Source organism: Pseudomonas sp. SMN11, assembly GCF_052041945.1.
GTDB lineage: Bacteria > Pseudomonadota > Gammaproteobacteria > Pseudomonadales > Pseudomonadaceae > Aquipseudomonas.
The window spans coordinates 165957-221130 of the sequence record NZ_JBKGGW010000006.1 but is presented as its reverse complement, the minus strand read 5'-3'; the positions used below and the strand labels follow the sequence as shown (position 1 = coordinate 221130).

General features: G+C 58.1%; 44 protein-coding genes and 3 pseudogenes (1 of these 47 running past the window's edge). 20 read left to right on the top strand and 27 right to left on the bottom strand.

The window, feature by feature from the left end:
* Positions 1-93 precede the first annotated feature (93 nt).
* Positions 94-993 carry a choline sulfate utilization transcriptional regulator gene (locus ACLEJU_RS09045; protein ID WP_110638932.1) on the bottom strand — a complete coding sequence of 300 codons (900 nt, stop codon included), beginning with the start codon at positions 991-993 and terminating at the stop codon, positions 94-96.
* A 108-nt stretch (positions 994-1101) separates the two neighbouring features.
* Between ACLEJU_RS09045 and betC the strand changes: the two genes are divergently transcribed.
* A complete protein-coding gene (gene betC, locus ACLEJU_RS09040; protein WP_435421884.1) occupies positions 1102-2619 on the top strand; it encodes a choline-sulfatase in 1518 nt (505 codons plus the stop codon).
* Positions 2620-2633: 14 nt separating this feature from the next.
* Positions 2634-3557 carry a choline ABC transporter substrate-binding protein gene (gene choX / locus ACLEJU_RS09035; RefSeq protein WP_435421883.1) on the top strand — a complete coding sequence of 308 codons (924 nt, stop codon included), beginning with the start codon at positions 2634-2636 and terminating at the stop codon, positions 3555-3557.
* Between the two features lie 121 nt (positions 3558-3678).
* Here the strand turns inward: choX and aroE are convergent, their stop codons facing one another.
* Positions 3679-4503: a shikimate dehydrogenase gene (gene aroE, locus ACLEJU_RS09030; protein WP_435421882.1), complete on the bottom strand. Its 825-nt coding sequence runs from the start codon at positions 4501-4503 to the stop codon at positions 3679-3681.
* A gap of 25 nt (positions 4504-4528) precedes the next feature.
* Positions 4529-5440: an oxygen-dependent coproporphyrinogen oxidase gene (hemF, locus tag ACLEJU_RS09025; RefSeq protein WP_110638928.1), complete on the bottom strand. Its 912-nt coding sequence runs from the start codon at positions 5438-5440 to the stop codon at positions 4529-4531.
* Between the two features lie 135 nt (positions 5441-5575).
* Here hemF and ACLEJU_RS09020 point away from each other — a divergent pair, with 135 nt between their 5' ends.
* Positions 5576-6553 carry an NADPH:quinone reductase gene (locus ACLEJU_RS09020; protein WP_435421881.1) on the top strand — a complete coding sequence of 326 codons (978 nt, stop codon included), beginning with the start codon at positions 5576-5578 and terminating at the stop codon, positions 6551-6553.
* 127 nt (positions 6554-6680) lie between these two features.
* Here ACLEJU_RS09020 and ACLEJU_RS09015 read toward each other — a convergent pair whose 3' ends face one another.
* From ACLEJU_RS09015 to dprA, 4 genes are all read right to left on the bottom strand, one after another.
* Positions 6681-6998, bottom strand: coding sequence for a hypothetical protein (locus tag ACLEJU_RS09015; RefSeq protein WP_435421880.1), 318 nt, complete (start codon positions 6996-6998; stop codon positions 6681-6683).
* Positions 6999-7463: 465 nt separating this feature from the next.
* Complete coding sequence (locus ACLEJU_RS09010) at positions 7464-7907, bottom strand: hypothetical protein (RefSeq protein ID WP_435421879.1); 444 nt, start codon at positions 7905-7907, stop codon at positions 7464-7466.
* A gap of 275 nt (positions 7908-8182) precedes the next feature.
* On the bottom strand, positions 8183-8740 hold the full coding sequence (locus ACLEJU_RS09005; RefSeq protein WP_011953122.1) for an L-threonylcarbamoyladenylate synthase: 558 nt from the start codon (positions 8738-8740) through the stop codon (positions 8183-8185).
* Positions 8741-8782: 42 nt separating this feature from the next.
* Positions 8783-9880 carry a DNA-processing protein DprA gene (gene dprA / locus ACLEJU_RS09000; protein ID WP_435421878.1) on the bottom strand — a complete coding sequence of 366 codons (1098 nt, stop codon included), beginning with the start codon at positions 9878-9880 and terminating at the stop codon, positions 8783-8785.
* 207 nt (positions 9881-10087) lie between these two features.
* On the opposite strand from dprA, the gene def reads away from it, so the two are divergent.
* From def to ACLEJU_RS08975, 5 genes are read left to right on the top strand one after another with little or no spacing between them, the layout of a single operon-like run.
* On the top strand, positions 10088-10594 hold the full coding sequence (def, locus tag ACLEJU_RS08995) for a peptide deformylase (RefSeq protein WP_003260000.1): 507 nt from the start codon (positions 10088-10090) through the stop codon (positions 10592-10594).
* A gap of 59 nt (positions 10595-10653) precedes the next feature.
* Positions 10654-11586 (top strand): methionyl-tRNA formyltransferase, encoded by a 933-nt coding sequence (fmt, locus tag ACLEJU_RS08990; protein ID WP_435421877.1) that lies wholly within the window; start codon positions 10654-10656, stop codon positions 11584-11586.
* Positions 11583-12893 carry a 16S rRNA (cytosine(967)-C(5))-methyltransferase RsmB gene (gene rsmB, locus ACLEJU_RS08985; protein WP_435421876.1) on the top strand — a complete coding sequence of 437 codons (1311 nt, stop codon included), beginning with the start codon at positions 11583-11585 and terminating at the stop codon, positions 12891-12893. Before fmt ends, rsmB begins: the two co-directional genes overlap by 4 nt.
* A gap of 23 nt (positions 12894-12916) precedes the next feature.
* Positions 12917-14290 (top strand): Trk system potassium transporter TrkA, encoded by a 1374-nt coding sequence (trkA, locus tag ACLEJU_RS08980; RefSeq protein WP_435421875.1) that lies wholly within the window; start codon positions 12917-12919, stop codon positions 14288-14290.
* Positions 14291-14301: 11 nt separating this feature from the next.
* Positions 14302-14610, top strand: coding sequence for a tetratricopeptide repeat protein (locus tag ACLEJU_RS08975; RefSeq protein WP_435421874.1), 309 nt, complete (start codon positions 14302-14304; stop codon positions 14608-14610).
* Between the two features lie 117 nt (positions 14611-14727).
* On the opposite strand, the gene ACLEJU_RS08970 is transcribed toward ACLEJU_RS08975, so the two are convergent.
* Positions 14728-15615, bottom strand: a complete 888-nt coding sequence (locus ACLEJU_RS08970; RefSeq protein WP_079230248.1) for a lysophospholipid acyltransferase — start codon at positions 15613-15615, stop codon at positions 14728-14730.
* 40 nt (positions 15616-15655) lie between these two features.
* A complete protein-coding gene (locus ACLEJU_RS08965) occupies positions 15656-16207 on the bottom strand; it encodes a DNA-3-methyladenine glycosylase I (protein ID WP_435421873.1) in 552 nt (183 codons plus the stop codon).
* Positions 16208-16290: 83 nt separating this feature from the next.
* Between ACLEJU_RS08965 and glyQ the strand changes: the two genes are divergently transcribed.
* From glyQ to ACLEJU_RS08945, 4 genes are all read left to right on the top strand, one after another.
* Entirely contained in the window at positions 16291-17238 is a 948-nt protein-coding gene (glyQ, locus tag ACLEJU_RS08960) for a glycine--tRNA ligase subunit alpha (protein WP_027592054.1), read from the top strand.
* Positions 17235-19286: a glycine--tRNA ligase subunit beta gene (gene glyS, locus ACLEJU_RS08955; protein WP_435421872.1), complete on the top strand. Its 2052-nt coding sequence runs from the start codon at positions 17235-17237 to the stop codon at positions 19284-19286. The genes glyQ and glyS overlap by 4 nt, the downstream gene beginning before the upstream one ends.
* Positions 19287-19289: 3 nt before the next feature.
* Entirely contained in the window at positions 19290-19817 is a 528-nt protein-coding gene (gene gmhB / locus ACLEJU_RS08950) for a D-glycero-beta-D-manno-heptose 1,7-bisphosphate 7-phosphatase (protein WP_435421871.1), read from the top strand.
* A 64-nt stretch (positions 19818-19881) separates the two neighbouring features.
* On the top strand, positions 19882-20652 hold the full coding sequence (locus ACLEJU_RS08945; RefSeq protein WP_159412680.1) for a lysophospholipid acyltransferase family protein: 771 nt from the start codon (positions 19882-19884) through the stop codon (positions 20650-20652).
* 177 nt (positions 20653-20829) lie between these two features.
* On the opposite strand, the gene ACLEJU_RS08940 is transcribed toward ACLEJU_RS08945, so the two are convergent.
* Positions 20830-22449, bottom strand: a complete 1620-nt coding sequence (locus ACLEJU_RS08940) for an MFS transporter (RefSeq protein ID WP_435421870.1) — start codon at positions 22447-22449, stop codon at positions 20830-20832.
* Positions 22450-22546: 97 nt separating this feature from the next.
* Positions 22547-24193, bottom strand: a complete 1647-nt coding sequence (locus tag ACLEJU_RS08935) for a GMC family oxidoreductase (protein ID WP_435421869.1) — start codon at positions 24191-24193, stop codon at positions 22547-22549.
* A 119-nt stretch (positions 24194-24312) separates the two neighbouring features.
* Here ACLEJU_RS08935 and ACLEJU_RS08930 point away from each other — a divergent pair, with 119 nt between their 5' ends.
* Positions 24313-25200, top strand: coding sequence for a LysR family transcriptional regulator (locus ACLEJU_RS08930; protein WP_435421868.1), 888 nt, complete (start codon positions 24313-24315; stop codon positions 25198-25200).
* On the opposite strand, the gene ACLEJU_RS08925 is transcribed toward ACLEJU_RS08930, so the two are convergent.
* Genes ACLEJU_RS08925 through ACLEJU_RS08915 form a run of 3 tightly spaced genes read right to left on the bottom strand, consistent with a single transcriptional unit; the run spans position 25189 to position 28185 of the window.
* Complete coding sequence (locus tag ACLEJU_RS08925; protein ID WP_435421867.1) at positions 25189-26007, bottom strand: sulfite exporter TauE/SafE family protein; 819 nt, start codon at positions 26005-26007, stop codon at positions 25189-25191. The genes ACLEJU_RS08930 and ACLEJU_RS08925 overlap by 12 nt on opposite strands.
* Positions 26004-27260, bottom strand: a complete 1257-nt coding sequence (locus ACLEJU_RS08920) for an NAD(P)/FAD-dependent oxidoreductase (RefSeq protein ID WP_435421866.1) — start codon at positions 27258-27260, stop codon at positions 26004-26006. The genes ACLEJU_RS08925 and ACLEJU_RS08920 overlap by 4 nt, the downstream gene beginning before the upstream one ends.
* A 40-nt stretch (positions 27261-27300) precedes the next feature.
* Entirely contained in the window at positions 27301-28185 is an 885-nt protein-coding gene (locus ACLEJU_RS08915; protein ID WP_435421865.1) for an MBL fold metallo-hydrolase, read from the bottom strand.
* Between the two features lie 222 nt (positions 28186-28407).
* Between ACLEJU_RS08915 and ACLEJU_RS08910 the strand changes: the two genes are divergently transcribed.
* The gene (locus ACLEJU_RS08910; RefSeq protein ID WP_435421864.1) at positions 28408-29697 is read left to right on the top strand and encodes a sigma-54 interaction domain-containing protein; all 1290 of its coding nucleotides are present in this window, start codon (positions 28408-28410) and stop codon (positions 29695-29697) included.
* Positions 29698-29827: 130 nt separating this feature from the next.
* Positions 29828-30232 (top strand): RcnB family protein, encoded by a 405-nt coding sequence (locus ACLEJU_RS08905; RefSeq protein WP_435421863.1) that lies wholly within the window; start codon positions 29828-29830, stop codon positions 30230-30232.
* Between the two features lie 296 nt (positions 30233-30528).
* Here ACLEJU_RS08905 and ACLEJU_RS08900 read toward each other — a convergent pair whose 3' ends face one another.
* Positions 30529-33003 carry a S8 family peptidase gene (locus ACLEJU_RS08900; protein WP_435421862.1) on the bottom strand — a complete coding sequence of 825 codons (2475 nt, stop codon included), beginning with the start codon at positions 33001-33003 and terminating at the stop codon, positions 30529-30531.
* On the bottom strand, positions 32967-34010 hold the full coding sequence (locus ACLEJU_RS08895; RefSeq protein WP_169912189.1) for an AAA family ATPase: 1044 nt from the start codon (positions 34008-34010) through the stop codon (positions 32967-32969). The genes ACLEJU_RS08900 and ACLEJU_RS08895 overlap by 37 nt, the downstream gene beginning before the upstream one ends.
* 2325 nt (positions 34011-36335) lie before the next feature.
* On the opposite strand from ACLEJU_RS08895, the pseudogene ACLEJU_RS08890 reads away from it, so the two are divergent.
* Positions 36336-36734 (top strand): annotated as a pseudogene (locus ACLEJU_RS08890) (HAD-IC family P-type ATPase); the annotation flags it as partial.
* A gap of 91 nt (positions 36735-36825) precedes the next feature.
* Here ACLEJU_RS08890 and ACLEJU_RS08885 read toward each other — a convergent pair.
* From ACLEJU_RS08885 to ACLEJU_RS08875, 3 genes and pseudogenes are all read right to left on the bottom strand, one after another.
* Positions 36826-37050, bottom strand: coding sequence for a hypothetical protein (locus tag ACLEJU_RS08885; RefSeq protein ID WP_004576058.1), 225 nt, complete (start codon positions 37048-37050; stop codon positions 36826-36828).
* Between the two features lie 127 nt (positions 37051-37177).
* Positions 37178-38203 carry a hypothetical protein gene (locus ACLEJU_RS08880; RefSeq protein ID WP_435421861.1) on the bottom strand — a complete coding sequence of 342 codons (1026 nt, stop codon included), beginning with the start codon at positions 38201-38203 and terminating at the stop codon, positions 37178-37180.
* 350 nt (positions 38204-38553) lie between these two features.
* Positions 38554-38721, bottom strand: a pseudogene (locus ACLEJU_RS08875) (porin); the annotation flags it as partial.
* Between ACLEJU_RS08875 and ACLEJU_RS08870 the strand changes: the two are divergent.
* Together ACLEJU_RS08870 and ACLEJU_RS08865 are read left to right on the top strand one after the other, a co-directional pair.
* Positions 38717-38974 (top strand): annotated as a pseudogene (locus tag ACLEJU_RS08870) (sulfatase-like hydrolase/transferase); the annotation flags it as partial. The pseudogenes ACLEJU_RS08875 and ACLEJU_RS08870 overlap by 5 nt on opposite strands.
* Positions 38934-39092 carry a CocE/NonD family hydrolase C-terminal non-catalytic domain-containing protein gene (locus ACLEJU_RS08865; RefSeq protein WP_435421860.1) on the top strand — a complete coding sequence of 53 codons (159 nt, stop codon included), beginning with the start codon at positions 38934-38936 and terminating at the stop codon, positions 39090-39092. The pseudogene ACLEJU_RS08870 and the gene ACLEJU_RS08865, both read left to right, overlap by 41 nt.
* A gap of 256 nt (positions 39093-39348) precedes the next feature.
* On the opposite strand, the gene ACLEJU_RS08860 is transcribed toward ACLEJU_RS08865, so the two are convergent.
* The 3 genes from ACLEJU_RS08860 to ACLEJU_RS08850 all read right to left on the bottom strand — a co-directional run bounded on the left by ACLEJU_RS08860 (position 39349) and on the right by ACLEJU_RS08850 (position 43820).
* Complete coding sequence (locus ACLEJU_RS08860) at positions 39349-40269, bottom strand: hypothetical protein (RefSeq protein WP_435421859.1); 921 nt, start codon at positions 40267-40269, stop codon at positions 39349-39351.
* Between the two features lie 273 nt (positions 40270-40542).
* Positions 40543-40902, bottom strand: a complete 360-nt coding sequence (locus tag ACLEJU_RS08855) for a histone-like nucleoid-structuring protein, MvaT/MvaU family (protein ID WP_435421858.1) — start codon at positions 40900-40902, stop codon at positions 40543-40545.
* A gap of 1526 nt (positions 40903-42428) precedes the next feature.
* The gene (locus ACLEJU_RS08850) at positions 42429-43820 is read right to left on the bottom strand and encodes an RES domain-containing protein (RefSeq protein WP_435421887.1); all 1392 of its coding nucleotides are present in this window, start codon (positions 43818-43820) and stop codon (positions 42429-42431) included.
* 690 nt (positions 43821-44510) lie between these two features.
* Between ACLEJU_RS08850 and ACLEJU_RS08845 the strand changes: the two genes are divergently transcribed.
* Positions 44511-45656: a DUF262 domain-containing protein gene (locus ACLEJU_RS08845; RefSeq protein WP_435421857.1), complete on the top strand. Its 1146-nt coding sequence runs from the start codon at positions 44511-44513 to the stop codon at positions 45654-45656.
* Positions 45653-46993: an ATP-dependent nuclease gene (locus ACLEJU_RS08840; protein WP_435421856.1), complete on the top strand. Its 1341-nt coding sequence runs from the start codon at positions 45653-45655 to the stop codon at positions 46991-46993. Before ACLEJU_RS08845 ends, ACLEJU_RS08840 begins: the two co-directional genes overlap by 4 nt.
* 123 nt (positions 46994-47116) lie before the next feature.
* Here the strand turns inward: ACLEJU_RS08840 and ACLEJU_RS08835 are convergent, their stop codons facing one another.
* The 5 genes from ACLEJU_RS08835 to gyrB form a co-directional block, all read right to left on the bottom strand.
* Positions 47117-48943 (bottom strand): TniQ family protein, encoded by a 1827-nt coding sequence (locus tag ACLEJU_RS08835; protein WP_435421855.1) that lies wholly within the window; start codon positions 48941-48943, stop codon positions 47117-47119.
* Between the two features lie 76 nt (positions 48944-49019).
* Positions 49020-49955 carry a TniB family NTP-binding protein gene (locus tag ACLEJU_RS08830; protein ID WP_435421854.1) on the bottom strand — a complete coding sequence of 312 codons (936 nt, stop codon included), beginning with the start codon at positions 49953-49955 and terminating at the stop codon, positions 49020-49022.
* A complete protein-coding gene (locus ACLEJU_RS08825; protein ID WP_435421853.1) occupies positions 49952-51913 on the bottom strand; it encodes an integrase in 1962 nt (653 codons plus the stop codon). Before ACLEJU_RS08825 ends, ACLEJU_RS08830 begins: the two co-directional genes overlap by 4 nt.
* Complete coding sequence (locus ACLEJU_RS08820; protein ID WP_435421852.1) at positions 51894-52532, bottom strand: TnsA endonuclease N-terminal domain-containing protein; 639 nt, start codon at positions 52530-52532, stop codon at positions 51894-51896. The genes ACLEJU_RS08825 and ACLEJU_RS08820 overlap by 20 nt, the downstream gene beginning before the upstream one ends.
* An 822-nt stretch (positions 52533-53354) precedes the next feature.
* Positions 53355-55174 carry the 3' portion of a DNA topoisomerase (ATP-hydrolyzing) subunit B gene (gyrB, locus tag ACLEJU_RS08815; protein WP_435421851.1) on the bottom strand. Its footprint extends 601 nt past the window's final position, so only the last 1820 of its 2421 coding nucleotides appear in the window; the start codon falls outside the window, past its right edge — the gene reads right to left on this strand; its stop codon occupies positions 53355-53357.

The following is a 55174-nucleotide window of genomic DNA, read 5'->3' as shown; positions in this document are numbered from 1 at the left end:
CCTTTCCACGACGCAAGGCCGCTCCTACAGGAGATCGCGCTCTGCTGTAGGAGCGGCCTTGTGTCGCGAAAGGGCCGCAAAGCGGCCCCGGGGTCACAGGCTGCGCTCTTGCTCCAGCCAATCCACAAACCGCTCGATCAACGCCCCACGCCGCTTGCGCGGCGGCAGCACCACGTAATACCCCCGCGCCGAGCGCAAACTCCCTTCCAGCGGCCGGCACAGCAACCCTTGCTCCACCAGCCCATCCACCAGGTGCCCCCAGCCAATCGCCACCCCTTGCCCGGCAATCGCCGCCTGAATCAACAAGGTGTAGTTATCGAACCGCAGCTGCCCCGGCGGCGGCGGGCTGGCCACGCCAAACCCGCGAAACACCCCCGCCCAGTCAAACCAGCGGCTAGCCTGCTCACCGCGCAAATGCAGCAACGGCAATCGTTGCAAAGCCACGGCTGACAAGGGTTTGCCATGAATCAGCCGCGGGCTGCAAACCGGGAAAACCTCCTCGTCGAACAGCCAGCGGCTCTCGCCCTGATGGAAGCGTCCGTCGCCGAACAGCACCGCCACATCGATATCCGGGCGCAGCATCCCCTGGCTGCGCTCACCGGTCACCAAACTCACGTCCACCTGTGGATAAGCCTCGTGAAAGCGTTGCAGCCGTGGCATCAGCCAGAACGCCGCGAAGGCAAAGTCGGTGGCCACCTGCAGCACTTCACGCTGGCCGCGGCCACTGGCCTGGGCAATGCCGTCATCCATGGCCTGCAGACCTTGGTGCACCTGTTCGAACAGCAGCTGGCCCGCCTCGGTCAGCTCGATGCCACGGTAAATCCGGTCGAACAGGCGGGTGCCCAGCTGCGCCTCCAGGCGCTTCACCTGCTGGCTCACCGCAGGCTGAGTGGTACCCAGCTCCAATGCCGCTGCGGTAAAGCCACGCAAACGGGCCGCAGCCTCGAATACGCGCAAGGCATCCAGCGACAACTCGGCAAGGTGATCAAACATAAGTTCAGCTAATCCCAGACATTGCCCGCCATGGGCTTTACCCATGTTATCTGCAGTCGCATCTTGGTAGGCAAGCGGTTCGCATAACCCTCAACGATGGAAGCCACCATGACGCGCCCGAATATCCTGTTCATCATGGCCGACCAGATGGCCGCGCCCTTGCTGCCAATCTATGGCACTTCGCCGATCCAGATGCCCCACCTGAGCCGCCTAGCCGAGCAGGCGGTGGTGTTCGATTCGGCCTACTGCAACAGCCCACTGTGTGCACCGTCACGCTTCACCCTGGTCAGCGGCCAGCTGCCGAGCCGCATCGGCGCCTACGACAATGCGGCCGATTTCCCCGCCGACGTGCCGACATATGCACACTACTTGCGCCGCCTGGGCTACCGCACCGCACTGTCGGGCAAGATGCACTTCTGCGGCCCCGACCAGCTCCACGGCTACGAAGAGCGCCTGACCAGCGACATTTACCCCGCGGACTACGGTTGGGCAGTGAACTGGGATGAGCCGGACGTGCGCCCGAGCTGGTACCACAACATGTCCTCGGTGCTGCAGGCCGGGCCCTGCGTGCGCACCAACCAGCTGGATTTCGACGAGGAGGTCGTATTCAAGGCGTGCCAGTACCTCTACGACCACGTACGCGAGAACGATGGCCGGCCGTTCTGCCTGACCGTGTCCATGACGCACCCGCACGACCCGTACACCATCCCGAAACGCTACTGGGATCGCTACGAGGCTGTGGATATCCCCATGCCCCGGGCAGAATTCAGCCAGGCAGAACTCGACCCGCACTCGCAACGCCTGCTCAAGGTCTACGACCTGTGGAACAAGCCGCTGCCTGTGGACAAGATCCGCGACGCCCGCCGCGCCTACTTCGGCGCCTGCAGCTACATCGACGACAACATCGGCCAGCTGCTGCAGACCCTGGAGGAATGCAACCTGGCCGACGACACCCTGATCGTGTTCTCCGGCGACCACGGTGACATGCTGGGCGAGCGTGGCCTCTGGTACAAGATGCACTGGTTCGAGATGTCGGCACGCGTCCCGCTGCTGGTACACGCGCCCAAACGCTTCGCCGCAAACCGCATCAGCGCCTCAGTGTCGACCTGCGACCTGCTGCCGACCCTGGTCGAACTGGCCGGCGGCGCTGTGGATAAGCATCTGCACCTGGACGGCCGCTCACTGCTCGGCCACCTGCAAGGGCAGGGCGGCCACGACGAAGTGATCGGCGAATACATGGCCGAAGGTACCGTCGGCCCGCTGATGATGATTCGCCGTGGGCCGTACAAATTCGTGTACAGCGAAGACGACCCTTGCCTACTCTATGACCTGAGCCGCGACCCGCATGAGCGGGAGAACCTCACCGGCAGCCCGGACCACCAGGCGCTGCTGCAGGCATTTGTCGTGGAAGCACACCAGCGCTGGGATATCTCCAGCCTGCGCCAGCAAGTGCTGGCCAGCCAACGCCGGCGCCGCCTGGTGGCCGAGGCGCTGGCCATCGGCAAGCTGAAAAGCTGGGACCACCAACCGCTGGTGGACGCCAGCCAACAGTACATGCGCAACCATATCGATCTCGACGACCTCGAGCGCAAGGCACGTTATCCACAGCCCGCCCCCATGGATTGAGAAGAGAGGCCGCCATGCACAAGTTCTCCACCGTCGTATTCGCCCTGGCTCTTGCCACCACCACGGCCCACGCCGCCGACGGCGACGCACAATGCAGCACCGTGAAGATGGCCGACCCCGGCTGGAGCGACATCGCCTCGACCAACGCCGTCGCCCGGCTGCTGCTGGAAAGCCTGGGCTACCAGGTGAAGATCGACAGCCTGGCGGTACCGATCATCTACGGCGGCCTCAAGGACGGCCGGGTCGATGCCTTCCTCGGCAACTGGATGCCGGCGCAGCAGGGATTCCATGACAAGTTCATCGCCAATGGCGATGTGCAGCAGCTGTCACGCAACCTGGAAGGCACCGAGTTCACCCTGGCGGTGCCGGATTACGTATGGAATGCCGGGGTGAAGGACTTTGCCGACCTGCAGAAGCACGCTGACCAGTTCGACAAGAAGCTGTACGGCATCGGCTCTGGTGCGCCTGCGAACCTGTCACTGAAGGAAATCATCGACAAGAACGAATTCAACCTGGGCCAGTGGAAGCTGGTGGAGTCGAGCGAGCAGGCGATGCTGACGCAGGTGGATCGGGCGGTGAAGAAACAGCAGTTCATCACCTTCCTCGGTTGGACGCCGCACCCGATGAACGTCAAGCTGAAGATGCACTACCTGACGGGCGGGGAGAAGTGGTTTGGCAGCAAGGGCGAGGTGTACACGCTGACCCGGAAGGGTTATCCACAGGCCTGCCCGAATGCGGCGAAGCTGCTGGGCAACCTGAGTTTTACCTTGGACATGGAAAATACCATCATGGCCGAGGTTGTGGACAAGAAGATCAGCTTCGATGAGGCGGCCAAGGCTTGGGTGAAGGAGCACCCCGAGCGGCTGGAAGAGTGGCTGGCGGGAGTAACCACCAAGTCCGATGGCAATGCCCTGGAGGCCGTCAAAGCCAAGCTTTGACCTGCACCGGCCTCATCGCCGGCAAGCCGGCTCCCACAGGTACCGCACCAATCTCAGGTCTTGCGCAATTCCTGTGGGAGCTGGCTTGCCGGCGATGGGCTGCAAAGCAGCCGCAACGATATCAGCCCCGAGCCAGTTGTCGGCGGAGTTCTGCAAGAACCGGTGCGGTATCCGGCCGTACCCCACGCCAGATGAAGAAGGCCTCAGCTGCCTGTTCAGCCAGCATCCCCAAACCATCCAGCACCTTGGCCGCGCCCAGCTTCTCGGCCCACTGGCAGAACGGCGTCGGTTCCTTGCCATACATCATGTCGTAGCACACCGTGCGCCCCGCTTCGACCAGGCTGTCGGCAATCGGCGGCAACTCACCGGCCAGGCTCGCCGAGGTGGCATTGATGATCACGTCCACCGGCTCCTGCAACCAGGCAAACCCACTGGCCACCACCGGCCCCAGTTCATCGAACTCCCGCGCCAGCTGCTCGGCCTTCTCCACGGTACGGTTGGCGATCACCAGCGACTGCGGCTGGTGTGCGAGGATCGGCTCCAGCACGCCGCGCACGGCGCCACCGGCGCCGAGGATGAGGATGCGCTTGCCGGCCAGTTCAACCCCGGCATTCACCGTCAGGTCACGCACCAGGCCGGCGCCGTCGGTGTTGTCGCCCAGCAGCGTGCCGTCGGCCAGCTTGCTCAGCGTGTTCACCGCACCAGCCCGCTGGGCACGCGGGGTCAGGCTGTCGCACAGGCGGTAAGCTTCTTCCTTGAACGGCACGGTGACGTTGCCGCCGCTGCCCTGCTTGAAGAAGCCGCGCGCGCAATCGCTGAACTCGTCCAGCGGCGCCAGCAAGGTGGCATATTCCAGGTCCTGACCGGTCTGCTCGGCGAACAGGCGGTGAATCAGCGGCGACTTGCTGTGGCCGATGGGGTTACCGAAAACAACGTACTGGTCCATGGCGATTCCTTGTTTATCCACAGGCTTACTGGCCAAGCCAGTCGCGGTCCTGCAGGAAGTATTCGGTCAGGCGCGCTTCCTCGCTGCCGGGCGCGGCCTTCCAGTCGTAGCCCCAGCGCACTTGTGGCGGCAGCGACATGAGGATCGACTCGGTACGGCCACCAGACTGCAGGCCGAACAGGGTGCCACGGTCATAGACCAGGTTGAACTCCACGTAGCGGCCGCGGCGGTACTCCTGGAACTCGCGCTGCTGCGGGGTGAAGGGAGTGTTCTTGCGGCGCTGGACGATCGGCAGGTAGGCCTCGACGTAGGCATCACCGATGGCGCGGAGGAAGGCAAAGCAAGTGTCGAAGTCCCACTCGTTCAGGTCATCGAAGAACAGACCGCCGATGCCACGCGGCTCGCCGCGGTGCTTGAGGTGGAAGTAGCGGTCGCACCAGGCCTTGTAGCGCGGGTACACGTCAGCACCGAACGGCGCGCAGGCCTGCTCGGCCACGCGGTGCCAGTGAATGCAGTCTTCCTCGTTGCCGTAGTACGGGGTCAGGTCAAAGCCGCCACCGAACCACCAGACTGCCTCTTCACCTTCCTTTTCGGCAATGAAGAAACGCACGTTGGCGTGGGACGTCGGGACATGAGGGTTGTGCGGGTGGATCACCAGCGACACGCCCAGGGCTTCGAAGCCACGGCCTGCCAGCTCGGGGCGGTGGGCGCTGGCCGATGGCGGCAGGCCGGCGCCGAACACGTGGGAGAAGTTGACCCCGCCTTTCTCGATCAGCTTGCCATCCCCGATCACCCGCGTGCGGCCCCCGCCACCGGCTTCGCGCACCCAGGCGTCCTCGACGAAGCGGGCGCCGCCGTCTTCGGCTTCGAGGGCAGAGCAGATGCGGTCTTGCAGGTCGAGCAGGTAGGCTTTCACGGCCTCGGTGCGGCTAGTCATCGGGTCACCAGGAACGGGCAGGGAAGAATTCGCCGCGTAGCATACCACCGCCGGCGCGCGCGCCGCAGTTGACGGCGATCAAGCAAAGGCGTCCGATAGAAGGCCTTTTCCCGATCCCGACAACAGGAGTGCGAGATGGCCAAGCGTATCCAGTTCAGCCAGCACGGCGGCCCGGAAGTGCTGCAGCTTGTGGAATTCGACCCCGCCCCACCCGGGCCGCAGCAGGTGCGCGTGCGCAACCATGCGATCGGCCTGAACTTCATCGACACGTACTTCCGCAGCGGGCTGTACGCGCCGCCATCCTTGCCCTCTGGCCTGGGTACCGAGGCGGCGGGCGTGGTCGAGGCAGTGGGCGAGGGCGTGACCCGGCTGAGGGTCGGCGACCGCGTGGCCCATGCCGGCGGCCCCCTGGGCGCCTACAGCGAAGTGCATACGCTGCCGGAGGCCAACCTGGTCAAGCTGCCCGACAACATTAGCTTCGAGCAGGCGGCAGCGGTGATGCTCAAGGGGCTGACCGTGCAGTACCTGCTGAAGCAGACCTATGAGGTGAAAGCAGGCGACGTGATCCTGTTCCACGCCGCAGCGGGTGGCGTCGGTTCGCTGGCCTGCCAGTGGGCCAAGGCCCTGGGCGCCAAGCTGATCGGCACCGTCAGCTCCGCCGAGAAGGCCGAGCGGGCCAAGGCGCTGGGAGCGTGGGCGACCATCGACTACAGCCGCGAAGACGTGGCCAAGCGGGTGCTGGAGCTGACCGATGGCAAGAAGTGCCCGGTGGTGTACGACGGCGTCGGTGCCGACACCTGGCTGACCTCGCTGGACTGCCTGCAGCCGCGCGGGTTGATGGTGAGCTTCGGCAATGCCTCGGGGGCGGTGAGCGGGGTGAACCTGGGGATCCTGTCGCAGAAGGGCTCGCTGTATGTGACCCGGCCGACCCTGGCGACCTATGCCAACAATGCCGAGAACACCCAGGCCATGGCCGATGACCTGTTTGCAATGATTGGCAGTGGCAAGCTGGTTGTGGATATCCAGCAGCGGTATCCGTTGAGTGAGGCGGCGAAGGCGCAAGAAGAGTTGTCGGCGCGCAGAACTGTGGGATCGACTGTACTAATCCCCTGAGCCACACACGTTCCCTGTGGGAGCGGGCATGCCCGCGAAGCAGCCACCGCGGTGGATGGCACCGGCTTTGCCGGTGTTCGCGGGCGCGCCCGCTCCCACAGGTACTGCGTCGGCTCTGAAAGCTGCGCTATGCCTGTGAGGATCGGTTCGTCGGTGGCGGGGTCGACTCGATCCCATCGAGTATTGCCTCAACCACTCCCTCTGCCATTTCAATCGCATGCAGGTTCGACCAGAACATGCCGCGGCCTTCTTCGCGCATGTAGTCCAAGGCTTTGTAGCCGGTTTCATAGGCGCAGCGCAGGTACAGCGCTACGTGAACCAGGGCATCTTCAGCAGCAATGTTCGGGTTGACGGTAAATAATGCCTCGTGGCCGGCGTCGCAGCGGCCGAAGGAGCGAGTAGAGGTGCAGGGAAGGGGTGGATCGGGGACGATTTTCTTGATCATAGGAATTCGCCTGTTAAAGGCTGGCCCTCAATTCGTTACCACACGACTTGGGAGGCAGCTGTACGCAGGGTGGTAAACCGGACGAATCCCAAACCCGGCAGGCTCGAAAGCCTCCCGCGCACAGCCGCCATTGGCTGCCATTCAGAATTCGTACTCCGGGTTACCACACCCGATCGCCAAGTTATTCAGCGACGGATGAAGCCTAGAGGCAGAGATTCCCACTGAGAAGGTGATGGCAGGGGACGCGGGTCGTAGGATATTTCCCAAACCGCAAGCTGGACAGTCATTCCGACAAATTCAGAAAAACCTGGCTTCAGCGCAAGCGGAATGTGGCAGGGAAGCCACCAGCTTGACCGCGCAGGTTCGGAAGCGTAGCCTTTCTTCGTGAGTTTGTACTGGTGCGCCGGTTGAGTTTCAAGTTATCCGGGCGAGTGCATCCTTACCTTTTGGCCGCTTAAGCGGCCTTTATTTTTTGGGCTTGTTCCTGTCCCCTTTAGGGATGATGGAATAGAGCTCTGCTTTGGGTTTGCGTGCCGTCAGTTCAAAGATCGCTTCATCAAAGATCTCATTGCCATAGCCATCATCACGGCCAATTGTGCTGCGAAGAGCGGTCATGCGCGTTGCGCTTTTCCAGATTGATGTCGTCGCCAGTGCTGCCTTGATTTGCACAACCATGTCATCAATGGTGTATTCATCTCGAATCACCCGGCTTCTGTAGGCATGGCTGCCGATGAATACGATGCCCGGATCCTCAAGCAGCGGTAATGCCTGCGCTTCTTTCTGCCTGTTGATCGCTTCAAATTGATCTGCGGTAAACCTGCCTATCTCCACCGCTCTAACTCGGTTGTTGGACGCAAGCTGCTGCAGATTCGCCCTTATCAGATATTCGGCATTTTCGAATAGCGGCATTGTTTCGGATGCTCCCGCCGAGTTGCGACGGGAGCAAGCTAGAGGCAGGGGTTCCGGCAGGGAAGGTGATGACTTAGGACAGAGACAGTAGGAAGTTTCCCAATTGGCAAGACCGGGCAAATCAGAAATACGCCTGAAGATTGGTGGGGCCGCTTTGCGGCCCTTTCGCGACACAAGGCCGCTCCTACAGGCATAGCGCCAGGGCTGAGAGCTGCGCTGTTCTTGTAGGAGCGGCCTTGTGTCGCGAAACGAGGGCGAAGCCCTTGCCAGCGCTATCAGCCCGGACGCACGACCTCACCAGTAGCGAGGTTGCGAATCACACTCGGATTCTTCCGCCCGCCCAGCGCCCCACCGAGCACCAGGTCCAGCTGGCCATGGAAATACTGCTCCACCCGCAAGCGGGTCTTGGCCGCCGGGCGCCCGCCAGGGTTGCAGGAGGTGGAAATCAAGGGCCCGACCAAGGCACACAGCTCGCGCACCACCGGGTGATCGCTGACCCGCAGCGCCACGGTGTCATGCTGCCCGGTCACCCACTCGGGCAACAGGTCCTGGTGCGGTACCAGCCAGGTGTTCGGCCCGGGCCAGGTGCTGCCCATGCGGTCGATCCAGTCCTCGGGGAAGTCCTCGAACAGGAAGTCGAACTGACGGATGTTGTCAGCGATCAGGATCAGCCCTTTATCCACAGGCCGCGACTTCAGCGCCAGCAGGCGATACACCGCGTCCTCGTTCCAGGGGTCGCAGCCCAGGCCCCAGACCGCTTCCGTCGGGTAGGCGATCACTGCACCTGCCCGGATCTCACGTGCGGCTTGTTGCACACGAAAACTGCTCACCATTTGCGTCTCTCCGCCTTTTAACCTTGCTTGCGCGCAGTGTACTTAGCCGGCGCGGGCAAACCAACGCCCGGCGACATTGCTGACCCGCCCCTCAAGCTCCAGTTCCGTCAGCTGCGCCAGCACCTCGGCCAGCGGCCGGTCGCTAAAGTGGGCCAGGTTCTCGCTAGTCTGTGGCGCGGCATGCAGCAGGGCAAGCAGCGGATGCGCCGGTTTATCCACAACCGCTGGCGGCAGGTTCTGCCAGCCGCGCAGGCTTTCCAGAATCTGCTCCACACTCTCCACCAGCAGTGCGCCATCGCGGATCAGCTGGTGACAGCCCTTGGCTGCCGGGTGGTGGATCGACCCAGGAATCGCATATACCTCGCGGCCTTGCTCAGCCGCCAGGCGGGCGGTGATCAACGAGCCGCTGGCAAGGCTGGCCTCGACCACCAGCACGCCGAGCGACAGGCCGCTGATGATGCGATTGCGCCGCGGGAAGTTGCCCGGCAACGGCCCGGCATCGAGCGGATACTCCGACACCAGTGCACCGCCCATGTCGATCATCATCCGCGCAAGGTCGCGGTGGCGCTGTGGATAAAGTTTTTGCAAGCCTGTGCCGAGCACCCCAATCGTGCCCCCTCCCACCTCCAGCGCCGCCCGATGAGCGGCACCATCGATGCCCAGGGCCAGCCCACTGGTGATGGTGAAACCGGCCTGCGCCAGACAGCGGGAAAATGCCCTGGCCGTGTCGAGTGCCGGAGGTGTGGCACGCCTGCTGCCCACAATGGCCAACTGAGGTCGATCGAGCAGTGCCGGATTACCAGCAACGAAAAGCAGCGGTGGGGCATCGTCGATTTCCCCCAGCAACGCCGGGTAGCCGGGGCCGTCCCACATCAGTAAATGCTGGCCCGGACGCTCTAGCCAGGCCATTGCAGCCAGTGCGCCGTCACGTACTTCGGCACTGCGCCGCGCATCGACGGTGGCTTGGGGAATACCCAACGCGCGCCAGGCCGGGCCGGGTGCGCTGAGTGCTGAAGACGCACTACCAAAGGCCTCCAGCAAGGTGCGAAAACGTCGCAATCCGGTCTCGGGCAAGCGATGCAGGCGTAATCGGGCCTCCAGTTCGGCAGGTGGACAAGGCGACGAGTGGTAAGTCGGCATGGGGATCATCCTTGATCGAAACAGGGCCATCTACGTGGCACAAGCTGTGGATAAGTTTGTGGGTAACACTTTGAAAAGCTGTCCATGATTTGGCAGCTATCAAGGCTATAGAGACCCTAGCCGAGCTTTCACAGGTGCTGAAATCGCCGTTTCCCTTTATTATGTGTGCTCAGTTTTCAACCGACCGCACAGTGACTGCCTGACCTTATGGCCATCTTGAACATTCTCGAATTCCCGGACCCGCGCCTGCGCACCATTGCCAAACCGGTAACGGTGTTCGACGACGCCCTGCGTCAGCTGATCGACGACATGTTTGAAACCATGTACGAAGCCCCCGGCATCGGCCTGGCCGCCACCCAGGTCAACGTGCACCAGCAGGTCGTGGTCATGGACCTCAGCGAAGACCGCAGCGAACCGCGGGTATTCATCAACCCGACTGTCGAAGAGCTGACCCACGACATGGGACAGTACCAGGAAGGCTGCCTGTCGGTCCCGGGCTTTTACGAGAACGTCGACCGCCCGCTGCGTGTGCGGGTCAAGGCTCAGGACCGTGACGGAAAGCCGTACGAGCTGGAATGCGAAGGCCTGCTGGCGGTGTGCGTGCAGCACGAATTCGACCACCTTAACGGCAAGCTGTTCGTCGACTACCTGTCGCAGCTCAAGCGCGACCGGATCAAGAAGAAGCTGGAAAAGCAGCACCGCCAGCAAGCCTGATCCCACCTCCCAGAAGGCTTGCTCCGGCAAGCCTTTTTCTTTTTGGAAGCGAGAACTCCATGCGCATCGTCTTTGCAGGCACTCCAGAGTTTGCCGCCGAACACCTCAAGGCCCTGCTCGACAGCCCGTACGAGATCGTGGCCGTCTACACCCAGCCCGACCGCCCTGCCGGCCGTGGCCAGAAGCTCATGCCGAGCCCGGTCAAGCAGTTGGCCGTGGCCCATGACATCCCCGTGTTCCAACCGCCGACCCTGCGCAATGCCGAAGCACAGGCAGAACTGGCCGCCCTTAAGCCGGACCTGATGGTGGTGGTCGCCTACGGCCTGATCCTGCCGCAAGTGGTCCTCGACATCCCGCGCCTGGGTTGCATCAACAGCCACGCCTCCTTGTTGCCCCGCTGGCGCGGTGCGGCGCCGATCCAGCGCGCCGTGGAAGCCGGCGATGCCGAGAGCGGCGTGACGGTGATGCGCATGGAAGCTGGCCTGGATACCGGGCCGATGCTGCTCAAGGTGGTCACCCCGATCATCGCCGACGATACCGGCGGCAGCCTGCATGACCGCCTCGCCGAAATGGGCCCGCCGGCGGTCGTCCAGGCCATCGCCGGCCTGGCGGACGGTTCGCTGCAGGGTGAGGTCCAGGATGATGCCCTGGCCACCTATGCTCACAAGCTGAACAAGGACGAAGCCCGCATCGACTGGAGCCGCCCGGCCGTCGAACTGGAACGCCTGATCCGCGCCTTCAACCCTTGGCCGGTGTGCCATAGCACGCTCGATAGCGAGAGCGTGAAGGTGCTGGCTGCCAACGTGTCCACAGGTAAAGGCGCCCCGGGCGAGATCCTCTCCGCCAGCAGGGACGGCCTCGTCGTCGCCTGCGGTGACCAGGCGCTGAGCCTGACCCGCCTGCAGCTGCCTGGCGGCAAGGCACTGAACTTCAGCGACCTGTTCAACAGCCGCCGTGAGAAATTCGCCGCCGGCAAGGTACTGGGCCAATGAACCCACGCCTCGCCGCCGCCCGTGCCCTTGCCGCTGTGCTCAGCGGCAAGGCCTCGCTGAACAGCTCGCTGCCCGCACAGCTGGACAAGGTCGAAGAACGCGACCGGGGCCTGACCCAGGACCTGGCGTTCGGAACTGCCCGCTGGCAGCCACGCCTGGATCTGCTGGCCGCGCAGCTGCTGCAGAAGCCGTTCAAGGCTGCCGATGCCGATGTGCAGGCACTGCTGCTGGTCGGCCTGTACCAGCTGTTCTACACCCGTATTCCGGCCCACGCCGCCATCGGCGAGACCGTCGGCTGCGCAGACAAGCTGAAAAAGCCCTGGGCCAAAGGTCTGCTCAACGCCGTGCTGCGCCGCGCCCAGCGCGAGGGTGAGGAACTGCTCGCCGGCATGGAGCGCGACCCGGTGGTGCGCACCGCCCACCCGCGCTGGTTGCAGAAGTCGCTAAAAGCCTTCTGGCCCGAGCAGTGGGAAGCCATCTGCGCCGCCAACAATGCCCACCCGCCGATGATCCTGCGGGTCAACCGCCGCCACCACAGCCGCGACGCCTACCTGGCACTGCTGGCAGAGGCCGGCGTCGGCGCCAGCGCCTGCCAATACAGCCGTGACGGCATCGTCCTCGCCGAGGCTTGCGACGTTCGCGGCCTGCCAGGCTTCGCTGAAGGCTGGGTCAGCGTGCAGGACGAAGCCGCGCAGCTGTCCGCCGACCTGCTCGAACTGGCCCCGGGCCAACGCGTGCTCGACGCCTGCTGCGCCCCCGGCGGCAAGACCTGCCACCTGCTCGAAGCCGAACCCGGCCTGGCCCAAATGACAGCCATCGACCTCGAAGCCAAGCGCCTGACCCGGGTGCGCGAAAACCTCGACCGCCTGCAACTGAATGCCGAGCTGATCGCCTGCGATGCCCGTGACACCGCCAGCTGGTGGGACGGCAAGCCGTTCCAGCGCATCCTGCTCGATGCGCCGTGCTCCGCCACTGGCGTGATCCGCCGCCACCCGGACATCAAGCTGACCCGCCAGGCCGAGGACATTCCGGCCCTGGCCACGTTGCAAGGCGAACTGCTCGATGCCCTTTGGCCGACCCTGGAAGTGGGCGGCATGCTGCTATACGCCACCTGCTCCAGCCTGCCGACCGAGAACACCGAAGTGATCGATGCCTTCCTCGCTCGCACCCCGGGCGCCCGCGAGCTGGACCTGGCCACCGAAGCCGGCCTGCGCCAGCCCCACGGCCGCCAGCTGCTGGCCCAGGAGGGCGGCCACGACGGGTTCTACTATGCCAAGCTGATCAAGATCGCCGCCTCGCGCGGGTAAGCACAAAGGTTAGGGAGTAGCGGATGAAGATCATCATCCTCGGCGCAGGGCAGGTAGGCGGTACGCTGGCGGAACACTTGGCCAGCGAAGCCAACGACATCACCGTGGTCGATACCGATGGCGACCGCCTGCGCGACCTCGGCGACCGTCTGGACATCCGTACCGTGCAGGGTCGCGGCTCGCTGCCGACGGTGCTGCGCCAGGCCGGAGCCGACGACGCCGACATGCTGGTAGCGGTAACCAACAGCGACGAGACCAACATGGTCGCCTGCCAGGTGGCCTATTCGCTGTTCCACACTCCGACCAAGATCGCCCGGGTACGCGAGTCTTCGTACCTGACCCGTGAAGAGCTGTTCGACAACGACCATATCCCGGTCGATGTGCTGATCAGCCCGGAGCAGGTGGTGACCAACTACATCAAGCGCCTGATCGAACACCCAGGCTCGCTGCAGGTGATCGACTTTGCCGAGGGCAAGGCCCAACTGGTGGCGGTGAAGGCCTATTACGGTGGCCCGCTGGTGGGCCAGCAGCTGCGCCAGATCCGCGCGCACATGCCCAACGTCGATACCCGCGTGGCGGCGATCTTCCGCCGCGACCGGCCAATCACCCCGCGGGGCGACACGGTGATCGAAGCCGATGATGAAGTGTTCTTCATCGCCGCGAAGAAGGACATCCGCGCCGTGATGGGCGAGCTGCGCCGCATCGACGAGACCAACAAGCGCATTGTCATCGCCGGCGGCGGGCAGATCGGCGAGCGCTTGGCCGAAGCCATCGAGAGCCGCTACCAGGTGAAGATCATCGAGATGAGCGCGGCCCGCTGCCGGCACCTCTCCGATACCCTGGAAAGCACCGTGGTGCTGCAGGGCAGCGCCTCGGACAAGGACCTGATGCTCGAAGAGAACATTGCCGACGCCGACATCTTCCTGGCCCTGACCAACGACGACGAAGCCAACATCATGTCGTCGCTGCTGGCCAAGCGCCTTGGCGCGGGCAAGGTCATGACCATCATCAACAACCCGGCCTATGTCGACCTGGTGCAGGGCGGCGACATCGACATCGCCATCAGCCCGCAGCTGGCCACCATCGGAACCTTGCTGGCGCATGTGCGCCGTGGCGATATCGTCAGCGTGCACTCGTTGCGCCGCGGCGCGGCCGAGGCCATCGAGGCGGTGGCGCATGGTGATTCGAAGTCGAGCAAGGTGGTCGGCAAGGCAGTGGAAAACATTGCCTTGCCACCGGGCACCACCATCGGCGCGATCATCCGCGACGAGGAGGTGTTGATCGCCCACGACGACACGGTGATCGAGTCGGGCGACCACGTGATCCTGTTCGTTGTGGATAAAAAGCACATTCGCGATGTGGAGAAGCTGTTCCACGTCGGCTTGAGTTTCTTCTAGGAGAAGACGGCATGCGTGAATCGCTGGAGAAAATGCTGGCCAAGGGTGTGGATAACCCACTGCTGAGGTTCGGGCTGGGCAAGGCCTGGCTGGATGAGGGCAATGGTGCCGAGGCGGCGGTGCACCTAGCGCGGTGTGTGGAGCAGGATCCGAAGTACTCGGCGGCCTGGAAGCTGTTGGGGAAGGCGTATCAGCTGGTCGGTGACCTGCCGGCGGCGCGCAAGGCCTGGGAGGACGGGATCGTTGCGGCCCAGGACCATGGGGATAAGCAGGCCGAGAAAGAGATGACTGTGTTCCTGAAGAAGCTCAATAAAATTTGATATCGCTGGGGCTGCTTTGCAGCCCTTTCGCGACGCAAGGCCGCTCCTACAGTTGACCGCGATGCCCTGTAGGAGCGGCCTTGTGTCGCGAAAGGGGCACAAAGTGCCCCCAGGGTCTCAATACCAGCGCGGCTCGCCAGCCGGGCGCTTCTTGAAGCGCTTCATGCTCCACATGTACTGGCTCGGGTACTCGCGCACATAACGCTCGACCACCTTGCTCATGGCCGCCGCCGACACGTTCACGTCGGTGCTGTACATCTCTTCCGGCGCAGCTTCCAGGAACACCTTGAAGCCCGAACCGTCCGGCAGCCGCAGCGCGTGCAGGAACACCCCCACCGCCTTGCCTCCCGCCAGCATGTTCGGCACGAACTTGCTGGTCAGCGCCTGCGTGCCCAGGAACGGCACGAAAACCCCCGCCGATTCCGCCGGCTCCGGGTCGGCTGGAATACCCACCTGCCCACCGCGACGCACTTCCTTGATCACGCTGAGGATGCCTTCCTTGGTCGAAGGCGCCACGCGGTTGCCCATCTGCACCCGCTGCTCGCGCAGCAGGTCGTCCACTGCCTTGAGCTTAGGCGGGCGGTAGAAGATGATCGGTTTGCACTGGTTGCAGTAAAAGTGGTTGAGCACTTCCCAGTTGCCCAGGTGGCTGGTGATGCCAACCACACCCTTGCCCGAGGCCAGGGCCTGCTCCAGCACTTCCAGGCCGTGCACTTCCTTGACCAGATCCAGCGAACGCTGCGGCGGCCAGATCCAGGCACAGGCGCTTTCGACGAAGGATTTACCGATATCCTTCAGTGCTCGGCCAACCAGTTGCTCGCGTTCGACCGGATCCATCTCCGGGAAGCACTTGGCCAGGTTGATGCGCACGACATTGCGCGAGCCGTTGGGGACTTTCCACATCAGCCAGCCGATACCGGCGCCGACGCGCTGCACAGCGCCCCAGGGCAGCTTGGCAAACAGACGCAGCACCCCGACCATCAGGGCGCCCTTGAACTTTTCCACAGGCAATTCCTTATTTCAGCAAGGCGCGCATTGTAACCCCTCAGCGCAACAAGGCGGCGTAGCGATCGCAATCGGTGGTGTGGTCCATGACCATACCGGTGGCCTGCATGAAGGCGTAGCAGATGGTCGGGCCGACGAAGGTGAATCCAGCTTTCTGCAGGGCCTTGCTCATGGCCTTGGCTTCGTCGGTGACCGCCGGCACGTCGCCACGGCCCTGGAAGTGGTTGATCTTCGGCTCGCCGCCCACGAACGACCACAGCCACTCAACGGGGTTATCCACAGCCAACCAGGCCTGCGCGTTACGCCGGGCAGCCTTGAGCTTGAGGCGATTGCGGATGATGCCGGCGTCGAGCATCAGCTCCTCGATCCGTTCGTCGCTCATGGCTGCCAGTTTCACGGGGTCGAAGCCATGCATCACCTCGCGATAACGCTCGCGTTTGCGCAAAACGGTGATCCACGAAAGCCCCGCCTGGAACCCTTCGAGCAAAAGCATCTCGAACAGCAACGCCGGGTCACGCTGTGGCGTTCCCCATTCCTGGTCGTGGTAGGCCTGGTACAACGGATCGTCGGTACACCAAAAGCAGCGTGGCATAAGGCTCCAATGAGTAGAGGGCGAGGCGAATCAGGTTATACTCCCGCTCTTTACATCCGCATCCCCAGATACAGGTGAATTTCGTGAGCCAGCCTACGCCAGCCGTGCGTACCTTCCAAGACCTGATCCTCGCCCTGCAAAACTACTGGGCAGCTCAAGGTTGTGTGGTGCTTCAGCCCTACGATATGGAAGTAGGCGCCGGCACTTTCCACACCGCTACATTCCTGCGCGCCGTGGGTCCAGAAACCTGGAACGCCGCCTATGTGCAGCCTAGCCGTCGCCCTGCCGACGGGCGGTATGGCGAAAACCCCAACCGCCTGCAGCACTACTACCAGTTCCAGGTGGTCCTGAAGCCGAACCCGGCCAACTTCCAGGAGCTCTACCTCGGCTCGCTGAAAGCCATCGGCCTGGACCCGCTGGTCCACGACATCCGCTTCGTCGAAGACAACTGGGAGTCGCCGACCCTGGGCGCCTGGGGCCTGGGCTGGGAAATCTGGCTGAATGGCATGGAAGTCACCCAGTTCACCTACTTCCAGCAGGTGGGTGGCATCGAGTGCTACCCGGTCACCGGTGAAATCACCTACGGCCTCGAGCGCCTGGCCATGTACATCCAGGGCGTCGACTCGGTCTACGACCTGGTGTGGGCCGACGGCCCGTTCGGCAAGGTCACCTACGGCGACGTGTTCCACCAGAACGAGGTTGAGCAGTCGACCTACAACTTCGAGCACGCCAACGTCGAGAAGCTGTTCGAACTGTTCGACTTCTATGAAAGCGAAGCCAACCGCCTGATCAAGCTGGAGCTGCCGCTGCCGACTTATGAAATGGTCCTGAAGGCCTCGCACACCTTCAACCTGCTGGATGCCCGCCGCGCCATCTCGGTAACCGAGCGCCAGCGTTACATCCTGCGCGTACGTACCCTGGCCCGGGACGTGGCGCAAAGCTATCTGCAAGCCCGCGCACGCCTGGGCTTCCCGATGGCCACCCCTGAACTGCGTGACGAAGTGTTGGCGAAGCTGGAGGCTGCACAATGAGTGCTCAAGATTTCCTGGTAGAACTGGGCACCGAAGAGCTGCCACCGAAAGCCCTGGCCAGCCTTGGCGACGCCTTCCTGGCCGGCATCGAGAAGGGCCTTCAGGCCGCTGGCCTGAACTACACCGGCAAGCAGGTTTATGCAGCGCCACGCCGTTTGGCCGTGCTGATCCGCCAGCTCGACGTGCAGCAGCCTGACCGCAGCATCAACATCGACGGCCCGCCCATGCAGGCTGCCTTCAAAGACGGCGAGCCGACCCAGGCTGCCCTGGGCTTCGCCAAGAAGTGCGGCGTGGAGCTGGCCGAAATCGACCAGAGCGGCGCCAAGCTGCGCTTCTCCCAGCACATCCCGGGCAAGGCCACCGCCAGCCTGCTGCCGACCATCGTCGAGGATTCACTCAACGACCTGCCGATCCCCAAGCGCATGCGCTGGGCCGCCAGCCGTGAAGAATTCGTGCGCCCGACCCAGTGGCTGGTGATGCTGCTCGGCGACCTGGTGGTCGATTGCACCATCCTGTCGCAGGAGGCCGGCCGTGAATCCCGTGGCCACCGCTTCCACCACCCGGAGAATGTGGTCATCACCACCCCGGCCAACTATGTCGAAGACCTGCGCAAGGCCTACGTGCTGGCCGACTTCGCCGAGCGTCGCGAGCTGATCAGCAAGCGCACCGCCGAGCTGGCCATGCAGCAGGAAGGCAGCGCCATCGTGCCACCGGCGCTGCTGGACGAAGTGACTGCCCTGGTCGAATGGCCGGTGCCGCTGGTGTGCTCGTTCGAGGAGCGCTTCCTCGAAGTACCACAGGAAGCCCTGATCACCACCATGCAGGACAACCAGAAGTACTTCTGCCTGCTGGACAGCGAAGGCAAGCTGCTGCCGCGCTTCATCACCGTGGCCAACGTCGAGAGCCGTGACCCCAAGCAGATCGTGCAGGGTAACGAGAAGGTCGTGCGCCCGCGCCTGACCGACGCCGAGTTCTTCTTCAAGCAGGACAAGAAGCAGCCGCTGGAAACCTTCAACGAGCGCCTGAAGAACGTGGTGTTCCAGGCCCAGCTGGGCACTGTCTACGACAAGGCCGAACGCGTTTCCAAGCTGGCAGCCTTCATCGCTCCGCTGATCGGCGGCGACGCCCAGCGTGCCGGGCGTGCCGGCCTGCTGTCGAAATGCGACCTGGCTACCGAGATGGTCGGCGAATTCCCTGAAATGCAGGGTGTTGCCGGCTACTACTACGCGCTCAACGACGGTGAGCCGGAAGACGTTGCCCTGGCCCTGAACGAGCAGTACATGCCGCGCGGTGCTGGCGCCGAGCTGCCGCAGACCCTCACCGGTGCTGCCGTGGCCATCGCTGACAAGCTCGACACCCTGGTCGGCATCTTCGGCATCGGCATGCTGCCCACCGGCAGCAAAGATCCGTATGCCCTGCGTCGTGCCGCCCTGGGCGTGCTGCGCATCCTGATCGAGAAGCAGCTGGACCTGGACCTGAGCGCTGCGGTCGAGTTCGCGGTCAAGCAGTTCGGTGCCAAGGTCAAGGCCGCAGGCCTGGGCGAGCAGGTGCTGGAGTTCATCTTCGATCGCCTGCGCGCTCGCTACGAGGACGAAGGCATCGACGTTGCCACCTACCTGTCGGTACGTGCCCTGAAGCCGGCTTCTGCCCTGGACTTCGACCAGCGCGTGCAGGCCGTGCAGGCCTTCCGCAAGCTGCCGGAAGCCGAAGCTCTGGCCGCGGTGAACAAGCGCGTGTCGAACCTGCTGAGCAAGGCCGAAGGCGCTATCGCCGACCAGGTCGAGCCAAAGTACTTCGATAACGCCAACGAGTTCTCCCTGTACTCGGCCATCCAGCAGGCCGACCAGGCCGTGCAACCGATGGCAGCCGCCCGTCAGTACAGCGAATCGCTGGCCCGCCTGGCGGCCCTGCGTGACCCGGTCGACGCCTTCTTCGAGGCGGTGATGGTCAACGCCGAAGACGCCAAGGTCCGTGCCAACCGTTATGCCCTGCTCAGCCGCCTGCGCGGCCTGTTCCTGGGCGTGGCCGACATTTCGCTGCTGGGGTAAGCCTTGAAACTGCTGATTCTCGATCGTGACGGGGTGATCAATTTTGACTCCGACGCCTACATCAAGACGCTGGAAGAGTGGATCCCGATCCCTGGCTCGGTCGAGGCCATCGCGCAGTTGAGCAAGGCGGGCTGGACGGTGGCAGTTGCCACCAACCAGTCCGGCATCGCCCGTGGCTATTACTCGCTGACAACCCTCGAGGCCATGCACGCGCGCCTGCGCGCGCTGGTGGCCGAGCAGGGCGGCGAGGTAGGCCACATCGTGTATTGCCCCCACGGGCCGGACGAAGGCTGCGATTGCCGCAAGCCCAAGCCTGGCATGCTGCGGGCGATCGCCGAGCATTACCAGGTGGGCCTTGAAGGCATCTGGTTCGTCGGCGACAGCAAAGGTGACCTGGAGGCCGCCCTGGCCGTCGGTGCACAACCCGTGTTGGTGAAAACCGGCAAGGGGGAGCGGACCCTGGAAAAAGGCGTCCCGGAAACTACACTGATTTTCGACGATCTGGCAGCCATCGCCAGAGAAATTATTTAAACAACAATGCGCCCTCGGGCGCATTTTTCCCAGGCGGGCACGCCCCGCAACGGTACTTGCCACTATGTCGATCCTGCAGGCGATCAGAATCTTTCTTTTTTACCTGCTGCTGGGCACCAGTTCGCTGCTGTGGTGCTCGCTGAGCTTCTTCGTCGCGCCGTTCTTGTCGTTCCCCAAACGCTACAAGTTCATCAACGTGTACTGGTGCCGTTGCGCACTGTTCCTGGTGCGCACCATCCTCGGTATCAACTACAAGGTCACCGGTGCCGAGAACGTGCCAGATGAACCCTGCGTGATCCTGTCCAACCACCAGAGCACCTGGGAAACTTTCTTCCTTTCCCAGTACTTCTCGCCGCTGAGCCAGGTGCTCAAGCGCGAGCTGCTGTATGTGCCGTTCTTTGGGTGGGCCATGGCCATGCTGAGGCCGATCGCGATCAACCGCGACAACCCCAAGGAAGCCCTGCGCCAAGTGGCCAGCAAGGGTGACGAGTTGCTCAAGCAGAAAACCTGGGTGCTGATTTTCCCGGAAGGTACCCGTGTGCCGTTCGGTACCGTGGGCAAATTCTCCCGGGGCGGTACCGCGCTGGCCGTGAACGCCGGGTTGCCAGTGCTGCCGATTGCCCACAACGCTGGCAAGTTCTGGCCCAAGACGGGCTGGGGCAAGCGCTCGGGCACCATCGAGGTAGTGATCGGCAAGCCGATGTACGCCGAAGGCAGCGGGCCACGGGCCATTGCCGAACTCAACGACCGTGCTGCAGCGTGGAACGAAGCGACCCAGCGGGCCATGGGCTCGCTGCCGCCAGTGGACGAAAAACCGCAGGAGCAGATGGCCTGACGATCTGTGGATAACTTGTGAACAGTTTTTTCGTAAAGCGCCTGAATATGAAGCTAAGTATATGAATTAGCTATTTATTTCTCGCTGTGACATTTTTCTGAAAAACGTGCATAAGTTTTTTCGAGGCATAAGAAAACCGGCTTTTACAGCCGGTTTTTTTATGGCGAGGTGATAGCGTCAGACTTTGTCGATATCCACGTCCTTGGTTTCTTTCAGGCAGAAGATCCCCACCACCAGGCTGATGCCGGTCACCAGCACCGGGTACCATAGCCCGTAGAAGATATCCCCGGTATACACCACCAGCGCGAACGACACCGTTGGCAGGAAGCCGCCGAACCAGCCGTTGCCGATGTGGTAGGGCAGCGACATCGAGGTGTAGCGGATGCGGGTCGGGAACAGCTCGACCATCACCGCCGCCAGCGGCCCATAGGTCATGGTTGCGATCAGGATCATTGCCACGATCAGCACCACTACCATCACCTGGTTGACCTGCCCCGGGTCTGCCTTGGCCGGGTAACCCGCCTGATCGATCGCCGTGCGCATGGCTGCTTCATCGAAGCCATTGATGGTCTTGTCGCCAATGTTCACCACCACATCACTGCCTGCCACGTTCACCGAGCTGTACGGCAGGCCCTGCTTGACCAGAAAAGTCTTGACCTTGTCGCACGGGCTGTCGAAACGCGCCTTGCCAACCGGGTCGAACTGGAAGGTACAGCCCTGCGGGTCTGCGGTGACCACGATCGGCGCCTGACGGCTGGCCGCGTCGATCTGCGGGTTGGCGTAATGGCTCAGGGCCTTGAACATCGGGAAGTACAGCACGGTGGCCAGCAGCAGGCCGAGCATCAGGATCGGCTTGCGCCCAATGCGATCGGACAGCCACCCAAAGAACACGAAGAACGGCGCACCGATAACCACGCTGATGATCAGCAAGGTGTTGGCCTGGGCCGGGTCCATCTTGAGCATCTGGGTCATGAAAAACAGCACATAGAACTGCGCCGTGTAGAAGGTCACGGCTTGACCGGCATTGATACTGAACAGCGCGGTGAGCACGACCTTCAGGTTGGGCCAGGAGGTAAACGACTCGCGGATTGGCGACTTGCTGACCTTGCCCTGGGCCTTCATTTTCACGAAGGCCGGCGACTCGTGCATGCTCATGCGGATCCAGGTGGAGATCGCCAACAGGATGATCGACAGCAGGAACGGCAGGCGCCAGCCCCAGGTTTCGAACTGATCACCACTGATGTAGCGGCTGCCTAGTACCACCAGCAATGACAGCAGCAGGCCCAGGGTAGCAGTGGACTGAATGAAACCGGTGTGGAAGCCACGCTTGCCGGGTGGCGCGTGCTCGGCCACGTAGGTGGCAGCACCACCGTATTCACCGCCCAGTGCCAGCCCCTGGAGCATGCGCAGGATCACAAGGATGATCGGTGCCGCGATACCGATACTGGCGTAGGTAGGCAGCAGGCCGACAGCGAACGTCGACAAGCCCATCAGCACGATGGTCACAAGGAAGGTGTACTTGCGCCCGATCATGTCGCCCAGGCGGCCGAACACCAACGCTCCGAACGGCCGCACCAGGAAGCCGGCGGCAAAGGCCATGAGGGCGAAGATGAAGGCCGTGGTGTCATTCACCCCGGCGAAGAACTGCTTGCTGATGACGGCAGCCAGCGCCCCATAGAGAAAAAAGTCATACCACTCGAACACCGTCCCGAGGGATGACGCGAAAATGATCTTGCGTTCTTCACGACGGCTGGAGGTACTCGCCGTCGCACCCTGCTCTTGGATGTAATCCGACATCGTTGCTGTCCTCGGCCCGCAGGCCACAGTGATTATTCTTGTTGTTCCACTGTCGGCAGCTTGTGACCGCGAGCTGCCGGTGTTGCACGCTCCCGGGTCAGGGGGTCGGTACTGCGTCTTCGTTCAGGTAGGTCTGGGTAGCCGCTCCTTTGAGGATCAGTTGCGCCGCCTTCTCGGCGATCATCAGGGTGGGGGAACAGGTATTTCCGGAGGTGATCTGCGGCATGATCGAGGCATCGGCGACACGCAAGCCAGGGACGCCGTGCACGCGCAGCTGGTTATCCACAACGTCCAGCTCACCGTTGCCCATGCGGCAGGTGCCGACCGGGTGGAAGATGGTGGTGCCGATCTTGCCGGCCGCGTCGAACAGTTCTTCCTCGGTTTGCAGGGACGGGCCTGGCAGATATTCCTGAGGATCGAAAGCGGCGAGGGCAGGGGCCTGGACGATGCGCCGGGTCATGCGGATGGCATCGGCGGCAACGCGCAGGTCCTGAGGGTCACTCAAGTAGTTGGGATCGATCAGCGGTGTGCTGTTCATGTTCGCGCTGCGGATATCGATGCGCCCACGGCTGGCCGGGCGCAGATTGCACACTGAGGCGGTGAAGGCCGGAAACTGGTGCAGCGGTTCGCCGAAGCGCTCCAGTGACAGCGGCTGCACGTGGTACTGCAGGTTGGCCGTGGCCTGCTCCGGGCTCGACCGGACGAAGGCACCCAGCTGGCTCGGCGCCATGGCCAGCGGGCCCCTGCGGTCGTAGAGATAGCGCAGGCCCATGCCCAGCTTGCCCCACAGGCTGTTGGCCATCTGGTTGAGCGTGCGGGTGTTGCGGATCTGATAGATCAGCCGCAGTTGCAGATGATCCTGCAGGTTGCCGCCGACGCCTGGCATGTCGTGACGCACACCGATACCCAGGCTTTCGAGCAGCTTGCGCGGGCCGATGCCGGAACGCTGGAGAATGCCGGGCGACCCCACGGCGCCCGCACAGAGGATGATCTCGCGATGTGCAGCAAACTCGTGCCAGGCACCTTGCCACTGCGCCTTGACCGCACGGGCACGGGTATTGTTCAACAGCACCTGGTCAACCTCCACGCCGGTGAGCACGGTGAGATTGGGGCGGTCCTTGATCGGCCGCAGAAAGGCCTTGGAAGCGTTCCAGCGCACACCGCTGCGCTGATTGACCTGAAAGTATCCACAGCCCTGATTGTCGCCAGTATTGAAGTCGTCGACCTTGCCGATGCCACTTTGCTCCGCGGCGTCACGGAAGGCATCGAGAATCGGCCAGCTGTAGCGCTGGCGCTCGACCCGCCATTCACCCTCACTGCCATGGTGTTCGCTGGCGCCAGCAAAGTGGTTCTCGCTGGCCTTGAACAACGGCAGCACATCCTTCCAGGCCCAGCCCTCGTTGCCTTGCTCGGCCCAATTGTCGTAATCGGCGGCCTGGCCACGCATGTAGATCATGCCGTTGATGGACGAACAACCACCGAGCACCTTGCCCCGTGGATATCCCAAGGTGCGACCGAGCAGGCCGGGCTGTGCCTCGGTCTTGAAGCACCAGTCGGTGCGAGGGTTGCCGATGCAGTAGAGGTAACCGACGGGAATGTGAATCCAGGGATAGTTATCGCGGCCACCGGCTTCGAGCAGCAGGACGCGGCTGGAAGGGTCGGCGGACAAACGATTGGCCAGCAGGCAGCCGGCGGGACCAGCGCCTACGACCACGTAGTCGAAGACAGAATCGGCTGATGGCATGTGCAACCTCGCGCCTGATTATTATTCTTGTCCCGATCCATCTTAGTGAGTAATTTCGCCAAGGAAACACGAGATTTCACGCAGCCGTTGTGCGTTTTAGCACAGCCCTAAGGATCAACATGTTCGACTGGAACGATCTGCGGTTTTTCCTCGAGTTGCAGCGCAGCGGCCGCCTGCTAACGGCAGCCAAGCGCCTCAATACCACCCACAGCACGGTCGCCAGGCATATCGAAAGCATCGAGAAGAGCCTGGGCACGCCACTGTTCGTGCAGCACGCCCAGGGCTATGAACTGACCCCGTCGGGCCAGGCGCTGCTCAAACACGCCGAAGCCATGGAGAACGTTGCCCTGCTGGCGCAGGAAGAAATCACCCAGGCCATCACCCCGCTGGGCAAGATTCGCCTGGGCGTCACCGAAGGCATCGGTATCATGTTCTTCACCCCGCGCATGAGCGAGCTGTTCGCCCGCTATCCGGGGCTGGAAGTGGAACTGGTGGCGGTACCGCGCTTCGTCAGCATCCTCAACCGCGAGGCGGAGATCAGCATTCATCTGGAGCGGCCCAACGCCGACCTGCTGATCACCCGCAAGCTCACCGACTACCGCCTGGCGCTTTATGCCAGCCAGGAGTACCTCGACCGGGCGCCCCCTCTGCGCAACCGCGAAGACCTGGCCCGGCACAGCTGGATCGGCTACGTCGATGACCTGCTGTTCAGCCAGGAGCTGCTTTTTCTCAACAGCTTCTGCCGCGCGCCGAACGTGGCCTTCCGCAGCACCAGTGTGATCGCCCAGCAAACCGCCGCACGCGCAGGGCTGGGAATCGCCGTGCTGCCCAACTACATGGCTCGCCACGACCCGACGCTAGTGCGCGTGCTGCCCAGCGAGACCATCCAGCGCAGCTACTGGATCTGTACCCGCCGCGAGTTGCACAAGTCGGTGCGCCTGCGGGTGGTGTGGGACTACCTGCTGGCGCTGTGCGCGGCGGAACAGGACGAGCTGCTAGCCGAATAGCGCCTTGCCGGCCAGCAGCACGGCCGCCAGCCAACCGGCAACAGCGAACATCTGCTGCAGGCGAGGCCCGGCGATCTTTGCCGCCAGTGGTCGGGCCAGTAACAGGCCGATCACCGCACCGATGGCAAAGGGTGCGGCGATCCGCCAGTGCATCACCCCGGCCAGGCTGGCGCTGACCACGCTCCCCGTGGAAACCAGCGCGATGACGGCCAGGGAGGTCGAGACGATGCTCTTCATGCGCAGGTTGGTGTAGCGGTTCAAGGCGGGGATGATCACAAAGCCGCCGCCGACCCCCAGCAGGCCGGAGAGCAAGCCGGACATGGCGCCGGTAAACGCCAGGGCGCGCGCGCAAGGTAACGTCCAACGCAAGCGCCCCTGCAATGGGTTCAGCACGCAGGGCTCGATGTAGCGATGGGCTTCGCTGCCTTCGCCGCGCAGCTCTTTGGCCGCCTTGCGCCAGATGCGCAGGCAGGCGTAGATCAGCACGGCAGCGAACACCAGCGCCAAGGGCGTATTGGGCAAGCGGTGGGCCAGCATCAGGCCGAACGGCGCCGCCGCAATGCCGATCAAGGCGATGAAGAGGGCAGCGCGATAACGCACCAGCCCTTCACGCAAGCCGAGTACCGCCCCCACCGCCGCAGCAAGCCCCACGGCGAGCAGCCCGATGGGGGCCGCTTCGACCATAGACAGGCCCAACCCGAACACCAGCAGTGGCACCGCCAGGATGCCACCACCAGCGCCGGTCAGCGCCAGCACTGCACCGATGATCGCGCCCAGTCCAGCGCCCAACAGTTGGTGTTCGATCACTGTGCGACCTCGGTTTCCAGCGGTCGCGGGCGCGCCAGCCACTCACGGCCTTTGAGCATCCCTTGCCAGTACAACGGCGGCAGCACCCGTGCCTTGAGCAGCCAGGCCAGGCGTGTCGGCTGGCGCCCATCGAGCAGCCAGCGAGGGAAGCTCGGTGCGACCTTGCCGCCATAGGTGAACTCGGCCAGGACGATCTTGCCGCGCTCGACGGTCAGTGGGCAGGAACCATAGCCGTCGTATTGGGCCAGGGTAGGGAGGCGGCCCAGCGCTACAAGCACATTGTTGGCGACCACTGGCGCCTGCTTGCGCGCAGCCGCAGCAGTCTTGGCATTGCTGGTGTTGGCCACATCGCCCAGGGCGTGGACGTTTCCGAATTGACGGTGGCGCAAGGTATGCGGGTCGACGTCGACCCAGCCGGCTGCATCGGCCAAGGGGCTCTGGCGGATGAAGTCCGGGGCAACCTGCGGCGGCACCACGTGCAGCATGTCGAAGGCTTCGGTACGGGTTTCACTACTGCCGTCGGGCAGCGTACGAACGAAGGTGGCACGCTGGTTGGGCCCGTCTACGGCCACCAGGCGATGGCTGTAATTGAGGTTCACGCCGTACTTGTCGATGTAGGCCATCAAGGCTGGCACATAATCGGGAACGCCGAACAGCACGGTACCGGCATTGAAGAAACTGGCTTTCACATCACCCAGCCGGCCACTGCGCAGCCAATGGTCACAGGACAGGTACAGTGCCTTTTGCGGCGCGCCAGCGCACTTGATCGGCATCGGCGGCTGGGTGAACAGGGCACGCCCTTGCTTGAGCTTTTGCACCAACTCCCAAGTGTAAGGTGCGAGGTCATAGCGGTAGTTGGAGGTGACACCGTTGCGGCCAAGGGTTTCGCTGAGCCCGTCGATTGCGTCCCAGTCGAGCTTGAGGCCGGGGCAGACTACCAACTGTTCATAACTGATGGCGCGGCCTCCCTCCAGAGTGACCAGTTGGGCAGATGGGTCGAAGCCCTGGACGCGCGCCTTGATCCAGCGTACGCCACGCGTGATGGCCGAGGCCATGGTGCGGGCGGTGCTCGGCGCACTGAAGACGCCGGCGCCGACCATGGTCCAGCCTGGCTGATAGTAGTGCACGTCGGCAGGGTCGATCAGGGCGATGTCCAGTGACGGGTCACGGGCGATCAGGCTGGAAGCAGTGGCGATACCGGCGGCACCGGCACCGACGATGACCACCTTGTGGTGGTCGGCATTGGCAGGCATGGCAGTCAATCCTGGAATTTCTGGTAATGGGGCAAGGCGGTCAAAGCTTGTTTAGCGGGATCTTCAGGTAGCTCACGCCGTTTTCTTCAGGCTCGGGGAGCTGGCCGCTGCGCATGTTCACCTGCACCGATGGCAGGATAAGCACGGGCATGTCGAGGGTCTTGTCGCGGGCTTCGCGCATGGCCACGAAGCTTTCCTCGTCGATACCTTGGTGGATGTGGACATTGCTGACGCGCTGCTCGGCAACCGTGGTGACGTACTGCATCTCGCGCCCGCCTGGCAGGTAGTCGTGGCACATGAACAATTGGGTCTGGTCGGGGAATGCCAGCAATCGGCGGATCGAGCGGTATAGCGTCCGCGCATCAGCGCCGGGGAAGTCGCAGCGAGCGGTGCCGTAATCAGGCATGAACAAGGTATCGCCGACGAACACCGCCGTCTCGCCAGCATCCACAACCATGTAGCTGATGCAGGCCGGCGTATGACCGGGGGTATGCAGGGCACGAGCATGCAAGTTGCCGATGCTGAAGCCTTCCTCGTCTTCGAACAGCACATCGAACTGGCTGCCATCGCGCGCGAAGCCAGGCTCGGCGTTGAACAGAGTGCCGAAGACTTTCTGCACCTGAGTAATGTGCGCACCGATGGCGGTATGGCCGCCGAGCTTGCCCTTCAGATAAGCCGCCGCCGAGAGGTGGTCGGCGTGCACGTGGGTTTCCAGCACCCACTGCACCTTGGCGTTCAGTTCAGCCACGCGCTCGATCAGGCGATCCGCCGAAGCAGTGCTGGTGCGCCCGGACTTGGGGTCGTAGTCCAGCACGCTGTCGATCAATGCGCACTGAAGGGTTTCACGATCCATCACCAGGTAGCTGATGGTCGAGGTCGCCTTGTCATAGAAGGCGTCCACGTGAAGGTTGTTGCCGATGATCATCACGTTCTCCAAATTTTCTGCCTCGCCTTGTACAGGCGTAGGCAGTGGATGGAGATTTATCAAGATGCATGCCAGGCACTTTCAGACACGAGGAGCAGCAAAACCGGCACCAAATTTAAGTAAATGCCGAAAGTGGCAGCGCTAATGGCAGTCGACTGACAGCCAATGGCAGTGTTTGGCAGTCCTTGTTACCCTGCGCCAGGTTATCCAATCGGTGTCGACATGCCTGAATCTCAACCACTCATACTAGCTCTGGTTTCCTACCTTGAGCACGATGCCCTGCCTACCATTGTGCTGGACACCGACTACAACATCCTCGCGGCCAACGCGGCTTATCGCCGGCAGTTCGGTCGACACGAGCAGGCCCCTCTGGGTGAGAAGTGCCATCGTGTGTCGCATCACTACGCAGTCCCCTGTGACCAGGCCGGTGAGCACTGCCCGATGCGCAAGGCGTGGGACAGCAAAGTGCCGGAGCGTGTGCTGCACATTCATCACACACCGCGAGGCCCTGAGCATGTGGATGTCGAGCTGCGGCCGATCCTAGATGAGCAGGGCAGGGTGGTGGCCTTCGTCGAGCGCCTTACCAGTATCACCCTGGCCTCCGCGCAACCTCAAGAACAAGGGTTGGTCGGGCGAGCACCTGCTTTCAAGAGCGCGTTAGCCAGCCTTCAACGTGCAGCACCCGCACAAATCCCTGTACTGCTTCAGGGCGAGTCGGGTACCGGCAAGGAGCTTTTCGCCCGCGCTATTCACATCGGCAGCCCACGGGCTAATGGGCCGCTGGTCGTCGTCGACTGCACTGGCCTGACCGAGTCGCTGTTCGAGAGCGAGCTGTTCGGCTACGAGAAAGGCGCTTTCACCGGCGCCAACCAGCGCAAGATCGGTTTGGCTGAAGCAGCTCATGGTGGCACGTTGTTCCTCGATGAAATCGGCGAGGTGCCTTTGGCAATGCAGGTCAAACTGCTGCGCCTGATCGAATCCGGTAGCTTCCGCCCGGTTGGTAGCCTGCGTACCGTGCATTCGGATTTCCGCCTGGTATCGGCAACCCATAAACCGCTGAAGACGATGGTGGCAGAGGGTACTTTCCGTGAAGATCTGTATTACCGCATCAGTGGCTTCCCGATACGCCTGCCGGCTTTGCGCGAGCGTGTGGAGGATTTGCCATTGCTGGCCGAGAGCCTGCTTCAGCGCATGGCAGGCAAACCGACACCCAGTCTGACCGAGGAAGCGCTGAAGCAACTCACGCTGCATGCCTTCCCCGGGAACATTCGCGAGTTGCGCAACATCCTGGAAAGGGCTCGGCTGTTTGCCGATGACGGGCTGATCCGGCCTGAGCATCTGCCGGAAGATGTTGGGCCACAAAAGCCATCCGGCGTGAGCAGAGGACGAAACGACCTCGGTGATCTCGCGCAAGCACTGGAGCAGTTTCAAGGGTCACGCAGCGAGCTGGCTCGCCACCTTGGCCTGAGTGAGCGAACGTTGTATCGCCGCTTGAAAGCGTTGGGTTTGTAGTAGCCCACCAACCTTTACCTGACCTTTACCTCTGCCCTTACATTATGTGGAAAAGTCTGTGGTCTGATCAGTTAACCGCACCAGGCAGCCCGTATTACCTGCCGGGCGTTAACAGGCAGAGGATCCATAAATGAAGAAAGCCCTAACCGTACTCTGCGCCGCGCTTGTGCTGAGCACCCCCCTGGCCAGCTTTGCTCAACCGGGCCCGGGCCGCTACGACGATGGCCCATCCCATCAGGGCCACCCGCCACACGGCCAACCCGAGCGACATGATCGCCATGACAACGGTCGCTACCCGGCCTACCACAACCCGAACTTCCGCCCCGAAGCGGGCATGCCGATGCCACACCAGCAGTGGCATCGAGGCTATGTGGTGGAACCGCGTTATCGAGCCGACCGCTACTGGGTGACCGACTGGCGCGCGCGACATCTGTACGCACCACCACGCGATCACCGCTGGTTGTACGTGAACGGTGACTACGTGCTGGTGGCGATTGCAACTGGCGTGGTCGTCAGCGTCCTCTCCGGTTATTGATTCCGACAGCCACAAAAAAGCCCGCATCAGCGGGCTTTCTTGTTTCTGCCGAACTTAATGCTCAGGGTTCTCAGAAAACATGGGTTCCACGTGGAACATCGCGTGTTGTGCTGGGGGCGTGTGGGATCACAAAAAAGGTGACATTGGATGCTCAGAGAGCTGGGAGCAACCGTCACTTCCTCTGTGAATCAACCCTATGAAAATCACAAAAAAGTCGAGAATCGCCTACCGTTCTCTCAGAAAACTTGAACGTATCTCCATCCAGAGACGGAATGGGTGGGCCGTTTCAACGATTGTCACACTAGGATAGCTAGCTTGTTTTCGACCGCGGTATACAAATCCACATCACTCTCCGGGGTTTTGATAGAAATGATCAGGCTGTAACGAGCAGGGAGCGCGTATCGGTTGAGATTAGGCCGGGTTCTCCACCAACCCATTCCAGGAAACACAGCCAGCAAGCCACGGCTTGCGAGATCAGCAGCAGTGCCTTTCCAAATGTCTTGGTGAATGGACCCTTTGTGCCTGTATTGCCCCCCGAGAAGCCAATCTGGATCCTTCGGTGCCATGCCTTCATTCACCTGCTCAGCCGCCGCATTTACGCGCCCCACAAAATCATCAGGCCCTTCCAAGGGCCGCTTAACATCGAATCGTAGGCGGTGCGATGGATAGTGATATTTGGACGCGGAGCCACGAGCAGAGGGATTCGGCTCGACAAAGTACGAAAGGGTGACCTTCATCTCCACCTCTGCACCTTGCAGAGCTTCAAGCTCATCCTTTGGCCAAGGGATGTTGTGGAGGTTCATTTCCTTCGTATCGATCTTCCCCTTGCCTTTCTTATAAGGGTAGAGCTGGTCCTCCACCACCAAGGTGAGAGAGTTGCCCGCACTCCAAAGAGCGCGCTCAAGACTCGGTTCTCCCCAGCCGGCATGTCGAATGAGGTTTACGTAGTCCGATTTCACTGGGCGAGCAGGAAGATAAGCGTCACGCATAGCTTCCGACCATTCTGCTGAGTGAACAATCAGGGCGCGGACTGTCTCTGGACGTAAGGCCGGATACTGAACCAGAATTTGGGCCGCCATACGAGAGCACAATGCCGACGCCGCGCTCGTAGCGTTAAAGGTACAGAATCGTCTTGCCTCGAACTCATTCTTGGCGGTGAGCAGATTAAGGCTCGCCATCCCTGCGGCGCCATACCGGTCCTTGGCAGCATTGCCCCCCTCAAAAACCACGTCTGGTTTCAATGGCCAGGCACTGTCCCAGGTAGCAGAGGTTGTGGTGAAGGGGCTGAGCCCACCTTCTTGCGCTATTGGATCATAGGCCGTGGGTCTCGTGTCCGTTTTGCGGGTACAGGCACCCACTGTCAGAGCGTTCCAAGCCTGCCCCGGATCATGGATCAAGTTGGTGCTCAAGCTCGCGGGGTAAAGCATCCACGCGTTATTGTCTCGAATGTTCCCGGCCGATTGGATAAACAACCTGGGGAACTCACCTTCGTTGTCGGCATCCGCAGCCAGACTATCCAGCTTTGAAGACCAGGAGGATGGGCGACCTCGGTCACGGTAGTCCTCGGCGCTAACTGCTGAATTAAAGACCCTGGATCGATCCGCGTGGCTAATTTCTGGTCGCGCCACCCCTTCAGCAAACAACGATGCATGAAGCAGTGCGTTCCCCTCGTTCGCCCCATGGCTTGGAAGAAGCTTAACCGACTCAAGCCGATGTTGAATGCTCACACGTTCAAGTGATGATAAGCAGTCGGTAAGATCGCCATAGGCTGCAAGGGCTGCCATACCGGTGCCGTGGTTCTCGTCATCGTGCTTACCCCAAAGAGGATTGACGGTGTGAGTATCCTCATCCTCCATCAGTGGACTGAGCAAGGGGTGGGCGCGATTGACCCCAGAATCCAGCAAACAAATCCTGGGAGCGCGATGATTGACCGCTGGGAAATCTGTTCTCGCAACCAATTCATCCAGCCATTCGATTTGCTCTTCATTGGCCAAGTCATCGAAGCTGTCCGCGGTTTCTTTGGCTCGACGAAGCTCTGCGACACAATTGAGCCCCATCACCGATTGCGAAAATTGGCGCTGAGAACCTTTCATCAGCACCACAGTTCGTTCGGGAAAATCAGCTCGCGCTTCGCTGACTACGCATCCACTACCTTCGACGATCTTGGTGAAGTCGCTAATAACGGCCTGGCGCGCACCTCGTACCGGAAGCCACACCTCCCACCAAAACTCTTTTGATTTGTCGTTCGGCAGCAAATCTGGATCGTCTGTCCATAACGCTTCCAGCTCGGCGTTGCGAATCGATTCGATCGTGTTGATTAGGTTACGGTGGTCTCGGGCATTACCGTTCTTGTCCTTCTTTTCCTGAAGGTACTCCGTAACGATCTTCTCAAAGTGATCGAGCTTGCCATCGGGGACGAAGACGTTGGCAATGGTCTGGTCTCCCTCTTGGCGTACGCTGAGGAGTTCGATTTTCTTGCGCTCATCACCAAGGCTCTGGAATGCCATTTCCACATCGGGTTGACCGATGAACTGGATTTGCAAGCCCAAGCCGCTTTCAACATCTATCCCCTGTTGAAAGTTCTTAGCTGCTTCGGCCATTGGCTTCAATGCGTGCAGTTGATGCTGAAGTGACGCACCATGCTGGTGCCTTGGCAAATCTGGGATCTGCGGTTTTACCCCTCCCTTAGGGGCATGCGCAGTGAAGTCTTTCGGCTTAGAATTTTTTGGCAGTATTAAGTGTTCACGCTTTGCGTTTCTTTTGTCCGGCATGGCTCGCTGCTACGTTGTTTTGCCAATTTCTGGCTGAGCAGTTGGCGGTCCATCAATGCCTTGCCCAGCGTCTGTCCTTTGACGCGTTCTTCATCGTGCATAACGGCATCTTTGATAGCGTCATCCACCGCCCGCCGGATTTCGGCATAGCTCAAACCAGCAGCCTTTTCCCCAATGGCCTTGGATGAAAAAGGCTTAGGCGCGAAATGTCCAAGCCGCGAACGAATAAGACTCGATGCTTGTTCAGCAGTCGGTAAGTGATACTCGATGACGTCATCGAAACGACGAAATAAGGCGTAGTCAAGGATCTCGGGGTGATTAGTCGCGGCAATGATTAGGCTATTTGACTGGTCTTCTTCGATCATCATCAAAAAGCTATTTAGTACCCGGCGTATCTCGCCAACATCGTTTGGCATTCCACGCTGGGAACCAATTGCGTCGAACTCATCAAAAAAATAGACACCACGGACTTCAGCTATGGCATCAAAAACCTGCCTCAGCTTCGCCGCAGTTTCACCCATAAACTTGGTAATAAGCGTGTCCAAACGGACAAGAAAGAGCGGTACCCCGAGCTCACCAGCAAGAGCGGATGCAGTCATGGATTTACCCGTTCCTGGGGGGCCTACTAACAGCACCTTCCTGCGAGGAGAAAGCCCATGCTCTCGTAGACGAGAAAACATTCGTTGCTCTTTCAGCACTCGTTGCAACTGAGCTGATGCTGCTTCGTCGAGAACCATCTCAACGAAACGATCTTTTGGATAGGTAACGCTCAGCAAGCCCGCCATTTCGCCGCGAGGCTTGGCAAGGGGAGTGGGACTATTGCGTCGACCTTCAAGACTCACGCTGCTTTTAGCAGCATCGATCATGTCGCGCAGATCGGTCGCGAGCTTGCCATGGCCCGATTTAGCTTCGCGTGCGGCAACCTGCATCGCTACGGAATAGAACTGACTGTCATCCCGTTCGATGTGAGATTTCACGAGCGCTTTGAGCTGTTCGGCGCTGGCCATTTCTGTTACCTGATCTCTGCAAAAAATGCCCAATCCGTGGCTATTGCGACGACGCGGTGCTCAGGATAGGAGGGAATCAATGACTCGCATCCTGCTCGTCAAAGCAGGATTACGTTATGCCACCATGGTAGCAGTTAGAGGCAAGGGAGACGACTCTAATCCTATGAGCGGTGTCCTGATTTGGGGTAGGGAGATCGCCTCAATGAGAGCTCGATCGATGCTCAGGAGCATCAGAGTGATGCGTCGGCATGGTGGTCATTTTGAGGTCGACTATGCTGACCAGTTGCCCTCAAATCTAATCACGAGGTCGTCCATGCCCCCCCTAATCTCCTGGCACGATTTAGAGATGAAGTCCTCCTGACCGGGCCTGAAAGCTCCCTACTCAGAAACCTATTGCAGTTCTGGCTTGGGGAGCTTCAGGACCATCTGGAGAGATATTTCAAAGCCCTAAACTCGGATTCAGATGCTGAAGAGAAGGACCTCGACATCTCCCTGCCACTCGCAGCGATCATCCATATCCTGTTCGCGAAAATGGTGGTGAACCGATTTCTGAGAGCTTTGAAAAGCTCTATGAGTATTTCCAAGACTACCGGCTCGAACTGGCCCTAGAAGAGATCAACCCAAGACTAATGTGGCGGCCGAGCCTGCAACCATTGAGACCATCTTCACCAACCGAGATGTCCTGGTCGAACGAAACCCTCCCCTCCAGTAGGCCCCTACAGAAATGACATCTGGCGGATACGCCGGTGATGCCTATACGTTGGGATTCGAATGATAGTCATTGATGGAATGTATTCTGACTGCTACCGAGATCAGAGAATGAAAGAAATCGGTGCGCCGATGTTCGATGTAATCGCATTGTCGCTTCCGCGGGGATTGGGGTTTGGCGATAACCCGCCAGTTGGCGCATGGCTCAGTGAGGACGGAATTTCTTGTGCAGCTCTAACCCGAAATGTCCATTCTGGCTGCTTCGGAATAATCACCTTACGGCGTCGTGTCGATAGCGTATGGGTCTCCCTCAGGCGCAGTGAATCTCTCGCTGGTGAGTCCGAAGCCCGCAATTCAATCAGGCTCTTTCTCGATACCCCAGCCCATCCGCTTCCACTCCCTTCAGGCGAACGACGACGTGCTCCTCTAAGTAGAATGGGAAAGGGCACACCAAGCAAGGTGTTCAAATCACTATTTGATCCCAGCCGACGCATTGGTGCCTGGGTGCTGAATCAGCTGTATCTTGCACTGCCGTCCCCAGACAGAAATTGGGTCCCCGATTGCCAGACTGCGAATTTTCACACCTGCCTTTGGGAGGCTCACCTGTTAGCGATTTTTCGCGAACAGGGACTCTTGGTCACCCAACCTAAAGAATCACCCGATTTTCACATCGAGAATAGGCTGGGAGGTGAAGCCTGGGTTGAAGCAGTGACAGCCAACCCGGAAGAACGGTATGAGCATTTTGGCGCCTCGCCTGTCCTCCCACCCGCTGACCAACGCGAGCGCTTCTTAGGATCTGCTGCAGAAAGGTTTGCGAAGACCATCCAAAACAAATTGGACAAGCGTTACGAAGCCCTACCGCACGTGGAGGGTCAGCCGAACATTCTGGCCTTAGCCGATTTCCATGAGCCCAGTTCAATGCTGTGGAGCAGGGAGTCGCTCATCAGCTACCTCTATGGATTTTCAGTTCACTCATCAGCGCATAGTGGAACGCACCTGATAACTGTGCAGGAAGAGACATCTCTGCTATCAGGGCGCCCCAACGGCCTATTTACGCTAAGGGAAAATGCCCATCTTTCAGCGGTCATTTTCACCAATGCCTGCACAGTACCAAAGCTCAGCCGAGTGCCTATCTCAGGTGGAGCTCATCTAGGCGGGTACCGATACTTGCGGTTTGGTGAGATTTTCGACCGTTCTCCAGGTGCATCACGAGGTATCCCATTTTTGTTGGACGTAGCGTCCAGCGACTACGGTCAGCTCTGGCCGCAGTATGGCTACGAGCCGTGGTCTGCTGAAGTTGAGGTCTTCCATAACCCTATGGCACGACATCCGGAGCCTAATGAGCTGATACCAGAAGTCACTCATTGGAGAGAAGTAAACGGAAAAGTCGAGTGCGAGTCTTTCTTTGATATATCCATACTCCGATCTAGGACACTCGTCCTCAGTGCTAACGCTAAGGTTCCGTCACTCGATGAGTTACTGACAGCATCCAGTCCTCCAGGGCTCTGACGGCGACGGGGTGGCCGCATCTTTGCCACGCAGGTAGATGAAAATTTCTCAGCAAGCTACCCAGCCAGGGAAGGACATGAGATCTCCTGCGCAATTCAGAACCGTTGAGACCTGATGTCGGAAGACAAGGTCAAGGCTATCAAGAACCTACGCCTTAGCGCCAAGGTGGCCATGGTGGGTGACGGCGTGAATGACGCCCCTGCCATCGCCAATTCGAGCGTTGGCATCGCAATGGGGGCTGCCGGATCAGATGTCGCCCTAGAAACCGCTGATATCGCGGTTATGGCTGACGACTTCAGGCAACTCCCATTTGCGGTGGGGCTGAGCCGTCACACGCGATCGATCATCCGCCAGAACCTGTTCGTCAGCCTGGGGATTGTGGCCATTTTGGTTCCGTCTACCATCATGGGCTTGAGCATTGGTGCCGCTGTTGCGATCCATGAGGGCTCCACACTGCTGGTCGTCTTCAACGCCTTGCGGTTGTTGGCCTACCGCAGAAGCACCTGACCCCTGAGCTTCAATCATGAAGCTAAGCAGGGAAATGACCTGAAGTAGAAGTACGGTCGTGCGCGATCAGCGCACGACCCGTACTTTTCTCTCACTCGTCGATCCCGATTCGCTTGAGGCTTTCAAGGGCCTTTCCACACTCAGGTGAGCCGTGCCGTAAGCCGCAGGCCAACGCAGCTTTGAGGCTCATGACACCGGCTACGAAACCGACTTGATTGCCGACCCCATGTCCGTTCGCAAATCCCTGATCATACGCAATCTCCACAAGTGCATTGATCGCCGCCAGGGTGTCTTGTTTGTTGGTACTGTTCTGCATATCTACTCCGTAAGCATTCAGCTCATATCGCTCGGTTAGGTGGCGGTGCCTTCAGGTTTGGGGTGAGCGAATCCCGCTCCCATAGCCAATCCCTAACGGAGGGCACAGCCCGCCACCATAAGGAAAATCAGCTATTGAGAGCAGGTGACTCGTTTTGGTCACCCGTGCTGCTCGCCTCACCGCATTGGCATTGAGTGGGTACATCCGGATAGTCGCTGTGATTCTCAATGAATAGCGTTCGGCAGGTTTCGCACCCATAGATCCGGGGCAGAGATTTAAGGCCGCTCGGCAGCACGTCGCTCAAAGGCTCGTTGTGCCAAGGAGCCCCGTCAAGGATCCTGGAGCGCAGGATGTTTCCAAGTCGCCAGGTATCACTTTGTGCGCGCCAGGACCACATCGGCGCAGAAAGCGAATACTGGATGAAGGTCTCTTGTGACTGCTTGGAGAGCGGGTACTTAGGGCGGGTCCAGCCGGAATCGATGATGCTGAACCCCATGCCCATTTCTGCGCTCGGATGGGTCTGTTCACCAAAGAAACGGTCATGCGTCGCTGGAGCCGTCGCATGATGGTCAGTCGGTGGGAATACCCACAGATAACACTCATCTCGGTTGACCATGCTGATGAGCTCGCTTGGCCCCCGCATAGGGGAATTTGCAGCCAGGGCGAAGCGATCCTTCCACGACATTTTGGGAGGCGGCGCAATACCAGCGGCGATGGCCAATGTGGCAGTCTTGGGGACGAAGCGATCGCCTAGCTCGTTCAGATCCAGATTCTTGCAGAGGGCCTTGAAGGCCTTTTTGCGAGTCTTCGAGGTGAAGGAGGGGTCAAGGAGCAGGCGAACCTGGTTCACGCCGATTCCCGCGGTTCGTAGCACCTCGATGACTTCTTCAGCCACACCGACTGCTTGAAGATCGGTCAATCCTAAGCACGTTTTCGCCCGCTCAACCGCCGCGTAGAGGTTGTACTGCCGTGTCTCGTTGTCACGACAGACTTGGATTGGCAGCTTGTCTTGGGTGGCAACTTGCGGTGCAACGGAGCCGATGGCCGCGTGTAACAGCTGGTGGATGTGCTGATGAGAGTACGGACGGCCAGTAGCCGAGAAAGAGGCGTGCAGCTGAGCAGCGAGAGGTTGAAGCAGCTTTTTTGCAGACATGACTATCCCCTAATGAGCGACGTTGGGGTAGCTGCGCTTGTAGGGCCGTTAGACGCGAAGCAGGACGTCGAATCAGGTTCAATCATGAGTAGGAGTCAGGTTTGGTTTGCTTGCACGGCCACCATGCAAAACCTGACGCGGCAATCAAAACAGATTCGCCGAGTTTTGGCAAGAGAGGTCACCAGGTGAGCGAGAGCAGGTAGGAGGAGCACGCTCCAAGCTTGATCACGTCAGAAAACAGGAAAGTCGGAAGCACATTGAGCGCTTCCGGCTTTCTCACGTCAGACTGATGGGAGTGATCAGAAGACGTATTGCAGGCGGGTCACGATGGCATTGCCGCTGTCGTCGCCCATGCGATTGCCATTGGTGCCGGCATTGCCGCCGCCATTGGTATCTATGCCGCGAACGCCCAGACGAGAACGAATCCGGGTTTCGACCGCGCTGTTTTTGAGGTCGCGGTAAGCGTACTGAGCACCGATGTGCAGGACGTTGCCATCACTGTGCAGCGGGGCGAACCCGGAGCTGGAAAAACGCAACGTCATCAGCTTCTCGAATGTGAGATCTTGCGGCACCGCCACTGCGGTTTCGCTGCAATGCATGTTTCTGGACGTCGGCAAGGATGAGTACAAGGACGGCTTAGCCAAGAGCCGAGAAGGGCTACTTGAGGTGCTTCAGCGCGCAGGCATCAGCGTCATGTGGACTGTCAATAACTCGGGATGCAAAGGAGTCTGTGACCGGGTACCGGGACAGCTGGAACGATCCGAAGCCGACGGTACCTGGGGAATGTTTCAAGATACAGATCGAACCGTTTGCAACCTGCAACCTGTTCAAGCGCGGTCACAGATTGCGCCTTGAGATTGCCGGCAGCAATCTCAAGGTTCGACGTTAACCCCAACAGCGGTGAGCCGGAAGGCTGCGCGAACAAAAAAAGGACTGCTCGAAATACCGTACACGTGGGGGCTAAGCGGCCCTCCAGGGTTCAGCTAACGGTCGTCCAAGCGCCAGCTGGTAGCTGATAGTGGTAGAGCGGCATCGCTTGGCAGCAGTTCCTGACAGCTGCCGAGCGCTGTCCCTGTAAACTAGTTTTTTTACTTGTTAACCACTGTAGTTAACAGGTAAAAAATAGGTTTACACGATGCTTACCTCTACGCGTTCGACTCCAGCAAATCGCCTAGCTCTTCACGGGCCATATCCACTCGGTCCATCCTGCGATAGGGATGATCAACGGGCATTCGGATGAGGCTCTCGAACCAGACCGGATCGAATTTGAGCACCTCCTTGTGGATGTGCTCAGGCTCGCCTTTGCGAAGCTGGGACACTACAAACTCCATGCTCTCAACCAGGCCGGACTCCTCGTTATCCTTAGAGATCCGGTGGCGTATGAAACTCATCTTGAGGTCGAAGTAGGGGCCCTTCATCCCAGGAAGGCTCTTCGCCTCCAGCCGGCCTTTGGTGCTGATTTCCGCCCCTGGCACTTGAGACTCTATCGCTTCCACAAGCTCAGCATTTCCACCTATCTTCTGGCCAAACAGCCGAGTGGCGTCCGACATATAGGCGAAGATCCATGGCACGTTGCGTAGCGTCGCACCGGTATAGAGGTAGCCGCGCTCCCCTTTGTAACGCTGCAGCATGCCTCGCAATACTTTCTCCGACAGCACCACCTGGATCTCCTTCTCCAGGATGTAAACCACGCGGTCAAATTGTTCTATCAAAAGCCTGAGAATTTTCCGCGGTACGCCGTCAAACCCGGTTTTTCGGTCGGTCTTCTTGTGCTGACGGGGCTGGAAGTACGGGCAATCGTTACGGGCCTCTCCATCAAATGGAGCGATACCGCGAATGCTCTTCGTCGCGTGCTTTCCGAAGGGATTTTTTACGTTTGGGGGTAACTCATACAGCCCAACCAGCTGGACAGGGTTGTCGCATGCCGGGCACACCGCGAACTGAGCCAGCTTACCCGCGCTTCCGGGCTGATACCACGGCTCCCTGCGGAAGGTCTCAGCCTCGAACCGATCCTTGTCGATGGTTTTGCTTTCAGTGTCTTCAATGCGGAGCTTGTACACATCCATCTTTGCCAAAACCGTATCAATAGAAGGTTTATTGATCGTACCCAGCGAAGTTCGGTATCAGGAAGGCCTATCTGCCTCTTAGTCGGTCACCCAGAGGTGAAAAGCCTTGCCAGAAGCATGGGATTACCCCGTAAGGAGTCTGTGGGGTCCAGAAACAATTAACCCCCTGGTGCGCAGTGCAGGTCAGGGACCTGCCGGAGGCGTGGGGGCTATTCTTAGAGCCACATTATCATCCGCATCGGGACCGATCAATTGGCATCGGCGTCGGTGGGATCAGTTGGTCAGCCAGGACTCAACTACCTCAGAGCCATATTCGATTTTCCAGGCCTTTAGCGTGCGCTGATTGCCGCCTTTGGTCTCAACGATCTCCCCGCTGTGTGGGTTCTTGTAGATCTTCACCTCACGTGCTTTCCGAGTGGCCTTTGGAGCAAAAGCTGCAGAGGCCAAAGGCTGCGGATCGAGGATCTGGATCACCTGACGCAGGCCGTAGCCGTATTCGTTGAGTAGGCTTCGGAGCTTCGTTTCGAACTCCATTTCCTGCTTCAGAGCAGAGTCATTTTTCAGCGCTTCCAGCTCAGCCAGCTGGGTTGCGAGCTGTTGTTCGAGCAAGCGGAATTCTGCGAGACGGGACATGAGATTCATCCAAGATGATGGCCTTTGATTTTACAATCAAGATAGTGAGGATGCTAAGCATCTTGATGCCTGCTCACGAGCTCCATCATCCGAAAGTCTGAGCGACCTCAGTAGAACCACCATCGATAAGAGATTTATTCTTGGCTTCACGCCATCTGTCAGTAGCCCCTGGAAGACTCAGCTTGGTCCATTTCTAAGCGTCGGATAGTCGTATAGTAGTGGCGACCCAAATAAAAACCCCGCCAAAAGGCGGGGTCTGAAGCTTAATGCTCAAGGCGATCCAGCATGTCCAGCACTCCACTGAACAGGCGACCGGCGCTGTAGATGCCGGTGATAGCTCTCAAACCACGCCAAAGTTGGCGCATAGAAAGGGGCAATCCCATAGGGGAGGGTCCTTGGTTTGGAGGAGCCCTAGGCCCGACCACCTCTCCGGGTTTGGTGGTCGGTTACTAAAGAAATGTCGAGTCGCTTTAGTACCCAGAAATTCCGTTGGTGGTCCCACTTTCCCGGCCGCAGAGAGTTTCCAATTCTCAAACGGTGAAGGGGCCAGCGATAGACAGCTACCGCACGTCATCTTTTACCACTGATCGGTTCACCCACCTATAGCGGTATTGTTTGTTTCTTAAGGGTAAGCCTCATTTTTCCGACGAACGGTAATTAGAGTTTACCGATATCGGTAATACCAACCCAACACACCCAATACAGCGCCGTATGCGGACAGAAATTCTGCCATCATGCGGCCAATTTACGGCTAAACCGTTAATAACACTCGTTTTTGGCGATTCTGCGCTGATCTGCGCAGATTTCGGATGATGCTTCGTGAAACGTCGTGAAACGCGATTAAGCTATCTGAAACGCTCGTTACTCAAAATTGAGTAACCGAACGGGTTCCGTAGGAGCATTTACTTACCATGTCAGCATCGCTATATTCAGCTCGTCGAGTCGCTTTAGTACTGTTAAACAGAACGATTTCTCCAAAAATCGCTTCTGCCGAATTAGCCGCCCTCCAAGGCGGCTTTTTCATGCCTGCCGTTTACCGCAGCCACAGCGGAGAGAATACCATGCCAGCTAGCACCATCAGCGGCGTGGATCATCGACTCTCAGAGAATCTGTTTGCCAGGGGGATGCACGCTGTCTGCCCTGATCATCGGACTGATTTTACCGCAGGATCAATCACCAATCCGCGCAAACCATCAGCCCAGTCCCCCCTCAGAAGCTGTCCTTCAATCGGTCTGATCGCACGGCCGATCAGAGAAGCTGTACGGCAGATCCTTCTCGCTGAAGCCAGAGGAGGGTTCAAACTGCCGTAAGGGTAGCCGCCCCTGATCTGCCTCAGCCCTCGGGGGCAGTCATAATCACTGGCGAACTCACTACCAATTGCGCGGCGGCGGGGATAACTCCCACCACTTTAGTCTTATGCTCGGCACCTCCCAACCATACCGGAGGGCACCAGGAGCGCAATGAGGTTGGGAGATGGCTCCGACTACCGGTTCCTTCGTTGCTCTAGCTAGTCTGGACAACAGGGTCTAGAAACGGTGTGAGCTACCATCCTCATCTTTGGAGTAGGTGCCATAACTGACATGCACCTCTTGAACCTCCGCCTTAATCTCGACGGCTTTGATCGCATGAACGGTAATCGCTTTGAGGTCGAGTCGAAGAGCAGGCTCACGGTTACGTGCGTAATAGGTTTCCCAATCCCACTTAAAAACATTAGGAAGCACCCGCGATGACGTCGCGGCGGATTCAGCTGGCTTGTCCACCTGCAGCCAATAGGATGGATACGACCTTCCCGTGTCGTAGTCGAAGTCTTCGACCTCAGCAGAAAATCGAGTATCTGTCGGGAAGTCCAAGGCTTCCACGAGGGAAGCCTTATGGAAGAGCACTACGTTTACCCCTACGCCATCCTGGACTGAAGGGAAGATGATTCCATCGATGGAAGGCGCCTGTACTGTCGACAGATAATCAGCGACAGCTTGAGTGATTAGGTATGCGTGATCTTGCTCATTCGGCATCACAGGCAATACCAGTCGGCGGCTTAAACTGCGCAAAAAGCCGTACCTTTCCAGCTCTGCGCCGTAGTCAGGATCGAAATAGCTTCCATGGCATCTGAGTCGCTCCAAGGTTCTTAGGTCCAGAAGCTGCAGGCTGCGGACGATGTCGAATTTTGCTACGACGACTTTGCTGCCGACGACAGGACGAACCTCGGCAAGGGCTGACTTTTCCTCTCTCGCACCATAAAACACCGAGACACCTGATGAGTTCATCCGGTTTGCTCTAGCAGTCCGTCCTGGGGGAGGCCCCAAAGCCTCCACAGGTCGCTGGAGCGCATCCTGGAGAGATTCAGCAGATTGAAACTCCCTCGCTCGGTACAACCCATCGATCTCGCAACCCGGACCAGCTTTGACGATTGCCAGATCTCGTGAGAAGGAGCGAGCCGTGTCCAAGCCTGAGAAGACGGACTGAAATAGCTCTAGGACCTCTTGATTGAAAAGCCTGCTTTCATGCTTGAGGCTGTGCTCAAGGCGGTTCCAGCGCTCTACCCACGCTGAAGTCGAGGCCGTTTTTAACTCATAGTGGGATTCGGAAGAAAACTCACACTCACCATCGTAGCCATCTCCTGGACTGTACCGATCGTGCTTTTCGCTCAGGATGCTTTGCACATCCTCGGCGATCTCTTCATCACATTCCAAGATCTCGCCAATGACCTCCACAACCGGCTCGCCTGTTCGGTCCCAGTCGTATTCACTTTCTTTATCACGCAGCATTGCATACTCATAGGCAGTCGGCTCATCAGCTGTGCGCTCGAAGTGCGTCTCGAAAGCCTTCTCCACCAATTCCGACAGGCTCAAGACATCCATCCTAGGAACCTTACGCTTACTGCAGTAAGAGCAAGTGCCGGCGCGTTGCTGCTGAATCATGTTTTGTAAATATGATTCTTGAACACAGTCGGAACACACCCACTTCGACGCATCTTGCTCACTCTTATCCATGACCCAACCTCAAGGAGTAGAAACCATTTTGGTCTGTATTTTGCAAACCTGGGAGCTCTGGGAGAACTATTTCCAGCTGTCGAGCTGACCCCGCGATAACGAAGGTGAGTGAGCAACGTCTGTTTTATAGGAACTCCTTGCCCAGCTTTGCGATGACACAGTGATGAATGCCAAGCGACTAGCCCGCGTGGGCCGAGCATCATCCTAGTGCTCGCCGCCAGTGATCATCAAGCGCTCCGTGATCTCCATTTCACCCAAGATGTCCGCTCCTCGTCCACCAGTGCGTCTGTCATAAGATGGTCCGAAGAGGCGACGAAAAAGCAAGACTGAGCCTGTAATCAAAGTATCTACAGCATATTGAGCGTCAAGCAGTCACTTACTCACGTTCAACCGCTGCGCGAAGGCCGTTCCAAGAGGTCAACAAGCTCCCAAGCTGCATCAGAATTTTCGTACCGCTTAATCATCCCCCAGCCTGCGATGAACTCGCACTGTACATACCCTCAGTACTCATTAACGGCAACATCGATTTCAAATGATATCGAACGGGGCTAGCATTCGACGACAAGGTCAAGGCACAATGCCATCCTCATCGTTGTGATATAAAGGTTTACTACTAAAATGAAGCTAGAGTCAAAAGATCCAATAATTAGGACCATAATTTCTCAAGTAGAAGAAAACGAGATTGATTTAGAGCCAGACTTCCAAAGAGGCGAAGTTTGGAACACCGCAAAAAAACAGATGCTCATTGATACAATTTTAAGAAACTGGCAAATGCCACCTGTTTTTGTGGTATCTAGTGAAAACGGTTTAGACAAAGCTGTTTTAGACGGCCATCAACGACTAACTTCAGTCATGGACTTTTACAACAACAAATATAAAATCGATGGACTTATCCAACCATCTAGCACCGAGATTGAGAGCTTACACAACCTCTACTACAAAGATCTTCCCGAACAAGTAAAGAAAAGGTTTCAAAATTACTCAATCAGAATGTTCGATATAACCGACTATAACGAATCGGAACCATTTGAATTATTTTTCCGACTAAATCAAAGCGTAAAACTAACTTCAGCCGAAAGAAGAAATACTTTTTACGGAAAAGTTCGAGAGCAGGTCAAGAAACTTGTTTTATTAATGGAGGACCTAAATTATAGTCGAGACACTATTGGCTTTTCTAATACTCGCCTTTCGTATCACGACGTGATCGTTCGAGTAATGTTAGCGCTAGAGACAAAATCATTATCTCGTAAAATGACTGATGCGGAAATCACTGATCGGTACCGGTCACATATTTCGTTTAGCCACGACATCGAATCAAGAATTGCAACGTCATTGGAGCTACTAATAAATGCAATCCATAGAACAGGTAAGTTAAAACTAAGCAAACCTTCTTTATTTTCAATCATTGAATTTATATCTGAACACTCGCACAGTTTTACTCACGTTGAAGTAGAAGCATTCCTTAATAAATACAAGAGTGCACTCTCTTTAAGAGAACAAATACTCAGCACTTCTTCAGTTTTGGATGCATGGCTCCTAAAAGAATATACCTATCGCTTAAGCACCAGCGTCAACGATTCAAAATCCTTAATCATCCGAAGATTCTTCTTATATTACACAGCTTTCAACGCACAAGTTCTACCAGGTACCATGAACAAGGATATTCATGAAACCATTAGTGAGTTGAGCTACAAGCTAAGCGAACTACAAACAGACGAGGCATACGATATTTTAATTAACAATCACTGGGGTTCTATCGCATGAAATTGGCATCACTAGGTGACATGCGAAGAAAATTAGTCTTTGCGAACCCCAATGAAGGCGCGACGCGTGCTTTATGTACATCCGATGGAAGAGAACTAAAGTTTCACTTGATAAATACCTTTTGCGGGCTGAATGGATCTGGAAAAACTAGGCTTTTGAAGTCCATAGAAACCACTGAGATAATCTCTACAGTAGACGGATTCGAAATACACAAATTCGACCCAAAATCGATTTATATTAGTCCAGCTGAATTAGTATCGCAGAGCATAAGAAAAACAATTCAACTTAAGTCACAAGGAAGCTTTGACGAGCTGATTCAGGCGTTCGAGCCCTTCGATTTCACCCAAATTCTGATAGATAGAGTCAATTATATAATTCACTCGAATTTTAAAAAAATATCTATTTTGACTTTAGAAAATACAGAGGGTCAGCATGCAAACGAGGAAGCAACCTTTCAGTACATTTTAGCTGAGAAGAACGATGTAACCTGGGACACTCTCAATCTCTCTCACGGAGAAATCTACGCGATACTTATCGTTTGGATTATGGCAACCACTGAAGATTTCAACGTTTTTCTAATTGACGAGCCTGAAACCTTTCTCAGTCCTCTTGCCCAAACGAGACTTTCACATGTTTTCATCGAGTTCTCCGCAAGCTCGAAAAAAAACAACATTCAAGTCATTACTGCCACCCACTCTCCATACATACTAGATGCGATTGGATACAATCACTCATTCACAGTGAGTAAGAGTGGAGGTAAGCTGAGTATTGAACGAGCGAACAAATCGATTCTTAACAACATCGGCATAACGCACGAGCAAAAAAAAATCTTGCTCGTTGAAGATGCTAAGGCGAAATTTGTTTTAGAGTCTATTCTTGATAATTTTCTTCCTGCATGGAAACATGACACCATCGTGTTTTGTTGTAAGAATGGGGAGTCTGACCTTTCTGAAATATATAGTCGCATCATCGACAAGGGCGATAGCAAGATACTCCTAATTTATGATGCCGATATTAATAAAAAAGGAATTACATTTAATGAGGATGAAAAAAAATACTCATTAACCCTCCCTGGAAAAGAAGCGCCCGAAGAAGATTTAATTGAAGCTGTAAGTTCATCCCTAGCAGAATTTATTGACGCCTTCCCTGAGCGCTTTAAGAGAAAAATCCAAGACAGCCTAGAATCTGTTAACGGAACTAATCATCATGACTACTTTGTAGAGCTATCCAAAAGATCAGGCGTCAAAGAATACTTGATTCTTGAGTGCGCATTCCAAGTGTGGCTCAACAAACATAGTGAGGCATGCGCCTCCCTAATAGAGAAGATCCAGTCTTAGCCATTTTTACTAGCGGCATTAAAAACTGGCATTTTTTCAACAGAAACCGATGCTCAAGTCCCAAACTGGGACTTGAGGATTATCAACATAGGTCCATTGGCATCCTTCTCACAGCCTGAGTTGCTAGGCGTGGACAGACGCCTGCGCGGCATCTGGGTCACTGCCGTGAGTGGTCCTCCACACAAGGTAGTCAATCAATTTCTTGCTTCGCGACCATACGTATTGTCGACAGGAAGCATTCACCATTGTCGGGCCGGCAACAGGTCTGAACCTAATGTCCCATAGAAGCCTGAGTGAGTCTCTAGGGGACATTCCCAAGTAAGCTGCAATCTCAGGGCCAAGGATGTACCTCTGCCTGAACGTTTCAATCGCCTTCGGAGTGACTCGGTGCTGAGTGCACCGGCCAATTTTCGCAGGATTACTTTTTAGCAGTCCCAAACGGACGCAAGCGTAGGCGACTTCCTCCTTGACCCCCAGTATCACTGCTGCTTGGGGAACCGATAATCCGGAGAATTTCAAATCGCTTCCTCGAAAACGTTCCTCCATCCACAGAGAGAGATCAGCTGAATTCACTAACAACTGACCCAAGGCCGCCGACTCATCCTCATCGCTACGATAGGCCTGTAGGGCACCGGACTTGATTGCTTGAAGTAATTCGACGAGACCTCCCCCTGCAGGTAAATAGTGTTTGGCAATGAAACTGATCGTCACCAGCCCCGATTCAGCTACCAGATCGACAACATCCGGCATCAACTCATCAAGTGAATCTCTAGCCACCAACCATGGGCTGCGACCCACTTGGTGGTCTCCAAAGAATTCAAGAAGGCCGGCCGAGAGGAGTTGGCGGACGCGCGTCATGCTGAGACCTAGTATCTTAGAAGCCCCGTTCAACGTAACCGCCGCGTGTCTGTGATAAGACACCTCTTGAAGCTGTCCAAGGTGGACGACTCTAAGTAACCGCGAACCTCTCTTTTCCTCCCGGTGGTCAATGAGCCCGCGCAGGCAAAGATTCACCACTGCGGCTCTCGATAACCCCTGGTGGCTGAGGTACCGATTCCGGTTCGACAACGGTGCCGCCCATTCGTCAAGTAAGTAAGACTCAAATTCGTCTCGGACAAAGCTGAAGCAAGGAGCACTCAAGCTATGATGGATATCTCGGTAGATGGGACCAAAAGCGCTTGTCACCTTCCACTCGCCGGAACTGGAATGGTTGTGCTTGAGGTCGCCGAGAAACTTTCTGAATGCGGTGGGCCACTCCATGAGTATCCTGCCTGCAGCATCTGCCAACGTCCTAGGGACACTCATCGAGGACATATCCGGGACTTTAAGTTGCATCAATGTTTGAGCTCGTGTGCGCCGGACAGCGAAACGCGCCGCGAGCTCATGCAGATCGTTGAAGGGTAGCCCTGACAGTCCGCCAGCATCCGACAAAGGCGGTGAGTAGAACGCTTTCTCCAACGCCGAGGACAACCACTGGCACGGTTCGCTAGCAAACCGTGTGCATTCCTCAGGACCATGGCCACCAAGCGGCAACCCGCATGCTTTGCATCTATTATCGAGCATCGAGTTACGACAGGTTTTCGCGCTGCAATGCGGGCAGCAGTCTAAGAGTTCGGTTCGGTGGGAAGTACACGAGGTGACCAAAGTGATTTCCCAAGCCTCCCTCCAATAGCCTCCCTCAACCAGGCACTGCGCGCAAAACCTGGTACTGCGCACTGACCAAATTTTAAAAGGCCTGGTTATGGGTGAACGCAGCTCGACTGCTGCCTCAGACCAACTCCGCGGTGTATCAACATGGTGAATCCACTCGTTAACATCAGAGTCGTCCGCCTGCTTGAAAGCTTTGAGCGCGTCGATACCGGTGAGTCCGTTAGCCCGGGCAAGCCGTTGCAAATAGCCTGAGAGACTTTCGTCATGATGAGGTCGAGGGTTGATTAGAAGACCAAACATTTCTGCACATCCATGAAATCAGAAACAAAAAATCAGAAAAGTAGGGCTGGGCTAGACCCAGCCCTCATCGTTAGCACTAGCCCTCCTCAAACCTCGCGAACGGCTCTTGCTTCCCAATCAGTGGCTGGAAATTGAAGCTCGCACTAAAGGGGTTCCGCTCCCCTGTAGCATTGCTCCACACCTCATCCTCAAAGGCCTCTGCTAGCACTGGCAACTCAATGCCAGCAAGGCCCCTGTAGTGCACAAGCCAAACGGCTCGATCCAGGATCTTCATCAGATAGTCAATCAAGCCATAAGTGGCCAGGTGGAAACGCTTAATCATTGTTGGCTCAGTGAAGCTCAAGGTCTGAACTGGCAGTTCACCCTGGATTGCCTGAAGAAGCATCACGAAGTGGATTGAGGAATTAGCGGACAAAGTGAATCGGTCATAATCCACTGTGGCTGAGAACCTGCGACGCAGCTGCTCGTTCGCAGTCAGAAGTCCTTCGGTACGCTTCAGACCAAGCAGAACGAACGTGATATTGGTCTCGTTCATCAGGCTCTTGATCCAATCTGCTGCCTCATATGCGCCGTCGCGACGATAGTCGACCAAGTGCTGTACCTCATCGAGAGCCACCACCTCCACGCCGAGGTTCTTCAGAAGGAGGACCACACGGGCGAATTTCACTTCAGCCGAATGTCCCCGGGCTGTTGCGAATGGATCGTTCAGCGCTGTCAGCATCGCTGCCGCCAGATTCTTCTTGGTTGGAGATGAAGGTATCTCGACATACAAAACAGTGCGTTTCTCAGAATCAATGCTGCCGCTTTCATCTAATGATCGGATGTACTCCAGGATCAATGTGCTTTTGCCTACGCCACTGGGCCCTTTGATGAGCAATCCATTACTTGCGCCGGTTCGCCGACTATCCCTGTGAACCTCGCTTAGGCGGGTCAACGCTCGTACCGCCTGAGGACTATGGATGAACCGATGTCGTAGCGAGAAGGTGAGCTCTTGCGAGTCAATGGGATTCATGGCTTATTACTCCCAGCAGGAGGACGCACTGAAATCTTGAATGCAGCAGCGGGCGGTATGTGAACAATTGAATCGTCCGTCCATTCCATTTCGCCGAGCACTGTAGAGGGAGGCGCGATCTCGCTCATGCGGCCTTCCTTATCAATTTTGGCCCGGGCAGCTGCCCGTCGCAGTCTGCGACTTTGCGAAAGGCGAGCCTCTTCTGCATCCTCCATGATTTCCTGATAGCACTGGTGGGTAGCTTCGAAGCTGGGTTGCTCACCGTATTTTTCCCGCAGCGCTTTTTCTGCAGCCCTCCACAGCTCTCGGCTCTTGCCAACCATGCGCTCATCTTTCGCTAGCACTTGGAAAAACAAGTTTCTGAAGCGATCGTGCACCCAAACATGTCCGGCCTCGTCGCGATAACGAACATTGACCTTCTCACCATCTGCCAGCCGCATCCGCAGTTCAGCGAGCTCCGCAGAGTGATAGAACAACCTCCCGACCTCGACTCCATAATGATGAACCCTCACCGAGCTGCGCCTGGCCAGAATGCATTCCAAAGAATCTAAATCGACGGGGAGAGCGATGATGTGATTCGCCTCACTGGTCGCCCAGACCTGGGCAGGGGTCCGCATTGCTAGTCCGCGGTGCGGCGTCTGGTGATAACCATCCACGATCCATTTCACCAGCACCGCTTCCAGCTGGGGCAACGTGAAGCAAGCATTCTTCTCTGAGTCGTAGTCTCCCCGTTGCTGAATATTCGAGAAGGTGGTTCCAGGTAGGTTATGAATCAGCCCCAGGTTCTGGGTACTGAAAAAACGTTCCACCGCTCCTTTTTTCTGAGGAGCCCTGGAAGCTGGGTACATAATCTCAATACCCAGTTCATTGAACCCCATGATGAGATCACCAGCGTGAAATTCAGCTGCATTGTCCGGAACGATCCGGGTCGGTAAGCCTCGGGCCCACCATTCATTCCGCACCTTAGGAAAGCGCGTTAGCAGCTCGGCTTTGGGACGAATAGCGCGCTCGATGACCCGAAGTACGGTCTCTGTATTCGGCGCCGAAAGGTGAAGCAGATAGCCCATCACCATTCGGGAGAATCGATCCATGACAATCGTCAGGTAGGGGCGACCGATACAAAGCCCGGTGGTTTCATCCACCAGCTGCACGTCTAATTGAGTGTGATCAATCTCCCACCGCTCCAAAATCTCGTGAACGCGCAGCATACCTATGGCCGTTCGGTGTTTTTGCTTGGCAGCGTGTTTCCCCAGCCTAGCTTCATCAACCAAGTAAGGATCCAGGGCTGCGACATACCTACGGACAGTCATCCCGGATGGAATCCTGAGCTGATTGCAAGGCAATCGGGATAAGTTTTCCTCCTCTACTTTGGCTTTGAACTGAGCCACGACCTTACTTACCCCAGGCAGCACGTCCTTGAGGTAGCTGTCGTTGATCACTCCATCGAGTATCACCTTGAGCTCTCCCTGGATCGCAGGAGCCCGGCCTTTTTTGGCATGCTGAGGGATAAGCTTTGTGACATTGTCGCCTATGTATTTGGAGGCCCAACGTCGAATCGTTGATATGGAAGGTGCGCAGGCATCCCCAATTTTCTTGGCGATTTTCTTAATAACTTCAGTCATGTCTTCTTCACTCGGCAGCTTGTTTTTACCGCGCTCAGTTAAGGCGTTCAGGTACTCGCGCCGGCGCAAGGCTTCGCCCCTGTGCTTTTCGGGGAAGCATGAAATGTCTGGAGGGATGTTCCGGACATACGGAACCCTTCCGAGGTAAGGCTGATCAGCAGTGACCTCAATCTCACGCCTCTCGTAGCCCTCGTAAAACTCTTTCTCGGACAGCGTCGTGGGTTCACCGAGCTCATCGAAAAAGAGCAACCTTCTGTCGATGAGCCTCTTCTCAAGGACCATCAGGATGCCACGCACAATGACGACCAATTTCACCCTAAGAGAAAAGGTCTGCATGACGGTGCCCTCCCTGAAGGAAGATCGGGGAGTCAGTGTCGAGGGGCTTATTGAGTTCGATACCCACAATGCCCAACCCAAGCAGACGCCAACCTGGCCTCTCACCCACAGCTAACAAAAGATCGGAAACAGTCTTGGGGACCTGGTCATTGAGGACAGTGAGCACCTCCTCAAGCTTCTCAGCCGAAAGCACTGGACCACGCCGGTGAGACATCAAGTGACGAAGGTTGCTAGCAAGGGGCTCTTCTTCAATCAGCTTGTCAGTGACTACCGAAAAGTTACGGCCGGTAGATATGAAATGGCGTTCAGCTGTTTCCAGCCGATCTCTAACTCTGGCTATGTTTAGGCGTTCTTCCGGCTTCACCTCAAACCACCAGTCCCGGCCATCTGAGAGGAAAACTCGTACGTCGGGGTAGTATTTGAAATACCCCTGAGCTGAGGGAACACGCTCCTCACTGGGCTGAACGACGTAGCTGATGACCGCAGGCGACAGCTCAAGAAGCCGAAAAAAAGCACCCTCCAGCTGGGATTCCCAGGGCACAGGCTTTTGATTTTTTAGCGATGGAAAATCCCCGCGGTAGTGGTTAGACCGACGTGTGACTACCTTTCTCACCGTCATGAAACACCTCCAAAAGTCTCGAAACGAGCGCCGTCGCTGCGCCAAAAAGCAGAGGCGCAGGGCAGGCTAAGGGAGGCCTTTCGACAGGCAACACTGTGCCGTCGAGTGGCCTCGCTAAGGTCGAAAAGATGGGAGAGGATTGACAGGGGCTTCGAAAAAGCAGACATTGCGGGTTCTCAAGTCGCAAGTCCGCTTCGCTAAGCGCGGTCAGAACCTCTCGGTTTTGGTCGCGTTTTTCTACATTTGGGCCTCCATTTTCTGCTGGAATGGTCTGGATTTAATGACTAATCAGAATTTCCAGAGATCGCCTTGATCTCTTTCTTTCTAAACAAGACGCTTGTCTCCGCACCAGCAGTTTCGATTTAATCTTAGGTTTTTGCTTCAACTGTCTGATTGGCGTAGGCATCCAATCTGGAAGCTAGAAAATGCGGTCATAGATCTTATTCCAACACTCCATTGAAATCTACATTTAATCCAACTAGTCAATTTGGTGTTTCTTACAGCTTCCTGTTATCTGTATTAAATTAATACAAGCAGATTTAATTAATCTGCTGCTTATAATTCGGTGCATTATTAAAGACTTGCTGGATTCGATACTCCAATCCTGATTCATGCCAAGCCCTTCGGGCTGATTTTCCTTTCCAGCATCCATACGCACGCGGCCAGGCTCCGAACAGCCGGGGGGCAGAGTGCCCACAGGAATTTGAAGCAAAAAAAGCCCGCAAGTGCGGGCTTGATGGTGACCGGCGGAGACCCAGATTTGGGCCCGGCCGGTCATCTATCTGTGAAAGCGTGCAGCTTTTTTGTGAACCTACAGGGCGATCAGAAGTCCAGGTTCGATACCGACAGCGCATTGCTTTCGATGAAGTCACGGCGTGGCTCCACCGCGTCGCCCATCAGAGTATTGAAGATCTGGTCGGCGGCAATCGCGTCTTCGATGGTGACCTTGAGCATGCGGCGGACGGTTGGGTCCATGGTGGTTTCCCACAGCTGCTCCGGGTTCATCTCACCCAGACCTTTGTATCGCTGGATGGTGTGGCGCTTGGTGCTTTCGTTCATCAGCCAGTCGAGGGCTTCCTTGAACTCGATGATTGCCTTGCGACGTTCACCGCGCTGCACGTAGGCACCTTCGCCGAGCAGGGTAGACAGCTTGGCACCCAGGGTCACCACTGAGCGGTAGTCGTTGCTGCCGAAGAAGTCGCGGTTGAAGGTGACGTAGCTGGCCAGACCGTGGGAGGTAACTTCCACTTCCGGCAGCCAGACATTGCGCTCCTTGTCTTCGCGCAGGCTGGCCTGATAAACCAGGCCCGACTTCTGGCTGTTGCTCAGACGCTCCTGGAACTTCACCAGCCAGGCTTGCATCACGGCGTGGTCGCCCAGTTGCTCGAGAGTGATTTCCGGCAGGTAAATGAAGTGCTCGGTGATGTCTTCCGGGTACAGGCGGGAGAGGCGCTTGAGCGTCTTCATCACGGCGCGGAATTCATTCACCAGGGTTTCCAATTGTACGCCGGAAACGGCAGGCGCCGATTCGTCCAGATGCAGGCTGGCATCTTCCAGGGCCGATTGGGTCATGTATTCTTCCATGGCCTCGTCGTCCTTGATGTACTGCTCCTGCTTGCCTTTCTTGACCTTGTACAGCGGCGGCTGGGCGATGTAGATGTAGCCGCGCTCGACCAGCTCCGGCAGCTGACGGAAGAAGAAGGTCAGCAGCAGGGTACGGATGTGCGAACCGTCGACGTCAGCATCGGTCATGATGATGATGTTGTGATAACGCAGCTTGTCGATGTTGTACTCTTCGCGGCCGATACCGCAGCCCAAAGCAGTGATGAGCGTGCCCACTTCCTGGGACGAGATCATCTTGTCGAAGCGCGCTTTCTCGACGTTGAGGATCTTGCCCTTCAGCGGCAGGATCGCCTGGGTGCGACGGTTACGGCCTTGCTTGGCCGAGCCACCTGCGGAGTCACCCTCCACCAGGTACAGTTCGGAAAGAGCAGGGTCCTTCTCCTGACAGTCGGCCAGTTTGCCCGGCAGGCCGGCGATATCCAACGCGCCTTTACGGCGAGTCATTTCACGGGCTTTACGTGCCGCTTCACGAGCACGGGCAGCGTCGATCATCTTGCCGACCACGGCCTTGGCTTCGTTCGGGTTTTCCAGCAGGAAGTCGGCGAAGTACTTGTTCATCTCTTGTTCCACGGCGGTTTTCACCTCCGAGGAGACCAGCTTGTCCTTGGTCTGCGAGCTGAACTTCGGATCCGGCACCTTCACCGAAATGATCGCAGTCAGGCCTTCACGGGCATCGTCGCCGGTGGTGGCAACCTTGTTCTTCTTGGCCAGACCTTCCTGCTCGATGTAGCTGTTCAGGCTACGGGTCAACGAGGAGCGGAAACCGACCAGGTGAGTACCGCCGTCACGCTGCGGAATGTTGTTGGTGAAGCACAGCAGGTTTTCGTTGAAGCTGTCGTTCCACTGCAGGGCAATTTCGACACCCACGCCGTCTTCACGCTGGATGTTGAAGTGGAAGACCTGCGAGTTGACCGGGGTCTTGTTGGTGTTGAGGTATTCAACGAATGCCTTCAATCCACCTTCGTATTTGAAGAACTCTTCCTTGCCCGAACGCTCGTCCTTTAGCAGGATGCCGACGC

Coding starts and splice junctions, on each gene's coding strand:
- ACLEJU_RS09045 (WP_110638932.1), bottom strand. CDS start 993: ATGTTTGATCACCTTGCCGAGTTGTCGCTGGATGCCTTGCGCGTATTC.
- betC (WP_435421884.1), top strand. CDS start 1,102: ATGACGCGCCCGAATATCCTGTTCATCATGGCCGACCAGATGGCCGCG.
- choX (WP_435421883.1), top strand. CDS start 2,634: ATGCACAAGTTCTCCACCGTCGTATTCGCCCTGGCTCTTGCCACCACC.
- aroE (WP_435421882.1), bottom strand. CDS start 4,503: ATGGACCAGTACGTTGTTTTCGGTAACCCCATCGGCCACAGCAAGTCG.
- hemF (WP_110638928.1), bottom strand. CDS start 5,440: ATGACTAGCCGCACCGAGGCCGTGAAAGCCTACCTGCTCGACCTGCAA.
- ACLEJU_RS09020 (WP_435421881.1), top strand. CDS start 5,576: ATGGCCAAGCGTATCCAGTTCAGCCAGCACGGCGGCCCGGAAGTGCTG.
- ACLEJU_RS09015 (WP_435421880.1), bottom strand. CDS start 6,998: ATGATCAAGAAAATCGTCCCCGATCCACCCCTTCCCTGCACCTCTACT.
- ACLEJU_RS09010 (WP_435421879.1), bottom strand. CDS start 7,907: ATGCCGCTATTCGAAAATGCCGAATATCTGATAAGGGCGAATCTGCAG.
- ACLEJU_RS09005 (WP_011953122.1), bottom strand. CDS start 8,740: ATGGTGAGCAGTTTTCGTGTGCAACAAGCCGCACGTGAGATCCGGGCA.
- dprA (WP_435421878.1), bottom strand. CDS start 9,880: ATGCCGACTTACCACTCGTCGCCTTGTCCACCTGCCGAACTGGAGGCC.
- def (WP_003260000.1), top strand. CDS start 10,088: ATGGCCATCTTGAACATTCTCGAATTCCCGGACCCGCGCCTGCGCACC.
- fmt (WP_435421877.1), top strand. CDS start 10,654: ATGCGCATCGTCTTTGCAGGCACTCCAGAGTTTGCCGCCGAACACCTC.
- rsmB (WP_435421876.1), top strand. CDS start 11,583: ATGAACCCACGCCTCGCCGCCGCCCGTGCCCTTGCCGCTGTGCTCAGC.
- trkA (WP_435421875.1), top strand. CDS start 12,917: ATGAAGATCATCATCCTCGGCGCAGGGCAGGTAGGCGGTACGCTGGCG.
- ACLEJU_RS08975 (WP_435421874.1), top strand. CDS start 14,302: ATGCGTGAATCGCTGGAGAAAATGCTGGCCAAGGGTGTGGATAACCCA.
- ACLEJU_RS08965 (WP_435421873.1), bottom strand. CDS start 16,207: ATGCCACGCTGCTTTTGGTGTACCGACGATCCGTTGTACCAGGCCTAC.
- glyS (WP_435421872.1), top strand. CDS start 17,235: ATGAGTGCTCAAGATTTCCTGGTAGAACTGGGCACCGAAGAGCTGCCA.
- ACLEJU_RS08945 (WP_159412680.1), top strand. CDS start 19,882: ATGTCGATCCTGCAGGCGATCAGAATCTTTCTTTTTTACCTGCTGCTG.
- ACLEJU_RS08940 (WP_435421870.1), bottom strand. CDS start 22,449: ATGTCGGATTACATCCAAGAGCAGGGTGCGACGGCGAGTACCTCCAGC.
- ACLEJU_RS08935 (WP_435421869.1), bottom strand. CDS start 24,193: ATGCCATCAGCCGATTCTGTCTTCGACTACGTGGTCGTAGGCGCTGGT.
- ACLEJU_RS08930 (WP_435421868.1), top strand. CDS start 24,313: ATGTTCGACTGGAACGATCTGCGGTTTTTCCTCGAGTTGCAGCGCAGC.
- ACLEJU_RS08920 (WP_435421866.1), bottom strand. CDS start 27,260: ATGCCTGCCAATGCCGACCACCACAAGGTGGTCATCGTCGGTGCCGGT.
- ACLEJU_RS08915 (WP_435421865.1), bottom strand. CDS start 28,185: ATGATCATCGGCAACAACCTTCACGTGGACGCCTTCTATGACAAGGCG.
- ACLEJU_RS08910 (WP_435421864.1), top strand. CDS start 28,408: ATGCCTGAATCTCAACCACTCATACTAGCTCTGGTTTCCTACCTTGAG.
- ACLEJU_RS08905 (WP_435421863.1), top strand. CDS start 29,828: ATGAAGAAAGCCCTAACCGTACTCTGCGCCGCGCTTGTGCTGAGCACC.
- ACLEJU_RS08900 (WP_435421862.1), bottom strand. CDS start 33,003: ATGCCGGACAAAAGAAACGCAAAGCGTGAACACTTAATACTGCCAAAA.
- ACLEJU_RS08895 (WP_169912189.1), bottom strand. CDS start 34,010: ATGGCCAGCGCCGAACAGCTCAAAGCGCTCGTGAAATCTCACATCGAA.
- ACLEJU_RS08885 (WP_004576058.1), bottom strand. CDS start 37,050: ATGCAGAACAGTACCAACAAACAAGACACCCTGGCGGCGATCAATGCA.
- ACLEJU_RS08880 (WP_435421861.1), bottom strand. CDS start 38,203: ATGTCTGCAAAAAAGCTGCTTCAACCTCTCGCTGCTCAGCTGCACGCC.
- ACLEJU_RS08860 (WP_435421859.1), bottom strand. CDS start 40,269: ATGGATGTGTACAAGCTCCGCATTGAAGACACTGAAAGCAAAACCATC.
- ACLEJU_RS08855 (WP_435421858.1), bottom strand. CDS start 40,902: ATGTCCCGTCTCGCAGAATTCCGCTTGCTCGAACAACAGCTCGCAACC.
- ACLEJU_RS08850 (WP_435421887.1), bottom strand. CDS start 43,820: ATGATTCAGCAGCAACGCGCCGGCACTTGCTCTTACTGCAGTAAGCGT.
- ACLEJU_RS08845 (WP_435421857.1), top strand. CDS start 44,511: ATGAAGCTAGAGTCAAAAGATCCAATAATTAGGACCATAATTTCTCAA.
- ACLEJU_RS08840 (WP_435421856.1), top strand. CDS start 45,653: ATGAAATTGGCATCACTAGGTGACATGCGAAGAAAATTAGTCTTTGCG.
- ACLEJU_RS08835 (WP_435421855.1), bottom strand. CDS start 48,943: ATGTTTGGTCTTCTAATCAACCCTCGACCTCATCATGACGAAAGTCTC.
- ACLEJU_RS08830 (WP_435421854.1), bottom strand. CDS start 49,955: ATGAATCCCATTGACTCGCAAGAGCTCACCTTCTCGCTACGACATCGG.
- ACLEJU_RS08825 (WP_435421853.1), bottom strand. CDS start 51,913: ATGCAGACCTTTTCTCTTAGGGTGAAATTGGTCGTCATTGTGCGTGGC.
- ACLEJU_RS08820 (WP_435421852.1), bottom strand. CDS start 52,532: ATGACGGTGAGAAAGGTAGTCACACGTCGGTCTAACCACTACCGCGGG.